The following is a 57,357-nucleotide window of genomic DNA, read 5'->3' as shown; positions in this document are numbered from 1 at the left end:
GTGATCAAGCCTGTAACGCAACAACATTTATTCGCACTTCTGGTGTTGAATCAAATGTCTAGCGGCAGCGTCTGTTTCACAGACGCATGTTTGGTGGCGATGGCGGAGGGGTTCCACGCGTACCCATCCCGAACACGACCGTTAAGTCCTCCAGCGCCAATGGTACTTGGACCGAAGGGTCCTGGGAGAGTAGGACGCTGCCAAGCACATAAAGTCATTGTTGAGCAATCGACAGTGGCTTTTTTGTTGTTTAATGATATTTTGGGGATAAATGAATTTGATACAGTCTTAACTTGAAATGGTATTATAGAATAATGTGGATAGCTGACGGGAAATGTCTGAGAAAAACACTTATACACATGTGGATAGGTTTTTTATGATGGTTTAGGGATTAATGTTCTCCCCAGATTGTGTGGATATAAAGTTAACTTATGTGGATACAGCCGTGAAGAATGTGTATAAAATGCAAAGGAGCGCAAAAAATGAGCCAGGTAGACCCTTTATTGTGGATAGAAACATTCTTTGTTCAAGCAAGTGATACGGATTTCCGGTCAAAGGGCAAGCTATCCTTTCTGCTTGATATCATGCAGCGTGCAGCAGATTCAGCTGTTAACAACCTGGGTTTGAGCATGGATAAAATGCTGGCAGCAGGAATGGGCTGGATGGTTATTACGATGGATGTAGATATCAGCCGCCTGCCGTTGCCGAATGAGGCTCTTACTGTACATACTTGGAGTAAAGGAACTAAAGGGGCGCTCTGGCAGCGGGATTACAGGATTTTTGCTGAGAATGGACTGGAGATTGCATCGGCACGCTCGATATGGGCTCTTGTGGATATTGATAAACGTAAGATTCTCCGTCCATCGGCTTTGCCGGTTGCGGTAGAGCCTTATCTTGAGGATTCCGTAGGGCCATTACCGCAAAAGGTGACTATACCGGCAGGTGTTATTTTGCAGGAGTCGTATCTGTATCAGGTAAGATATAGCGGTCTGGATAACAATGGCCATCTGAATAACGCACGGTATGTGGATATCTGCTGTGATGCCCTGACGCTGGAGGAGTGGAAAGGGCTGAGGCTTACCGGTCTGCAGATCACTTATGCACAGGAAGCTAAGTATGGTACAGAAATAAGTATTTTACGTACTGAATGGATGAAAGACGGGGTTTACATACGCGGACAGGATTCAGACCGGGTACTTTTCGAAGCTCACTTAAAGCTTGAGTAATTAGCTTTATAACAAATACAGTCTAATTACAGTGTTATATGAAGGCAGTTCTCTATTTTGCAGAGAGGTGCCTTTTTTATATCTTGATTATTCTTTAGATGTCACAAATAACCAACCGGCGTTCGTTATATAGCTGTAAAAGGAAAACGGAGGTGAAACTTTTGGAACATGGCAATCCCGGGTGTCAATTGAATCCAAATGTGATTAAAGAAGCGATTAGTAAAGTACGTGCTGGTGAACGGCAGTTCTTTGCAACGCTGATAACAGCGTATGAACGGCAGATGTATACATATTGTTATTGCATCTTAAGGAGCCGCGAAGAAGCAGAGGATGCTGTACAGGATATATTTGTTAAGGTGTATCAGGAGATTGGACGCTATGAAGAGCGGGTTTCTTTTTCAGCATGGCTCTATAAGGTAGCGTATCATCATTGTCTGGATCAGCTGCGCAAACGTAAGCGCCGTATTCGCCTGTTATCATTTTATACCATGCAAATTGTGCGGGGTTATCAAGAACCTCCGGACGATTCGGCTGTGGACAGGCTGTTTAGAGATCTTAATCCGGATGAAAGAGTGTTGTTAATTCTTCGTGTAGTGGAACAATACAGCTTCGATGAAATTGCGCAGATTACAGGGCGCAGTTCGGTAGCTCTCCGCAAGAAATATGAAAGGCTCCGGAAAAAGCTGGTCCAGCAAAAAGCGAACGAAGGAGGCTGCAGTCATGGAGAAGTGGCAGAATCAAACTGAACAGCAAATAGTGGACCATATCCGCCTCAGCATCGGAAAGATTCCATTACCTGTGGACAGTTATAACGAACCGATTATGAACCGTATAGAACAACTGGAGATAAAAGGAGGAAGGAGATTGAAATTACTTAAGAAAACGTTAATAGCCGCAAGTTTAGCTGTATTCCTTGTAATAGGAACAATAACAGCCGGATTCATCTCTCCGGCGTGGGCAGATACATTAAAGCAGTTTCCGGTGTTCAGCAGTGTATTCGAACATACGGAAAATGCAGGCCTAAAGCTGGCGGCGGAAAAGGGCCTGACGACTTCACCTAACTTGAGTGTCACTCATGATGGGGTAACCTTAAGTATTACAGAAGTATTATATGACGGTACCCGGCTGGCTATTGGTTTTGATAGAGCTGGGGTTATGGATGAGCGGGTAATGGCAGAGATCACTAATTTCTATACCCATGAGTTTGACCAATCGACAAAAGGTCTACTGGGGTTACCGGTTGTAACCCTGCCGTCAGGCGAACCGGTTAGCGCCGGCTCCTCATCCACTGGAGGCGTATATGGACAGTCAAATATGATTTTATTAGAGCTGAATGAGCTGCGGAACACTGCAGCCCTTGGAGATGAATTTCAGGTTAATATCCGTGTGCCGGTTGCGCAGATTGCAGAGCCGTTTGAGTTTCAGGTAACAGTGAATAAGGTAGAGGGGAGAAGCATTAACCTTAAACCGGATCAGGGAGCAAGCAAAGGTTCCTTCCATTATAAGGTTAAGAGCCTGGATATTACGCCTGTTACGATGAGAATGATTATAACCAGTGAGGGGGAAGTGCCTGTCTCGGCGGAGCAGACAGGGGAATATGCTCCAACATCTGTATTCTATGAACTTGTAGATGATTTAGGCAACGTTACGAATTCACAGATGGGTTATGTAAAAGCCAAGGCGGTTCAGCATCCGATCCTGGATAACTCCTACAATATTTTCCCGAGGGTGCCCAAGACGATTACGGTCAGACCCTATACATGTACTTTAGATAGTGAACTGAATCTGTTGGAGGATGTCAACGGGGAGCGGATAAAAACCTATTACAAAGAGCTTGAGACTACAATTGTGATTCCCTAGAGGATTATCATACATTGGAATGAATACAAACAAGCCCGTGTCTGCTGGGCAGATTCGGGCCTTTTTGTGTTATTAGTAATCAGAGTGATGCAATAGGAATATAAATCTCACTGACCGATCCGGGGTCTTCTGGTCCCAGATAGTCTTTTCCATAATACTCAAATTCATAGGGGAGCGTAAGCTGGTAATCCGTCTTGGGCAGAAATACGCCGTAGATATATTTATAGATTGCTGAAATATCAGCTGATCTTCCTCTGTGTTGAAATTTCAGATAACGTGCCGGGGGCAAGCTATGGATAGGGAGCTCAGGAGAAATTAGTGATTGCCCTGCCAAGGAACGGGAAGCGGGAGAAGGCGTATTATTTAACTCGCACCCGCACAGGAAACGGATTCCGTTATCCCCGTAATCATCAGTCCAGTAGCCCAGCTGATAGAATCTCTCAGGAAGCATACGCTCTGAAATAGAAGGTAAACTGCCGGATAGCTGCTTCCAGGCATTGCTGATAAGCGAAGGATCATCATCAACTGTGACTTGTATTCCCTGTAGTTTAATTTCACCAATTTCAACGGTTTGCGGTTCGCTGGTATGTTGAAGGATCCATTGCTGCAGATCATGACTATAGAGCCGATGAAGCAGCAGGGGGAGCTCGGGGTTTATTTTCTGGCGGAGCATGGTTGGTGTGGTATGCAGCAGTCTTTTGAAGGTGCGCACAAAGGTTTCGTAGTCTTTAAATGAGTAGTCCAGTGAAATATCCAGCAAAGAACGTCTGGGCTTGCTGAGGATATCCCGCACGGCTTCTGTAATTTTGCGTCTGGCGATGTAGTCGCCAGGTGTAAGGCCGGTAATCCCTTGGAACAGCCGGATAAAATGATACATGGAATAGCCTGTGAACTGGGAGAGAGAGCGGACAGATACCGGTTGCCGGAGATTATCCTCGATATGATCAATTGCTGTCATAATTAGCTGACGGTTATCCATTCATTCTCCCCCTGGCTAAATTTTATTCCCCTGCCCACTCGCCCCATGAGGATGCCCAAGCTGGAACCTTCACATGACGGACACGGTCTGTAGTCGGAAAGTAAGCTTTTATATCTAACACCGGTGTTCCCGGATAAGCATCCAGCCCGCCAACCTTAATAATCCCTTCAACCGAATCAACAGAGATAATCTCTGCTACACTAAGTCCAATAGGATTGGGTCTAACCGGGGAACGTGAGGCAAATACACCTGTTACAGGAGCATCATAAGGAGGCTCAATCTGTGTAGTTGTCCGGAACATATCATCGGCAAACTCATGAATCCACCAGAGAATCTGGCAGTGGCTGAACTCCTCCAATCCCTTGAGTGCTGCTCTATACTCAGGTTCAATCTCGATCTGCAGGTTATGCTGAGTGCCGGAGACTGCACCTACGGGAACTACATTATACATTTCTGAAGCGGACATTGGCTGTGACTCCTTTCGGCTGACAAACATTTTAATATAAATTTAGTTTATATTAGATGAAGGGATTTTCGCCTGACGATATTTGCGGTCTTTTGAATAATGGTATAATAAGTTGTTGAAAGGGAAAGGAGAGAATCATGAAGACACTGGTGCTTGCAGAAAAGCCCTCGGTAGCACGTGAGATTGCACGTGTAATGGGCTGCGGAAATAAACAGAAAAGCTATATTGAAGGGCCTAAATATGTCGTAACCTGGGCGCTCGGGCATTTGGTCGGCCTGGCGGAGCCGGAGGATTATAATAGTAAGTTTGCAAGTTGGGCTCTGGAGGATCTGCCTATTCTGCCGGAGAAGGCGAAGCTGAAGGTGCTGCGGGAGACCAGCCAGCAGTATAAGGCAGTACAGCAGCTGATGAAGCGCCAGGATGTCGGGGAGCTGATTGTGGCTACGGATGCTGCGCGTGAGGGGGAGCTTTTGGCGCGGTGGATCATGAATATGGCAGGCTGGAACAAGCCGTTTAAGCGGCTGTGGATCTCCTCGCAGACGGATAAAGCGATAAAAGAAGGCTTCGCCTCACTCCGTCCGGGGCGGGATTTCGACCGGCTCTATGAATCGGCACGCTGCCGTGCCGAGGCAGACTGGATGATCGGACTAAATGTAACCCGGGCATTGACCTGTAAGTTCGGTGCACCGCTGTCGGCGGGCCGTGTGCAGACGCCATCACTCGGTATGATCATGGACCGGGAAAATGAGATTACCGGATTCCGTTCCCAAGAGTATGAGCTGCTCACTGCTGATTTTGGAAGCTTTCAGGCGGGCTGGCGTGCCCAGGGCGGGGACGGGCGGATGTTTGATAAGGAGAAGGCGGCTGTACTTAAGGATAAGCTGACCGGACGTTCAGGCCGGGTTAGCAAGGTGCAGAAAAGCGAGAAAAGTGAGCCGCATCCGCTGGCTTATGACCTTACAGAGCTGCAGCGCGATGCCAACCGCAAGTTCGGCTTCTCAGCCAAGCAGACTTCGGGTGTGCTTCAAAAACTATATGAGCAGCATAAGCTGGTTACTTATCCGCGCACAGACAGCCGTTATCTGACATCCGATATGACGGGTACATTGAAGGAGCGCCTGGACAGTGTTGCTGTAGGGCCATATGCAGCTCTGGCGCGTCCGCTGCTGCGTAAGCCGCTGCCGATTACCAAACGGATTGTGGATGACAGCAAGGTGAGCGACCATCATGCCATTATTCCAACGGAGCAGACCGTCTTATTGAATCAGCTTAGTGCAGAGGAGCGAAAGCTCTATGATCTGATCGTGCGCCGCTTTATTAGCCTGTTCTACCCGCCTGCACGTTATGATGCTGTAGCGGTGACTGTTACTGTTGAAGGCGAGAGCTTCCATGTCAAAGGCACGACAGTAAAGGATGCGGGCTGGCGTGAGGTTTATGGCGGAGATATGAGCAGTGACGATGAGGAAGAGCATTCTGCAGATGAGCCTGCGGCAGGCAGTGTGAAGCTGCCGGAGCTGCGCGAAGGGGAAGCCGTGAAGATTCAGCGCTGCATTGTGCGTCAAGGCCGGACGCAGCCTCCTAAACGTTATAATGAAGCGTCCCTTCTGACCCAGATGGAGAAGCACGGGCTTGGCACGCCGGCGACCCGGGCAGATATTATTGAGAAGCTGGTCAGCTCCGATACGATTGAACGTCAGGGTAACTTACTTCATCCGACAGGTAAAGGCAAGCAACTGATAGAATTGGTGTCGGCTCAGTTGCGCACACCGGAGCTGACAGCACGCTGGGAAGGGGAGCTTGAGCGGATTGCCCGCGGCCAGGGCAAGCCGGAGCCTTTCCTGGAAGGTATCCGCACTATGGCGCAGGAGCTGGTATCCGGCGTAAAGAGCAGCGGAGCCGAGTACAAGCCGCATAATGTCTCTGCCAGCCATTGTCCGGACTGCGGGACGAGAATGCTGGAGAAGAAGACGAAACGCGGCAAGCTGCTGGTATGTCCGGCAGACGACTGCGGCTATACCCGGGCAGGCGAGAAGAAGCTGTCGGGCCGGCGTTGTCCGCAATGCCATAAGAAGATGGAGCTTAAGGAGGGTAAAGCCGGCCCTTATGTACAGTGTCTCGGCTGCGGGATAACGGAAACGATGGATAAAGACCATAAGCATATCAACAAGCGCGAGCAGCAGAAGCTGGTGCAGCAGTACAGTAAGCAGGAAAGTGCCGGCTCGAATCTTGGCGATCTGCTTAAAGCAGCTATGGAGGCCAAGGCGAAGGGGAAATAAATCCGGCTTGCATTAAGGCAGAAATGGCTGAATAATAACGGTGAAGCAAACAGGACTGCGGAGCATTATCCGCAGTCCTGTTCGGTTTGGGTAACCGTACTGACCACTGCTGCGGGATGTGCTTGTTACTATTACTTACGCGGTATCAGAAAGGATTGTCTAATGTTACTGTTACATAAAAGCCGTGGATGTTGTACTCTATTTACTGAGAAAGCTAGAGCAGGGAGCAAAGCAGCCTGCAGACGGAAATGGAGCGGATGACAGCAATGGCAGTGGCAGGAAGGCAGCAGGATCAGGTACAAGCAGCGGTGCAATCCCCGGGCGTGAGAGGAAGCAGCCGGTTTTACTTTTTAGTAATCGTCTTTATGTTCTGGTTCTCATCTTACATCTATGTACCTGTACTTTCACCGTATGTGGAGCATCTGGGTGCTTCTTATGTTATGGTCGGAGCGGTGCTTGGCGTATACGGGCTGATGCAGATTCTGTTCCGGCTGCCGATCGGTATCGGGTCGGACTATTTGAACCGGCGGCGGCCGTTCATTTATCTGGGGCTAATTGCAAGCGGAGCAAGCTGCCTGATTTTTATGGCCGGTGCAGATCCGGTGTGGGCCCTTGTAGCACGGGCAGTTTCTGGGATTGCGGCGTCCGCCTGGGTTGTATACTCGGTGATGTTCGCGGGATATTTTCCTAAAGAGGAAGCCGGAAAAGCAATGGGCATGCTGCAGTTCACCACGGTAATTGCCCAGCTGTCGAGCATGATGATCAGCGGCTATATGGTGGAGCACTGGGGCTGGAACATGCCCTTTATCGTCGGCGGCATTGTAGCGGTGCTCGCTATGCTGCTCGTCCTGCGCTTGCCGGAGCAGAGGCAGGAGAAACATGAAGGCGGAATCCGGCTGAAGGATCTTGCTGGAGTAATGAAGGAGCCGCTGCTGGTCAAGGTCTCGCTTTTATCGGTGCTGGCGCATTGTGTACTGTTCATTACGATGTTCGGGTACACGCCGAATCAGGCGCTTGATATCGGGGCAAGCAAGGAGAGCCTGGGCTGGCTGACGCTGGCTTTTATGGTGCCGCATGCTGCAGCTACATTGTATGGATCGCGGATATTTGGCAGACTGCTGGGTGACCGCGGGACGTTAATGCTGGGTTTTGCCGGAAGCGCAGTATGTACACTATTGATTCCTTCGATGCCGACGCTGGCGGCGCTCTGTGCGACCCAGGTGGGGAACGGGTTCATGCAAGGGCTGATTTTTCCGCTGCTGCTGGGTAAGTCTGTCTCGGATGTGGCTCCGTTCAAACGGGCGACTGCGATGGGCTTTTATCAGGCGGTTTACGCGGTAGGGATGTCCGGGGGACCTTTTGTGGCGGGCTGGATGAGTGCTGCTTACGGGCTTAGGGGCGGATTTTGGCTGGGCGGGATTGCTGCTGCGCTTGCTGCGGTCTTGTCGTGGGTATGGATCAGAGAGAGCGGAGGGGCTGCCAAAAAGCTTAACAGGGCAGGTTAGAACGCTGGCAGCTTATGTGAGGTTATTGGTTTTTTGCGGCAAAGGGGAATATAATAAGAGACAGGTAGAATGCAAGGAGGAGGGGCCGGGAAGATGGTCAGGGGTGTTCTGATATGGTTCGTGCTGATTAATATTATCGCCTATGTGGTGATGTCCGAAGACAAGAATAAAGCCCGGGCGAGACGGGACCGTGTGCCGGAGAAGACGCTGTTTCTGCTGGCGTTCATGGGCGGCGCGCTTGGCATTCTTATTGCCATGTACCGCAAACGGCATAAAACCAGGCATACTTCCTTCCGGATCGGTATTCCGCTGCTGCTGCTGCTTAACATTCTGCTGTACGGGTATTTTTTAAGATAGCGGTTTATAACCGAACTGCTGGTTAATCAAAATGAAAAAGAGGTGGCGTACATGTTATTCTCTAAAATTTTGCTCGCCTATGACGGTTCCAAAGCATCCAATCAAGCACTTGAGCGGGCGATCGAACTGGCAAAGGTAACTCCCGGATCTTCTATTTACGTCGTACACGCATTCGAATTCCCGCGGTTCTTCATCGGGGAAGCTCTCGCGCCACTGCCGGCTTCAGTGAATAAGGATTATTATGATTTGGCCGTGCAGACTACGGATGAGGTCAGAGGGCGCCTGGAGGCTGAAGGCCTGAATGCCACGGTTGAGCTGCTGCAGGGTTCTCCTGCCGAGCTGATTCTGAATTATGCCAAAGAGCATGGAATGGACGTTATTGTCATCGGCAGCCGCGGACTCGGCGGGATACGTGAATTTGTCCTGGGCAGTGTCAGCCATAATGTCGTGCAGAGTGCCCGGATTCCGGTGCTGGTTGTAAAATAATAGATGAATTAGGGCGGGACACTTACGTGTTTCTCCCTTTTTTTATGTCTAAAAGCGAACGATTTCCCGTGTCTATATAACAATGTTCGTGTTTAAGTTGACACGAAGTGTAGGGCATTGTTAAACTGAACCTATGAAGAGCTCGTATAAAGCCGGGAATAGGGCCCGGAAGTTTCTACCCGGGAACCGTAAATTACCGGACTACGAGGAAATAGGATGAATGGGACAGCCCTCAGCGCCGCTCCGTCCCGGACGGTGAGCTTCTGCGCCTGACGCTGTTTATTATGATTCTGCCTGCATGGCAGAGCTGTCTTCTCCTGTTTCCTCTTAAGTAGTCTGGGTCCACCCGCAGAAGCATGCGTCTGGAATCCGGGCTTTTTTTTTCGAATTTATGGAAAACTGTCGTGAAATAGGACAAACTTAGAGTGCATACGACAAAAAGAGCTTCTATATCGAGCGGAGGGGAAGGTTGAAACATGTCAGTGCAGGTTGGGGTAATCATGGGCAGCAAGTCAGACTGGGAGACGATGGAACATGCCTGTGCGGTGCTGGAGGAGCTGAACATACCGTATGAGAAAAAGGTAGTGTCTGCCCACCGTACACCGGATCTGATGTTCCGCTATGCGGAAGAAGCAGCGGGCCGCGGGCTGAAAGTCATTATTGCCGGGGCAGGCGGTGCGGCGCATCTGCCGGGGATGGTTGCGGCAAAGACCATGCTGCCGGTGATCGGAGTGCCCGTGCAGACCAAAGCGCTGAACGGGCTTGATTCTCTGCTGTCGATCGTGCAGATGCCGGGCGGCATTCCGGTGGCGACGGTGGCAATCGGCCGGGCCGGAGCGACCAATGCAGGGCTGCTGGCTGCGCAGATCATCGGCGCGTTTGATTCGGAAGTGCAGAGCCGGGTGCTGGCGCGGCGCGAAAGAATCGAGCGCGAAGTGCTGGAAAGCAGCGAGAGCTTATGAGGCAGGAGCTTAGAGCGGAAGTGACGGGCGGACAGGATGGACAGGACGCAAAAGCTTTGAAAGCCGGAGCGTTCCGCACGCTGCTGCCGGGCAGGGCGACGATCGGCGTGCTCGGCGGCGGACAGCTCGGGCGGATGATGGCGCTGGACGGCATCGCCATGGGCTATCGCTTCGTGGCGCTGGACCCTGCGGCGGATGCGCCCTGCGGGCAGGTAACGCCGCAGATCACCGCGGCGTACAATGACCAGGGCGCGGCGCGGGAGCTGGCGCAGCGCGCAGATGTCATCACGTACGAGTTCGAGAACGTCGATGCCGGCGTAGCCGCCTTGCTGACGGAGGAATCGTACGTGCCGCAGGGCAGCGAGCTGCTGTATACGACGCAGCACCGTCTGCGCGAGAAGGCTGCGATCGAGGCTGCGGGCGTGCCCGTCGCCCCGTACCGCAAGGTCGGCAGCCTGGCGGAGCTTACCGCCGCGGCTGCCGGGCTGGGCCTGCCCTGTGTGCTGAAGACAGCCACAGGGGGATATGACGGCAAGGGACAAGCCGTCATCCGCCAGCCGGAGGAGCTGGAAGCTGCGTTCAGGCAGGTAGCGCCTGGCGCTGCGGAAGGCGCCGATGCACCGGAGCTGGTGCTAGAGAAATTTGTGAAATTCCAGTGCGAAATTTCGGTCATCGCTGCCCGCAGCGCTTCGGGCGAGGTGAAGAGCTTCCCGCCGGCGGAGAACATTCATGTGAATAATATTTTGCATCTGTCCATCGTGCCTGCCCGCGTGTCTGAGGAGCTGCAGCAGCGTGCCCGTGAGCTGGCTGAGCGGCTGGTGTCAGGATTGAATGCAGTCGGACTATTGGCTGTGGAAATGTTCGTTACGGAGGACGGGGAAATATTCGTCAACGAGCTGGCGCCGCGGCCGCATAATTCAGGACATTATACAATGGACGCCTGCGCAACTTCACAGTTCGAGCAGCATATCCGGGCCATCTGCAATTTGCCGCTTGGCGATACTAGGCTGCTGACTCCTGTGGTCATGGTAAATGTGCTGGGCCAGCATCTGGACGGAGCAATAGAGCGGACAGGACAGGCGGATGAAGCGGCACACAAGCTGGGGGTTGCCCCCAAGCTTCATATATACGGAAAGACTGAGAGCAAAACCGGCCGTAAAATGGGCCATATCAACCTGCTCTGCAAGGATACCGGCGACGGGCTGTCCTGGGTAGAGCAAACTAACCTTTGGAGGAACTGAAAGCTATGATTGAACGTTACAGCAGACCTGAGATGCGGGCCATCTGGACCGAAGAAAATAAATTTAATGCCTGGCTTGAAGTAGAAATTTGCGCTTGTGAAGCCTGGGCCGAGCTGGGAGTCATTCCGCAGGAGGACGCCGCCAAGCTGCGCAAGGATGCAAAATTCGACATTGACCGGATCAATGAAATCGAGCTGGAAACCCGTCATGATGTTATCGCATTTACCCGTGCAGTGTCCGAGAGCCTGGGTGCAGAACGCAAATGGGTGCACTACGGACTGACTTCAACAGACGTTGTTGATACAGCGCTGGGTTACCTGCTGCGTCAGGCGAACGAGATTCTGGAGAAGGATATCATTACCTTTATTGAAATTCTCAAAGACAAAGCGGTAGCTTACAAAGACACCCCGATGATGGGGCGCACGCACGGCGTACATGCCGAGCCTACCACCTTTGGCCTCAAGATGGCCCTGTGGTACGAGGAAATGAAACGTAACCTGGAGCGCTTCCGTCATGCGGCTAAAGGCGTTCAGTTCGGTAAAATCTCCGGCGCAGTCGGCACCTATGCCAACATCGACCCGTTCGTAGAGGAATTTGTCTGCAAGAAGCTGGGCACCAGCCCCGCGCCAATCTCGACTCAGACCCTGCAGCGTGACCGTCACGCGGAATACATGGCTGCACTGGCACTGGTAGCGACATCACTTGACAAGTTCGCTACGGAAATCCGCGCGCTGCAAAAGAGCGAAATCCGCGAGGTGGAAGAAGCTTTTGCCAAGGGTCAAAAAGGTTCATCTGCCATGCCGCACAAGCGCAACCCGATCGGCTGTGAGAATATCTCCGGCCTGTCCCGCGTAATCCGCGGCCACATGGTGACCGCCTACGAGAACGTGCCGCTCTGGCACGAGCGCGATATCTCACACTCCTCTGTAGAACGGATTATCCTGCCGGATGCGACGATGCTGCTCAACTATATGCTGAACCGCTTCGGCAACATTGTGAAGAACCTGACCGTGTTCCCGGAGAATATGAAGCGCAACATGAACCGCACCTTCGGCGTTCCGTTCTCCGGCCGCATCCTGACCAAGCTGATCGACAAGGGCTTCAGCCGCGAGCAGGCCTACGACACCGTTCAGCCGCGGGCAATGCAAGCCTGGGAAGAGCAGACCCAGTTCCGTGATATCGTCGAAGCGACTCCTGAGATCACTGCTGTGCTCAGCCCGGAAGAGATCGACGATGCCTTCAACCCGACCTGGCACCTGAAGCATGTGGACACGATTTTCCGCAAGCTGGAGCTGATTTAGGAGAACGTAGCAATAAAAAGTTGAGGGAGGAAAGGTCATGACACACCCTGCCGTATCCACGGCTGTGGAGCTCGTAGATGCACCGCTGCTCTATAAAGGAAAGGTTCGCGAATTGTACGATTTGGGGGAACAGGTACTGATCGTTGTTACGGACCGGATCTCCGCGTTTGATTATGTGCTTGATCCGGCGGTGCCGGACAAAGGCAATGTGCTGAACCGGCTTAGTGCCTTCTGGTTCGGGCTGACCAAGGACCTGATCGAAAACCATGTCGTCCACATTGATGTGGATCAGCTTGGCAGCATTATCAAAGACCGCGAAGCTCTGAAAAACCGTATCATGGTTGTACGCAAGGCTGAACGGATCGATATCGAATGCGTCGTACGCGGCTGTATCACCGGCGGCGGCTGGCGGCAGTATCAGGAGACCGGCAAGGTTAATGGCATCGGACTTCCGCAAGGCTTGCGTAAAAACGCGGTGCTGGCCCAGCCGATCTTCACGCCTGCCGCCAAAAATGATGTCGGCCATGATGAAGACATTCCTTTTGAACAAATGCAGGAGCAGATCGGTGCAGAGCTTGCACTGGAGCTGAAGGAGAAAAGCCTGAAGCTGTTCGCTTTTGCCAGAGCGTATTGTGAGGAGCACGGGATCATTCTCGCAGACTGCAAGTTCGAGTTCGGGCTGCTGGACGGTAAGGTGATTCTGATCGACGAGATTTTTACGCCGGATGCCTCCCGCTTCTGGGCTAAAGACAAATATGCACTTGATATCGAGATTGACAGCATGGACAAGGAGCCGGTCCGGACCTACCTTTCCGCATCCTCCTGGGACAAGAACAGCAAGCCTGATCCGCTGCCGCTTGAAGTAGTGGAAGAAACAAGCCGGCGCTACCGGGATATCTATCACCGGCTTACCGGTAAGGATCTATAGGCGAAACCAGGCCCGTTGTGTGGTAAGAACACGTAATTCAGCACTTTTTTAGACTTAAATAAGGCCCCGGAGTTATCCTTAGTCAAACTAAGTGGAAATACGCCATCTAATTCTCGATCAAACAGCGAAAAAAGAAAACTAGTTGGATAAACGCTACCTATTTATACTGTTTTCGCCCTTATTAGAGCATATGGCCCGAAATAAGTGGCGATTTTCCAACTAGAGGTTAGAGAAATTGAGAATTGGCGAAATCAGATGGCAAAAATCCAACTAATCAGCCATTAAAATTTAGGAGGAACTACAAGCGTATGTTAAAAGCGACAGTCTATGTCACCATCAAGAAAAGCGTACTCGATCCCCAAGGTGTTGCCGTGCAGGGAGCTCTTCATTCAGTAGGTTTTCAGGAAGTTGAAAGTTTGCGTATCGGCAAATACATGGAGCTGACGCTCGACACGGACAACCGCGCTGAAGCGGAAGGACGCCTCAAGGATATGTGTGAGAAGCTGCTGGCCAACACGGTGATCGAGGATTACCGCTACGAATTGGAGGACTAAAAGTCATGAAATTTGCTGTACTTGTCTTTCCGGGCTCCAATTGTGACATTGACTGCTACAAAGCGGTAGAAGACAGCCTAGGTGAACCTGTCGATTATGTGTGGCATACAGCAACCGACCTGTCGGCGTATGACTGCATTCTCGTGCCGGGCGGCTTCTCTTATGGTGACTATCTGCGCTGCGGCGCGATTTCCCGCTTCGCTCCGGTTATGGCTGAGGTGGCCAAAGCGGCAGAGCAGGGCAAATTCGTGCTCGGCATCTGCAACGGATTCCAGATTCTGACCGAGGCGGGACTCCTGCCGGGTGCACTGCGCCGCAACATGTCGATGAAGTTCCGCTGTCATGATACGGTGCTTAAGGTCGTTAATAACAACACTCCGTTTACAGTTGATTATGCGAAGGATGAGGAGATTATCATTCCGATCGCACATGGCGAAGGCAATTATTATTGTGATGAAGAGACGCTTGCCGGTTTGCAGGCGAATAATCAGATCGTGTTCACATACAGCGATAACCCGAACGGCTCGGTAGCCGATATTGCGGGAATCAGCAACGCGGCAGGCAATGTGGTAGGCATGATGCCTCACCCGGAGCGTGCGGCTAACAGTCTGCTCGGTTCGGAAGACGGCAAACGGATGTTTACATCCATTCTCAAGACTTGGAGGGAACGTTATGACGCAGCAAGTATCCGCTAAGGAGCCGACCGCAGAGCAGATTGCGGAGCAGAAAATCTACAGCCAGTTCGGTGTGTCGGACAGCGAGTATGAGCTGATCACCTCTTTTATGGGCCGCAAGCCTAACTATACCGAAATCGGTGTATTCAGCGTAATGTGGTCTGAGCATTGTGCCTACAAAAACTCCAAGCCGCTGCTCGGGCGTTTCCCGACAAGCGGACCGCGTGTTCTTATGGGACCGGGCGAAGGCGCAGGGATTGTAGACATCGGTGACAATCAGGCCGTTGTATTCAAAATCGAAAGCCACAACCATCCGTCAGCTGTTGAGCCTTATCAGGGCGCAGCTACCGGGGTGGGCGGAATTATCCGCGATATTTTCTCGATGGGTGCAAGACCGGTTGCGCTGCTTAACTCGCTGCGTTTCGGGAAGCTTGAGAGTGACCGGGTAAAATATCTGTTCGAGCATGTTGTATCCGGGATCGCAGGCTACGGTAATTGTATCGGGATTCCGACTGTCGGCGGCGAAATTATGTTCGACAACAGCTATGACGGCAATCCGCTGGTTAACGCGATGTGTGTCGGACTGATTGATCATGATAAAATCCAGCGCGGTGTCGCCAAAGGTGTAGGCAACCCCGTGTTCTACGTAGGTCCTCCTACCGGCCGTGACGGGATTCACGGAGCAACCTTTGCTTCGGTTGAGCTGAGCGAGGAATCCGAAGCCAAAAAGACAGCGGTACAGGTCGGCGATCCGTTCATGGAGAAGCTGGTTATGGAATCCTGCCTGGAGCTGATCGACAGCGGCATCGTACTGGGTATTCAGGATATGGGCGCAGCAGGCCTTACCTGCTCCAGTGCCGAGATGGCCAGCAAAGCAGGCAACGGCCTGGAGCTGTATCTGGATCAGGTGCCGCAGCGCGAAGAAGGCATGACGCCTTATGAAATGATGCTGTCTGAGTCCCAGGAGCGGATGCTGTTCGTGGTGGAGCCTAAGGATGAGGCGCAGGCACAGGAGATTTTTGACCGCTGGGGCGTGATCTGCCGTAAAGTGGGCAAGGTAACAGATGACGGCCGTCTGAAGCTCTACCACCACGGCGAGGTTGTCGGTGACATGCCGGTAACGGCGCTGGTGGACGAGTGTCCGATCTATAAGAAGCCTTCCACTGTTCCAGCTTATTATGTAGAGAATGCCAATGTAGATACTTTGCGTTATGAAGAGGTTACCGATCTTGGCGGTGCCCTGCGTACGGTATTAGGTTCGCCGACTGTAGCGAGCAAAGCCTGGGTGTATAACCAATATGATTACATGGTCCGCACCAGCACTGCAGTCCGTCCGGGCTCCGATGCGGCTGTCGTTACTATCCACGGCACCCGCAAAGGCCTGGCGATGACTACAGACTGTAACGGGCGTTATGTGTACCTGGACCCTGAAGTAGGCGGACGCATCGCGGTAAGTGAAGCGGCCCGCAACATTGTCTGCTCCGGCGCGAAGCCGCTGGCAATTACGGACAACCTGAACTTTGGCAGCCCGGAGAAGCCGGAGATTTTCTGGCAGATGGAACGCGCTGTTGACGGTATGGCTGAAGCCTGCCGTGTGCTGGATACACCGGTAATCGGCGGTAACGTCAGCCTGTATAACGAAAATGCCGCCGGCGCCATCTATCCGACCCCGGTCGTGGGTATGGTGGGTCTGGTTGAAGATACCGATCACATTACGACTCAAGCCTTCAAGCAGGAGGGCGATGCTATTCTGCTGCTGGGCGTAACCAAAGCTGAACTTGGCGGCAGTGAGTTCCAATATGCTGTTCATGGTCTGACTGAAGGCCGTCCGCCGGCGCTTGATCTGGCAACAGAGCAACAATTGCTGGATGCTGTACTGTCTGCGATCCGCAGCGGCCTGGTCCGTTCGGCACATGACCTGTCTGAAGGCGGCCTGGCTGCTGCGCTGGCTGAGAGCTGTATCAGCGGTAATATCGGCGCTAACGTAGAGCTGTCTGCTGCCGGACTGCGTCATGATGTGGCGCTGTTCAGTGAAACCCAGTCCCGCATTGTGCTGACTGCTGCACCTGAGCGTGCAGAAGAGCTCAAAGCAGCTGTTGCTGCTTACGGCGTACCGGTGGAAATCATCGGTACCGTCGGCGGTGACAGGCTGCGCGTGTCTCTGGACGGTGCATCCGCACTTGATGAGGCTGTAACAGAACTTAAATCCGTGTGGGAGGATGCTATTCCATGTCTTATGAAGTAAAGACCGGGAACAAGCAGGAGACCCCCATCCTGTGGACCGGCGACTTTTACAATGAAGGAACGGGCTCGGGAGATATTTTTGACACGTTAAAAGAAGAATGCGGCGTCTTTGGGGTCTTCGGACACCCGGAGGCCGCCTCCATGTCTTATTACGGGCTGCATGCCCTGCAGCACCGCGGGGAAGAGAGCGCAGGCATCTGTGTAGCAGACGGCCGCGACTTCAACTACCACCGCGGCATGGGCCTGGTTAAGGAAGTTTTCGATAAGGATAAAATCGCTTCGCTGGTCGGCGACATGTCCATTGGACATGTGCGCTACTCTACCAGCGGAGACAGCCGGCTGACCAATGCGCAGCCGCTGGTCTTCAAGTACCGCGACGGCGATCTGGCGATTGCCACTAACGGCAATATCGTTAATGAGCCGCTGATCCGCAAGACGCTTGAGATGAGCGGCTCGATCTTCCAGACGACGAGCGATACTGAGGTGCTGGCGCATCTGATTGCACGCTCTCCGAAGGATTTTGTCGAAGCGGCCAAGGATGCGCTCTGCCAGCTTGTCGGCGGATTCGCCTTCCTGCTGATGACTAATGACAAGCTGATTGTCGCCTCTGACCCGCACGGGCTGCGCCCGCTGGTAATGGGCCGGCTTGGTGAAGCATATGTCTTCGCTTCCGAGTCTTGTGCCCTTGAAGTTATCGGAGCCACTCTGGTCCGTGACATCGAGCCGGGCGAGCTGCTGGTGCTGGACAAGAACGGCTTCCTGGAAGACCGGTTCACCGAACCCAAACGCAAAGCGCTGTGCGCGATGGAATATATTTATTTTGCCCGCCCGGACAGTGACCTTAACGGCTCCAACCTGCACTCCGCCCGCAAGCGGATGGGCAGCCGGATGGCGCTGGAATCCTTCGTCGATGCCGATATCGTCACCGGCGTGCCGGATTCCAGTATCTCGGCAGCTATCGGCTATGCCGAGCAGACCGGCATCCCGTATGAGCTTGGCCTGATCAAGAACAAGTACACCGGCCGGACGTTCATCCAGCCGAGCCAGGAGCTGCGCGAGCAGGGCGTGAAGATGAAGCTTAGCGCCGTGCGCCGCGTCGTCGAAGGCCAGCGCGTCGTCATGATCGATGACTCGATCGTACGCGGCACAACCTCGCGCCGGATCGTCAATCTGCTGCGTGAAGCCGGAGCGCTTGAAGTGCATGTGCGGATTACATCGCCGCCGTTCAAGAACCCGTGCTTCTACGGGATTGATACCCCGGACCGCCGCGAGCTGATCGCCTCGTACAAAACCATTCAGGAAATGTGCGAGGAGATCAACGCCGATTCCCTGTCGTTCCTGTCGCCGGAAGGACTGATCCAGTCCATCGGCGGCTACAGCAGTGAAGAGTATAAGGGAGGCCTATGCCTCTCCTGCTTCGATAATGATTACCCGACGCAGGTGGATTTCGGCGGGGAAGAGAAGGATGGGTGTAGCTGCTAGCGGGGCCCTCCGGCCACCCGAAAGCTTGGCGGTAGGAGTTTGCTCTAAACTTGCTAAGAAGGCGTGGGCGTGGGTGCGGGTGCCCGCTTGTTCCAAATATAAGGATGTATATGTTCCACGCTATAAATCATCCTTATATTTCTCGCAGAAACGGATACCGTCCTGTTTAGGACGGCAAAGTCATTTCTACTTGTGCGGACACGCTCTACGGTGCTGCGCGCCCAGGCGCCTGCGGCCCCGCTGGGCCATTGGCTCGCGCCCCCGGCTGTTTGCTGCGCAAAAGCGAGGGTTCACTTGCCAAAGAGACGCCCGCGCAGCTCAGGGCGTCGGCCTTCTGCCCCTGTGCAAGGCGCAAACTTCGGCTTGCGGCCGGGTTTACCCGGTGGTCTGAGTCATGGAGGGGAAGTTTGGAACTGTAGGAGCGTAGCGTTCGCCTTTATATTTGGATTTCTACCGCGGCCAGCGGTTCAAATCAGGAAATCCAAATATAACAGCGACCGGAAGTCCGAACATTCCCTGTAATGACGATTATGACCACACGCCTAAACCAGGCCGCCCCGAAACAGCGCTCTAAACTAATTTAAATGAGGTGTCCAAAGTGTCGGAAGCTTATAAAAACGCCGGAGTGGATATTGCAGCCGGTAATGAAGCGGTAGAACGCATGAAGAAGCATGTAAAACGCACATACCGGCCGGAGGTTATGACAGAGCTCGGCGGATTCGGCGCACTGTTCGGCCTCAATAAAGATAAATACGATGAGCCTGTACTTGTATCGGGTACTGACGGCGTAGGCACGAAGCTCAAGCTGGCGTTCGCGGCAGACCGCCATGACACAATCGGTATTGATGCGGTTGCAATGTGTGTTAACGATATCGTAGTACAGGGTGCCGAGCCGTTATTCTTCCTCGATTACCTCGCATGCGATAAAGTCGTGCCGGAGAAGATTGAAGCCATCGTAGCCGGAATCGCCGAAGGCTGCCATCAGGCAGGCTGCGCGCTGATCGGCGGTGAAACTGCTGAAATGCCCGGTATGTACGCTGCCGGCGAATACGATATCGCCGGTTTCACTGTTGGGGTTGCGGATAAGGCCAAGCTGGTTACCGGTGCAGACATCGCCTCCGGCGATGCAGTAATCGGGCTATCCTCCAGCGGCATTCACAGCAACGGCTTCTCGCTGGTACGCAAGCTTCTGCTGGAGCAGGCAGGCTATGACCTGAACGATGTGATTCCTGAGCTGGGCGCTCCGCTTGTGGACGTGCTGCTCGCACCGACCAAAATCTATGTAAAACCGCTGCTGGCGCTGCTTGAGCAGCTTACCGTTAAAGGCATGGCGCATATTACCGGCGGAGGCTTCATCGAAAACATTCCGCGGATGCTGCCGGATAATGTGAATGTGGAGATTAACTACGGCTCCTGGCCGATTCAGCCGGTCTTCGGCCTGATGCAGGATAAGGGCAGTGTGTCGAACCGGGATATGTTCACCACCTTCAACATGGGCATCGGCCTTGTGCTGGTTGTAGCTGCTGCTGACAGCGAACATGCGCTGGAGCTGCTGAAAGCAAGCGGGGAAGACGCTTATCTGATTGGAACGGTGACTGAAGGAGAGCGCATTGTTACCTTTACGGGAGCTGAGGTGTGATGAGCAGCAGCCGGATCGCTGTATTTGCCTCCGGGCAGGGCAGCAATTTCGCCGCACTGATTGAAGCGCAGAGAGCCGGACTGCTTGGTGAAGGAAGCATTGAGCTGTTAGTCTCCGACCGGCCGGAAGCGCCTGTGGCACAGCGGGCGGAGGCTGCGGGCGTTCCCGCCCTCCTGCTGCGGCCGAAGGACTTCGCCAGCCGTGAACTGTACGAGGCGGAGATTGTAGCCGAACTGCAGCGCCGGGACATCGGGCTGATCGTACTCGCCGGTTACATGCGGCTGATCACTCCGGTACTGCTGGAGCCTTTTGCGGGAAGGATTATCAACATCCACCCTTCGCTGCTGCCTGCTTTTGCCGGGAAGGACGCTATCGGGCAGGCAATCGGCTACGGTGTGAAGCTGACTGGAGTTACGGTGCATTTCGTCGACGGCGGGATGGATACCGGTCCGGTCATTGCCCAGCGCAGTGTCGCGGTTGAAGCCGGTGATACAGCCGAGTCGCTGGCACAGCGGATTCACGGGATAGAGTATGCGCTGTATCCGGAGGTTGTCCGTGCGTTTGCAGCCGGAAAAGTGGAGCTGCAAGGCAGACAGGTTATTGTCCGGGAGTAGGCTGTCATTCGACATTTTGCATATTATCCGCAGATTCTGATATTTCTCGGGAAATATTGCACAAAGTCCTGCAGAAGGACAGCGGCCGGAAGTCCGATTTTCACTGGAGTCACGAACAATCCCAACTATAATAATCAGTCAGTATCCCTTGAGCTTTAAGTTAACAACACTAATCTTGCATCATCCGGAGGAGGACTTTTCAAGTGAGTATCAAAAGAGCGCTGGTCAGCGTATCGGACAAACAGGGCATCGTGGATTTTTGCCGCGAGTTGTCTGCATTGGGTGTAGAAATTATCTCCACAGGCGGCACTAGCACACTTTTGGCTAAAGAAGGCGTGCCGGTTATCGGCATCTCTGATGTGACGGGCTTCCCGGAAATTATGGACGGACGCGTCAAAACGCTGCACCCTGCTGTACATAGCGGCCTGCTGGCCGTTCGTGACAATGAGGAGCACACGCGTCAGATGACCGAGCTGGGTCTGGGTTACATCGATCTGGTGGTGGTGAATCTGTATCCGTTCGCGGAGACGATTGCTAAGCCCGATGTGTCCTACGAGGAAGCAATCGAGAACATCGATATCGGCGGACCGACGATGCTGCGTTCTGCGGCGAAGAACCATGCGTTTGTCAGTGTGGTAGTGGATGCGGCTGATTATGCCAAGGTGCTTGAAGAAGTGCGTGCAGGCGGAGATACAACCCTTGAGACCCGCAAAGGACTTGCGGCAAAAGTGTTCCGCCATACGGCGGCATACGATGCCCTGATTGCTGATTATCTGGCGGGTGTGACCGGTGAACCGCTGCCGGAGCGCTATACTGTTACTTATGAGAAAATCCAGGATCTGCGCTACGGGGAGAACCCGCACCAGAAGGCGGCATTCTACCGTAAGCCGCTGGCGGCGCAGGATACACTGACAGCAGCCGAGCAGTTGCACGGCAAGGAGCTGTCCTACAACAATATCAATGATGCCAACGCGGCGCTGCAGATCGTCAAGGAATTCGAAGAGCCGGCTGTAGTGGCTGTTAAGCACATGAACCCTTGCGGAGTAGGCGTGGGAACCAGTGTATTTGAAGCTTATCAAAAAGCGTACAATGCTGATCCGACCTCTATTTTTGGCGGAATTGTTGCTGCTAACCGGATTGTTGATGCGGATACAGCGAATCTGCTGAAGGATATTTTCCTGGAAATCGTGTTGGCCCCGGGCTTTACTGAGGAAGCGCTGGACATTCTGACCAAGAAAAAGAATATCCGTCTGCTCAAGATCGGCAGCCTTAGCAGCGGTGCAGCACGCAAGGGCAGCTTTGTTGTGACTTCGATTGAAGGCGGCATGGTGGTGCAGGAGAGCGATGTGCACTCCGTCAATGCAGATGAGCTGCAGGTTGTTACTGACCGCAAGCCTACTGAAGAGGAGCTGAAGCAGCTGCTGTTCGGCTGGAAGGTTGTTAAGCACGTGAAGTCCAATGCCATTGTGCTGGCAGCGGATGATATGACCGTGGGCGTCGGCGCAGGCCAGATGAACCGGGTGGGTGCAGCGAAGATTGCCATTGAACAGGCCGGAGAAAAAGCCAAGGGCTCCATCCTTGCCTCTGATGCATTCTTCCCTATGGGCGATACCCTGGAAATGGCGGCAAAAGCAGGCATAACGGCGGTTATTCAGCCTGGCGGCTCGATCAAGGATGAGGAATCCATTAAGGTCGCCAATGAATACGGCATTGCTATGGTCTTCACAGGCGTCCGTCATTTCAGACACTAGAGTAAGTTGGGGGGATTTCAGTTCAATGGATATTTTAGTGGTCGGCGGCGGGGGCCGGGAGCATGCAATCATCTGGAAGCTGTCCCAGAGCCCCAGAGCCGGTAAAATCTACTGTGCACCCGGCAATGCCGGGATTGCCCGGCTGGCGGAGTGTGTGCCGATCGGCGTGTTCGAATTCGACAAGCTGACAGCATTCGCCAAGGAGAAAGAGGTAGGCCTGGCGGTTATCGGACCCGATGACCCGCTGGCGGCTGGAATTGTCGATGCTTTTGAAGCGCAGGCTATCCCTGTATTCGGGCCGCGCAAGAATGCGGCGGAAATTGAAGGCAGTAAGACGTTCATGAAGGATCTGCTGCATAAATACAATATTCCGACAGCAGCCTATGAGAAGTTCAGTGATTATGAGGCGGCGCTTGCCTATTTGCGCGGGCAGGAGCTGCCGATTGTGATCAAGGCGGACGGGCTGGCGGCAGGTAAAGGGGTAACCGTTGCATATTCGCGCGAGGAGGCTGAGCTGGCGCTGCGTGATATCATGGTAACCAAGGTATTCGGTGAGGCTGGCGCCCAGGTGGTTATTGAAGAGTTCCTGGCAGGACAGGAGATGTCGATACTTGCTTTTGTTGACGGGGAGACAGTACGCCCGATGGCAGCTGCGCAGGACCACAAGCCGGTATATGACGGCGACAAAGGGCCGAACACCGGCGGTATGGGGACTTATTCCCCGCTGCCGCATATTGATGAGGCGATTATCCGCGAGGCGGTTGAGACGATTATTGAACCGGCAGCCCGTGCGATGGTGGCCGAAGGCCGTTCCTTCAGCGGCGTGCTGTTTGCGGGCCTGATGATCTCACCGGACGGCAAACCGAAGACCATTGAATTCAACGCCCGGTTCGGCGATCCGGAGACCCAGGTCGTGCTGCCGCGGCTGAAGAGTGATCTGCTGGAAATCTTCCTGGCTGTGGCTGAGGGCAGACTGGCTGATACTTCTATTGAGTGGAGCGATGAGGCGGCTGTATGTGTAGTGCTGGCGTCCCAGGGCTATCCGGGGAATTATCCGAAGGGCGTACCGATTACCGGGCTGGAGGACGCCGGGGACGGGCTGGTCTTCCATGCGGGAACGGCGCGGGGAGAGGACGGCAGCTGGCTTACAAACGGCGGGCGTGTGCTGGGCGTAGTTGGCATAGGCGCAGATATTTCCGAAGCGCGTGCAGCAGCTTATGCCAGTGCGGAGAAGATTCATTTTGAAGGCAAGCAAAGCCGCAGCGACATCGCCATGAAAGCTCTTATCTGAGGATAAAGAACGGCTACTTTCTGCCTATTTTCATCTTAAAAGTCCCAAAAAAGGACTGACAAGTGATAGAAGAAGTGCTATAATACAACTCGTACGGGGGAAAATGTTCGGATATATACAGATAAAGGGTCTTTCCTTTCATGGAAAGGCCTTTTTTAAATCGGTTTTTTTAAGTATAGGAGGAATTAGTTTTGAGTAAGGTTGGAAGAAATGACTTGTGCCCATGCGGAAGCGGTAAAAAATACAAAAAATGCTGCCTGGATAAAGAAACCTCTGCAGTAGAGTCGATTCTGCGGCTCGTTACAGCTGAGGAGGCAGCCGCCCGCGAGGCAGCTGCAGTTGCAGCACAAGCTGCTGCTTCTCCTGAAGCCGGTGTCCGGCCTGAAGGCAAGCTTACATTGACCAAGCTGAAAAAAATGGTAACCCGCGAGCTGAAATGGGAGCACCCGGCTCATGAGCAGCTGGCTATGCAGCTGATTGAGAATATGCGGAGCCAGTATGAGCGGGAGCTGATTTTTGAAGCACTGGTGCTTTGGAACGGCTTCTCGGGCCAGACCAGACCTGCAGTGAAGAAAGCAGGCTCGTTCTGCGCGGCAATTGAATATATTCTGTCAGAAGAATACGGGTTCAATCTTTCCCAGGCCGAGCTGGCTGATAAATATGAGGTGACTGCGGCAACTATTTCACGCAAAGTGAAGGAAATGCTGAACTATATTGAGGAATACGGCAGAGAAGGCGATTCGGACGAGCTGTCCGTGCTGAACGGTGCCGGAACCGCCAGAGAAAAGGCGCAGCAGCTGCTGCACAAAGCCATGGAGTCTACCTCCGGGAAACGCCGTGTTCAGCTGGCGGAAGCGGCTCTGGAGATCTACCCGGACAGCTCTGACGCTTATCTGGTGCTTGCCGAGGAGTCTGAGAACGAGCAGGAGGCCCGTGTTTTTCTGAAGGCAGGTATCGCTGCCGGTGAACGGGAGCTGGGTGAAGCTTTTTTTGCCAAGAATAAAGGATACTTCTGGGGGCTGGCCGAGACCCGGCCGTACATCCGGATCTGCAAGAGCTACGCGGAATCATGCTGGTTCGGCGGCAAAGCGGAGGAAGCGGCAGAGATGCTGGAGCATATTCTGGAGCTTAACCCGGAAGACAATACAGGTGCCCGTTATCTTCTGGCTGCTGTTTATCTGTACAGCAATCAGCTGAAGGAAACGGAGGCGTTCCTGAAGAAGTATGGAGAGGATGATACGGCTGCAGCTTTTGCCTATGACCGGATTGTTCTGGAATACAAGAAAAACGGAATTACCTCACAGCTCAAAATGCTGTATCGTGTTGCGCGCGGCGTGAACAAGCATGTGCCTGACTATCTGCTGGGCGTGAAGCGGCTGCCGCATAACCTCCCGGATTTTGTCGGCATGGGAGACTCCAATGAAGCGGTTGAATATGTTATTATGCATTCCCGTCTGTGGGCAAGCCTGCCTGACTTGTTAAAGTGGATGCTGAAGCAATAGCAGGAGCATTAATTAATTACTGTATAGTACTGAGCTGCCGGAAAGATTTCCGGCGGCTTTTTGTTTGCAGGGAGATATACTTCTTCATTTAGGCCGGGATTCACAAAGCTTTCATTATATAACGCGCTGCAAAAAAAAGTAAAAAAATAAGAAAAAAAGCAGTTGACGGATATTCTTTTAATGGCTATATTTGTAATATATTAGAAGAAGTTATCATTTCTCAGCGAAGCACTTGCGGATGTTGCCGGCATTTCTGATGTTCCTCCAGGAGGTGGTTAGATGATCTACACAACCACGATTCGCAGCGAGCTGGAAGGCTTTATTGAACGGGAAGGCTTGAATCTTAGCCAGCTAGGCAGAAGAGCAGGCCTGAATGCCGGAACGGTCAGTTCCTTAATGAAGGGAAGCCGGGTCTTGGCGATTGACCAGCTGGACAGAATTACCAGAGTGCTAGGCTTGCCTGAGGGCCATTACTATGAGCAGTATATTCAGGAGTGTATTGTAGAGACCGTGCCTAACTGGCGCAGAATCAGACCGTTTCTGTTCCGGTGTGCGGAACTGGATTGCCTGTCTTGTATCCGCCAGTCGGTGCAGATGCTATTGGACAATCTGACATATTCGCCGCTGCTGTTTGAGGTTGCTGAAGAATTTTTTGCTTCAGGTAAACCGGAAGCTGCTGCTATCCTCTATGAAAGTGTTGCCGCCAGTGAACGGAGACAGCATTCAGAACGCCTGGCCTTCTGCCAGTACCGGTTATTTACGCTAAGACAAGGTGATGACCAGGAGCGGAATCTGCAGGCTGCCATTCAATTTGAGCCTTATGTGGACAGGCTGGATGAGCTTGATCAGCTGGATGCCCTTAGGGAGTTAGCCAATACATACAAGTCATTACAACGATGGGATAAGGTTGATGAGATTGCAGCAGAGCTTGGCAACAAGGCCGAGATACAGCTTAGGCTGGCATCCCAGCCCGGGCTCAAGAGAGAGGCAACGGATAAGAAGCTGAAGCGGCCGCTGTTTGCTTATTTAACATTTTCAAATCTGCTGCGCGGCGGTGTGTGTGATTCGAGAGGTGCTCATAAAGAGGCGCTTGAATACGCCTACCGGTATGCTGATTTAAGCTGGGTTAAGGATCGGGATGAAGAAACGGAGAAATGGGTTAAGCTGTTTGAGGGTTGGGCTAAAGCGAATATATTCGTGTGTAAGCTTATGATCGGAGATGAGCGTTTCATTCCTGAATATGCAGAATTCATTGAGCAGGACGAAGAAGAACTGCTGATAGGAATTCTGAATATTACCAAGGCTGCAAATAGATTTGATTATAATATCGATGTTATTCTGGAGAGGTTCAAGCCCCGGCTCATGTTCTATCTTTCAATGCAGTCAGAGTCTGCGGGCATTTATACACCTCAGATTATAGATGAAGAATCTACAGAGTGCTGCTATCAGTTAGCTTATTACTATCTATCGAATGAGCTATATTCAGAGGGTTTCCGATATGTGCTGGCTGGTTTGGAGAAGGCGGAGTTTATCAATAACGAAGCCCGTATACTATCATTTGTGCGGTTGTTTGAACAATTCCGGGATTACGCATCATTTGATATACAGCAGCAATACCAAAATTCAATGAAAAAGGGGTTTGTTCAGGATGAAAAGAAAATTAGCAGGATTGTTAGTAGTAAGTAGCTTGTTGCTAGGGGTATTAGTCGTTCCTGGTATTACTAAAGGAAGCCCTTTTACTCCTTCCAATATCCATGGCTGTCTGTAATTAGATTGACTGAGACCAGCCTTCCGGCTGGTCTTTTACTTTATTATCATCGTTTGCAGCTCAATCACTTAGACAAGCAGGGGCTATTTCAGCGTTACACCATCCGTGCTCAGGCTGCCGGGTGTCAGCTTCAATGTGCGGGTGTCCGGATCATAGTCCATCTCAACCCCCAGCGCATTGCATAGGGGACTTAACGGAACCAGCAGTATTCCATCCCTCAACTGCGGCTGAGTCCAGGCAAGAGGAACCTTATTTGAATTAATTATCATTTCCATCAGCGGCTCAGCATGTTTCAAAGATTCTATGAATTGGTCCGGGGAGAGGGTGCTGTCTCCTTTGTTGATCCGTGGTGCAACTGGTGTCATTCTGGAGCTAAGGCCTTCACGGATACTGAATTTCATATCGATTCCGATTGAGTTGCTCGCTTCCAGCAGCCAGTCATTAAATGAACCATAAGGAAAAGCAATCGCCGAATCTATATTACCCAGCTCTTCCTTAAGCCTGCGTTCCGCCAGAGCCAGGTCCCCGATTACTCTTCTGTAGTATTCTTCATTCAGCTCATTTCGGTTCTCATCATTTATGTACAGCAAGCTACTTGCCGCCGGACGGGTTCCCCCTTCTGCGTCGACAATGCCGTAATGATGCAGATTGTAGGTATGATTATAGAAGCTCATTCCAGCGCTTTTCATCTCACGCATCTGCTCCCAGGTAAGCTTGGGTACCTTCTTTCCATCCGGATTGTCAACGTCAGAAGCAATGATGAAGTTAGCCGCAGTGTAGCCGTGCTTTTGCAGAATGGGAAAGGCCAGCGTATAGAAGCTCTCATAGCCATCATCAAAAGTCAGTAAAACGGCATTATCGGGAACCAGAGCGTTCTCCAGCATAAATTGCCGGTATTGCTTCATCGTAATAACCTGAAAGCCTTCCTGCTTCAGCAGCTGCATATGCTCATCGAACTGTCCTGCGGTTAATACGCCCGGGTTCAGCGATACGGGTTCACCGGTGAGGTGATGGTACATCAGCACCGCCACCTGATTCTTGTAATAAATACCTTGTGGAAGCGAAGCCTGCTCCTGCCAGCTGATCCGGGCATTCAGCACCTGCTCGGCCACGTCTTTAGCAAGCATAACTTCATGGTCCTGGGCCAGTGTATAGTTATCTGTTGTAATCTTGCATCCGTCGACACCGGTAATTTCGAGCTTGGCCGTAACATTATCCATTAGTGCAAACCAAAAAATGAATAGCAGGATAACAACGTAAATATAGCGTCTATTTGTTCTCACTGTTAAATTCTCCCATATCTTATTTACATTTCTAAAGTATAAAACGCTTCAGACAGTGAAAATTGTGACATGGTTAATAAGCATCAGCTAGTAAATACCCTGATTTATGATTTATCTGAAAAAAGTTTCACATAGAGAAACGCATACTATTCTAAAATACTATCGAAAGGAGGGATAAAAGGTGAAAGATTCAGAATGTATGAAGCACAGTATTGAGCAGGCACGCTATAAGCTGAACAAGCTTGAACAGCAATTCGATCTCTTACATCCCGTGGTGCTCCATCAATCGATGGTACTCGATGAACTTATAAATGAATACAACCGGTATTGCTTCAGACGTGCTATGGGAGCCCTGCGCAGTAAGTCCCCGGCCGCCCAGGCTACCCGGGTTGAACAGCCGCGTCAGCTGAGCTTCAGCTAAACGCCCCCCCCGGATACATAGCGTGTGAAATTTTTTTATGTAGCAGCGGCAAAACGTTTGCACAACAAGAGGACTAGTCTTTTGCCGCTTCTGCACCCTTCCCCCTAATGGCCCCATACACTGCTTAAGCCGCACATCCGTTCCACCTTAGGTCTACCCCTGACAACAAACCTTACATCATATTCAATGAAAGCCTCCTTTTACCGATAAATCAGCTAATGCAGCGGACTTTTTATCTGGAAAAGTTTATTTAAACATGGATTTTTATGAAAAAACCTGACATGGTCACAGTATTTTCACAGCTCAAGGTAAAACGGTAAAGGGATAAAGAGTTTTTTTGCAGAAATAAGCAGAAATAAGTCGAAAACAACTGGATAATTTCATAAGAGGGTACGGTCGGCTCATATTTAGAAAAAGGGGGGAGCCCTATGGCACTAAGAAAAAATAAGCAAGAGAAGAGCAAGAAGGGGCAAAAGCCGGAACTATTGGCTGTGGACGGGCAGGGGAAACCCGCCGCAGGGTATTCAAAGGGGGCAGCCAAGCCGCTCTCCACGCTGCAATCGCTGATTGAACCGGTCCGCAATATGGGCATCCGGGGGAAGCTGTTCTTGTCAGTCATTGTGTCGGTGGTCGTCATTATTGTTGCTGTAGCTCTGGTTATCTATAGCAATGCCAAGCAGATCATTGTTGAGGATCTGAACAGCTCGCTATCCTACGAAAAGGAAAAGATCAACGTAAAGGTCAATGACCTGCTTCAGCCAGCCTCAGAAAGTGTGGAGCTGCTGAATGCCAATAGTTATATCCGTGATTTTATCAGCAATGTGGAATCAGCCGATACGGTGAAGACGACAGACGGCTATATCGAGCTCATTGAGACACTTAATCTGATCAAGAACAGCAATAAGAACCTGCTTAATGTCTATATTGGACTGGATGCGGTGAACAAGGTGATTACCCAGGCTGAATTCGAGCCTCCGGCCGACTTCAATATGAAGGAGCGCAGCTGGTATACATCTACTGCCCGGAATAACCGGGTGACGGTAACCGATCCTTATATTGATGCAGGCTCAGGAAAAATGGTTGTGAGTGTCACTGCGCCGATTCAGAATAATGCCGGCAAGCTGATCGGGGTAGCCGGGGTGGATATTTCAACGGAGCAGATTACCCGGGCCCTGAGTGAGTTCAATTACAACGGCAGCGGATTTGCGATTCTGATTGATAAGACCGGAACGTTCATCTATCATCCGGAGCCTGATAATATTCTGCTCAAGACCATGGGGGATCTCGGTCCGGACTGGAAGGCTGTCGGCGATAAAATGGTCCAGTGGGGGGCAAATGTAATTACCTCGGATATTGACGGTACGGACAGTTATGTTTCCTATGCTCCTGCTGTGCAGGGTCAGTGGTCGGTTGCGCTGATTGTTCCCCGGGCGGATGCGGAGAAGGTTCTGACGACCTTCAAGCTGATCTTTTTGATGGCGGTTATCGGCGCTGTGGCCGTAATGTCTGTGCTGCTCTATTTTGTCTCGAATAGTATTCTGAGGCAGATTCCAATCCTGACGGCAGCATTCCGGACTGCGATGACCGGTGATATGTCAGTGCGGGCTAAGGTAACGGCCAAGGGGGAAATCGGGCTGCTCGCCGACGGCTTTAACGAGATGATTGCAACCCAGCAGAAGCTGATTCAGGATATTAAGATGAGCTCAGGCAGTATCTCCAGAGCGCTCGACAATACGGAGAAAAATGTATTTGCGCTGGATGGAAGCATCTCGGAAATCTCGGCGATTACCGAGGAGTTGTCTGCCGGGATGCAGCAGACGGCAGCCTCAATGCAGGAGATGAATGCAAGTACAGATGAGATTGAGCATGCAGTGAACGGGATTGCCCGCAAAGCCCAGGAAGGCGCCGAGGCAGCCGGCCGGATTAATGAACGTGCGGACAGGCTGAAGGAAGCGGCTGCCGCTTCAAGGATGCAGGCGGATGCAGTATACGGCCAGAGTGAAGAGAAGCTGCGCAGTGCAATTGAGCAGTCCAAGTCAATAGCCCAGATTCAGCTGCTGTCCGGGGCTATTCTTGAAATTGCCGCCCAGACCAACCTGCTGTCGCTCAATGCCTCGATTGAAGCAGCCAGAGCAGGCGATGCGGGACGCGGGTTTGCCGTTGTAGCGGAGGAGATCCGTAAGCTGGCTGATACCTCACGCGAGACCGTTTCCGAGATTCAGAATGTTACAGAGGCAGTAGTAGACGCTGTTGCCAAGCTGGTAGACGGGGCGGAAAATATGCTGCGCTACATGGGCGGCCAGGTTCGCAAGGATTATGACTCCATGCAGGAGACCGGCGAACGTTACAGCGAAGATGCTGTATATATTGAGGCGCTGGTAACGGACTTCAGTGCGACCTCTGAACAGCTGCTCGCCTCCATCCAGAGTATGCTGACAGCTATTGCGGAGACCAGCAGTGCTACGAATGAGGGGGCTGCAGGGGCCGGCAGCATCGCTGTCCAGGCAGAGCAGATTATCGGCAAATCAGGCGGAATCGTCGCCGAGATGGAAGACATCAAGCTCAGCTCGGCTCAGCTGCAGCAGGCTGTGTCCCGCTTCAAAGCTTAACCGCTGTAAGTTCTTTAGCCAGCTTCGCCGTGAACGCGCGAAGCTGGTTTTTTGAGCTTGGAGCGGGCTGGAGTATTGCCGGGAGCAGACAGTACTTGATAAAATGTCTTTGGGAGAGTATGTTACAAGAAGCAAAAATTTAAGATAGAGACAGTGAGGCGAGGAACTTGATGAGAGACGGCGAAGACCGGATCGTAGGAATGGAAGATATTGTGCGGGCACACCATGTGCTGCGGGAGGTCATTGTCCGTACACCGCTTCAGCTGGATGCGGTGCTGTCGGCCAAATACGGCTGTAATGTATATTTAAAGCGCGAGGATTTGCAGATTGTCCGTTCCTTCAAGATTCGCGGAGCTTATAATATGATCCGCAGCCTGTCTGCTGAGGATAGAGCCAAGGGAATCGTCTGTGCAAGCGCAGGCAACCATGCGCAGGGTGTAGCGTATTCCTGCAAAGCACTAGGGATTAAAGGCAAGGTCTACATGCCAAGTACAACTCCTAACCAGAAGATTAAGCAGGTCCGGCGCTTCGGCGGCGAATTCGTAGAGGTTATTCTCAAAGGGGATACCTTTGATGATGCCTATGAGGAAGCACTACAGGCTTGCATTGATCATAGCATGACCCTGATTCATCCGTTTGATGAGCCGCGGATTATTGCCGGTAACGGCACGATTGCCATGGAGGTTATGGAAAGCCTGGACAAGCCGGCGGACTTTGTGTTCGTTACGATTGGCGGGGGAGGTCTGGCTGCAGGTGTAGCTACCTATGTGAAGACCGTAAGCCCGGCTACAAAGGTTATCGGAGTGGAGCCTACAGGAGCAGCTTCCATGAGTGAAGCCTTGCAGCGCGGTGAGGTGGTTACCCTTAGTGAGATTAATAAATTTGTGGACGGCGCGGCTGTTAAGCGTGTCGGCGGCCTGACCTTTGACATCTGTTCCCGTCACCTTGATGATGTGGTCAAGGTACCTGAGGGCAAAGCATGCACGGCCATTCTGGAGCTGTACAACGAGAATGCAATTGTTGTTGAGCCGGCCGGCTCGCTGACAATTGCGGCACTGGATATGTACCGTGATCAGATCCGCGGCAAGACGGTTGTGTGTATCGTCAGCGGCGGGAACAATGATATTGACCGGATGCAGGAGATTAAGGAGCGCTCACTGATCTATGAAGGGCTTAAGCATTACTTCATGGTTAACTTCCCGCAGCGTGCCGGAGCGCTTAAGGAATTCCTGGCCGAGGTGCTCGGTCCTGATGATGATATTACCCGGTTCGAGTATACGAAGAAAAATGATAAAGAGAACGGACCGGCGCTTGTCGGTATCGAGCTGTTCCAGCGTGAGGATTATGAGCCGCTGATTGAGCGGATGAAGCAGAAGGGCGTCGATTATACCGAGATCAATAAGGAACCGAATTTATACAATATGCTGATCTAGCAGAAAAAAGGCCCGTCTGAGGAGAATACTCCGCAGGCGGGCCTTTTCTTTGTAAGGGCAGGAATAAGCCCGGGTCTCTTCCTAAGCTAGGATACAGGCACCTCTGCCTTCCTGTAGCTCTCCACAGCGTCGTCCAGCTTGAAGCCGTTCTCCTTCAGCAGCTTCATAAAGCCTTCAAGCTTATCCAGGAAGGGGCTGCTTCCGGTGTTTTTGGAGAGAATGCTGCTGTAAGCCTTCTGGGCCTCCAGATCCATCTCCAGACTGTCATAATGGAAGAGCGGTGTATTGTTCTGACCATAGAAGGTGTCGGTCTCATACATCGTGTACAGCTGCTTGACCGCAGCTATACGGTTGGACTTCGGATGGGTCCGGACGAACTGCTCCTGGCTGAGCGCTCTGGCAGCCACCTCAGACCAGCCGATGACCAGCCCGTTATCCTTAGAGGAGGGGAGCGCAGACTCAGCAGCCATTATCGTGATGTAATCCCGGATATCGCTTGTGACGTACAGCTTATACTTGCGGTAGGCTGCATAATCAATCACCGGGAAAAAAGTGCCCTCCGCCGTCTCCAGCTTATACCCGCTCTCTCCGGCTCCTTGGAGCAGAGTGCGCAGGCTGCTGTCGTCTGTACTCTCGGCAAGCTTAGCCATACTTGCGCCCGCCGTGTAGAGGGAGCCGAGCCTGCGCTGTACAGCGCTGTTATTGAATTTGCTCTCCCAAACCTTCAGCCCGGCCTTGTGCACGTTCTCCAGCTTCAGGACCAGAACAGTAGCCTGATAAGGGGTAACAGCATAAATATTGCTGTTGATATAGCGTACTGCCTGAGGCAGCTTTCCGGAGTCAGTAAGCAGCGGCAAGGCGGCTGTATAAACCGCCTGGGTATGGCTGCTGCCTGTGGCTGATGCGGCAGCCTTGGAGGCTCCGGCACCTGTGCCTTCGGCTTGAGCGGAATTAGCAGCAGACAGGCCGAGAATGAAGGCCAGTGCAGTCAGTAGAATGCTATGCTTCTTCATGGAAGTTTCCCCCTGTAGAGTACGGAATGGAATAAGAATTCTAGGATCTGAAGAATATAAGTTTCAGTCCAAGCCCTCCGGCTGCGCCTAATGCCAGGCTAACCCAGGGTGAGACTGTAATGACCGGAAACAGATTATCCAGAAAAACACCTGCAAATATAACAACGACAGCTACAACGATATAGATGCCAAGGGCCTTGATATTAAAGGTTGCAGGCTTCGGCGCATCATTCTCGGACAGGGAGGACATCCACCGTAGCAGCAGCTCCATCAGGACAATTGAGCCGAATCCCACTATAATCAGTGTAAAAACGCTCACTTTGCCGAAAAGATCCGCGTTGCCGCCGATCCCCTTCATTATAAGCCCGCCGGCTGCCAGCACCGAGAACATTAGGGTCAGGGCGGTCCAGGCAATCATTAAATAATAGTTCCGTCTGCTTCGTTCAGGCCGACTTGGGGCACTGCCCATAATATCTTTGAAATAATCCTCCGGATGTTCCCCGAAAATCTGCTTGGCACTTCTGCCTTTACTCTGTCCCTGTAGCAGCAGTGCGGCGGCCTCCAGGAGCAGCTCCTCCGCCCGGACCCGCTCTACGCGGCTTGCCCGCATAGCCAGAATCATATCCTCAAAATAAGAACGGTTAAAAGGGGTCATCTGCTCGCGCAGGGCGTTATTTTCCTTAATCATAGCTTTAACTTTCATAGCTGAATTATAAACCTCCAGAATAGGGTGTAAACGCAAAGCCTTCAACCTAGAGTATACGTTTGCCCGGCTGCTGTGTGCAAGGACAACCCTCCTGCAGTATGAATAATCTATTTTGGAAGAGTGAACACTAATCTTGTGATTAGCTTCACAAACAGGCAGGAGGAAGGGGCGGGTGGCGTTATGGATAATAAGGATAAACAACAGGCAGGGTCATTCAGCGGAGACGGCTTCGCGCCTGCAGAGAACAGCGGAGTCGGCGATTGGGGAGGCTCGGACGGCTTCAGCCTATGGGATGCGGCGGGACAAGAGACTGTGACAGGCTTTGAGGACTGGGAAGGCCGGCAGGAAACCCATGATATGTTTCACAACAGCTACGACTGAAACAGCCGGCCGGTTATGAATTATTCGCCTCTTGTGCTCCGGTGGAGCGGAAGGGGCTTTTTTGTGCCGGATGAGGAGCTTCAAGGTGAACTTGTCTGCCGGCGGCATTAATGTAATACTGTTGACAAAGGAAATGCAAAAAGTATAATAAAGATATTAATCATACTAAGTTAATCGGAATAATACAACATTGAAACAGTGTTTCTTTTAGAGGAGGATACGGCAATGGAGCGGAATATCGTTATCCGGTATGAACAGGAAGAGCTTACTGCGAGCATACATTATCCATCACGGGACAAGGGAGCTACCGGACGCTGCAAGGACCGGGTGCCGCTGGCCGTGATCTGCCACGGGTTCGTGGGCAACCGGATTGGTGTAGACCGGATTTTTGTAAAGGCGGCGCGTGAGCTGGCCAGTGACGGATACATGGTCATCCGCTTTGATTATGCAGGCTGCGGTGAGAGCACCGGGAATTATGGAAGCCAGGACATTGAGTCGCTGATTGCCCAGACCCGGGCGGTGCTGGACTACGGAATCGGCTCTGCAGATATTGATCCGCAGCGTGTAACACTGATCGGCCACAGCCTTGGCGGGGCAGTTGCACTTCTGACGGCTGCGCGTGACCGCCGGGTGAAGAATCTGGTGCTGTGGGCCGCGGTTGGCTACCCGTTCAACGACATAGTCAAGATTGTAGGCAGAGACGCCTATGACCGCTCCGTCAAGGAAGGTGCCGCCGACTATGCAGGCTATTCCTTTACTCCTGTATATTTCAATTCCCTGGCGGCCTTCCAGCCGTTCCAGGAGGCAGGCAAATTCAGCGGGGATGTGCTGGTTATCCACGGTACTTCAGATGAGATTATCCCCGTCGATTACGCGTTTCTCTATCAGAAGCTGTTCTGGACCCGTCCGGAGGGGCGCTGCGACAAGGAGATTATTTTCCAGGCGGATCATACCTTCTCGTCAGGTCCTGCCCAGGATCAGGTGCTGAAGCGGACCAAGGAATGGATGAATCAGCAGGAGCATCTGCAGCAGGAGTGGCAGAACTGGATGATCTGATGCGTGCCGCTGCTCGCATTCCCTAACGATAAGCGTTAAAATAAAGGAGCAGACCATATACTGGGATATGGAGGTAGGCTCCTATGAAATTACCGGCATTTTTTATCGCGCACGGCTCCCCGCTCCTGGCAATGGAGGATAATGAATACACCCGCTTTCTGGAGCGCCTTGGACAGGATCTGGAAAGGCCGCGGGGGATTGTTGTTTTCTCGGCACACTGGGACAGTCCTGAGCAGCTGATTACGGTAGATGCACAGCATGAAGCGCAGCATGATTTCTATGGGTTTCCGGAGGAAATGTACTCGCTGGCTTACCCGGCCCCGGGTGATCCTGCACTGAGCAGCCGGATTTCGGAGCTGTTCAGCAAAGGGAACCTCTCCCATCAGCCTATTTTGGGCCGGGGCCTGGATCATGGTATATGGGTGATTCTAAGCAAAATGTTCCCGCAGGCCGATATTCCGGTCGTGGCTTTATCTGTTGATTCTCTGCGTTCGCCGAAGGAGCAGTACAGGATCGGTCAGATGCTGGCTCCGCTGCGTGAGGAAGGGATTCTCCTGCTGGGCAGCGGCGGACTCGTTCACAATCTGCGGCTCCTGAAGGAAGATGACCAGCCTGAGCCGTGGGCTCTGGAGTTCGATGAGTGGCTGGCCGAAGGCCTCCGGAACTGGGATCTGCCCGCGTTGTTCGCCTATGAGCAGAAGGCGCCGCATGTGCGGGCTGCCGTTCCATCCTATGGCAAGGAGCATTTTGTCCCGCTCTTCTACATTATGGGCACAGCTGATGCCGGCAGGCAGGCGCAGCTGATGATTCAGGCCTACCAGTACGGAACACTAAGCCTGAATTGCTGGATGGTCGATTAACATTAATAACATAAGCTAAGGATATGGCCGATATAGAGGCTGTATCCTTTTTTTGCGGTCTCCTTCAAGACAAAGGGGACAGGCTATGCTTAAATAGAGGAAGCGGTTCCAGATTTTGAGGAGGAATAACAGAAATGATGATAAACCGCAATGCTTCCCGGTTGCTTACCGGGCTTATGCTTGCTTCAATGCTGCTCTCCGCCTGCGGCGGCGGAAACACAGCGCCGGAAGCGGCTCCGACGCCAGCAGCCTCTGCATCACCGCTGCCAAGCGCGCTGCCGGAAGCTTCGCCGACGAAGGCTCCTTCCGCGAGGCAGGTCTCCGGCCTGACGGGTCTGCCGGTGGAGGAAGGCAGCCTGCCGCGCCCGCTGGCCGTTATGATCAATAACGCGCCCGCCGCCCGGCCGCAGTCCGGCATCAGTGAAGCGGATGTGCTCTACGAGGTACTGGCGGAGGGCGGGATTACACGGCTGATCGGCATTTTCCAGAGCCACACCGGTGTGGTCAAAATCGGCCCGATCCGCAGCATCCGCCCCTATCTGCTGGATCTCGGAGAGAGCTTTGGCGGAGTGACAGTTCATGCCGGAGGCAGTCCTGCGGCTTATGCTATTCTGCAGCGGCAGAAGAAGGCGGATATGGATGAGATCGGCAATGCCGGCGCGTATTTCTGGCGTGATAAGGAGCGGAAGGCGCCGCATAACCTGTACAGCAATGCAGCCAAGCTGCTGGAAGGGGCTGATAAGCTGGGCTACTCCGCAAGCATCGGGGTCCCGTCTTATGTGTTCACTGATCCTGATTACCTCCCTACAGAAGGAGCGCCAGCAGCGGAGCTGAGTATTCATTTTCTGCTGCAGAGTTATACGGTAGGCTATAAATATGATACGGAGCGCCGGAGCTATGCCCGTTCTGTCAACGGTAAAGCGCATTTGGACCTTAACAATAATAATCCGGTGGAAGCGGCTAATATCTTGGTCATTGGGGCAGACCATAAGGTGTTGGATGATGTCGGGCGGCTGCAGATTGATGTGGAGCTTGGCGGTGAAGCAATGCTATTCCAGCGCGGTACAGTCCTTACAGGCAAATGGGCACGGAAGCCGGATGACATGATCCGTTTTGTGAAAACGGATGGAACTGAAGCTTTAATGTACCCGGGAATTACGCATGTCCTGATCGTGCCGAACAGCCCGTCCTTTTCAAGTCACGTGGAGTATACAGCTGCACCAAGCCCAAACTGAAGACGAACGAAAAAATGGCGGTTCAGAGAATTGTTAAGTAAGTTCGACGAAATTGTTAATATAACGTAAAAAAGTTCGCTTTTTTTCTTCTATCCCCAGTGTGGATATGATAAGATAACAAGGGTTGTCATTCATTTTCATGCTGCTTACATTTTGGATGGCATTCCAGACTCTCACGGCAATTTTATGTAAAGGGGTTTAAAGGAAATGAAGTTGAAAAAGAAGGATATTTTCTTTGAGACACTAGAAAATATGGCGGATACCATCGTTCAGTCAGCTGATTATTTCGCTCAGAATATCAGTAATCTCCGGGAAAATATCGATACTTTCGCTGCAGTGATGAAGAAATACGAATCCCAGTGCGATACGTACACGCACACTGTTATCAAGGAACTGAACAAGACGTTCATCACTCCGCTCGAACGCGATGACATTATGGATTTGATCACCAGCATGGATGATGTTATGGACGGCCTGGAGGCTTCTGCTTCACGTTTCTATATGTACAACCTGCTGGATGCTGATGAATATATCGTGCAGTTTGCTGAAATTCTCCGCCAGTCTGCCTATGAGATTCAAAAAGCGGTTCATCTGCTCTCGCAGAAGAAGCTGCTTGCCATCCGTGAGTATACGATTCGCCTCAACGACCTGGAGAACCAGGGTGATGAAGTGCTGCGGATCTGCACCAAACATCTTTTCGAAACAGTCAAAGACCCTATTGAGCTGATCAAGCGCAAAGAGCTCTACGAGCGGCTGGAGACGACCACGGATAAATGCGAGGACGTAGCCAACATGCTGGAATCGATCATCATGCGCAACTCATAAGGGGCTCTAAGATATGGAAACATCATTATTAATGCTGGGTTTTGTAATTTTTCTTGCACTGGCCTTTGATTTCATCAACGGCTTCCATGATACAGCGAACGCAATCGCCACTTCCGTCTCCACCCGTGCGCTTAAACCGCGTACCGCTATCATCCTTGCAGCACTCATGAACTTTGTAGGGGCGCTGATGTTCACAGGGGTAGCCAAAAAAATCGGCGGCAGCATTACCGATCCGACCTTGCTGGATAACGGGATAAATATAGTAGCAGCGACTCTGATTGCGGCTATTATCTGGAACCTGGTCACCTGGTGGTTCGGGATTCCTTCTTCCTCCTCTCATGCCCTGATCGGTGCTTTAGCCGGTGCAGTGTATGTAGGTGCAGGCTCCGACCATATTAAGTGGGAGGGCTTTATTGAAATAGTGGAGGGGCTTATTTTCTCCCCGCTGATCGCTTTTGTGATCGGTTATATTGTAATGACGATCCTGAAATGGATCTTTGCCAAACGCAGTCCGCATACCGTCAACAAAGGGTTCCGCTCCATGCAGGTCATTACGGCTGCATTGCAATCCTTTACGCACGGTACGAATGATGCCCAGAAGGCGATGGGGATTATCACCTTTGCGCTCGTGACCTCGGGACGCCTGGAAACGATGGAAGTTCCGCTGTGGGTAAAAATTGCAGCAGCAACGTCCATGGCACTAGGAACCTCAATCGGCGGCTGGAAAATCATCAAGACGATGGGTACGAAGATTTTCAAAATTGAGCCGATTAACGGCTTCGCTGCGGACATGTCTGCCGCATCCGTTATTTTTACCGCTACCCTGCTGCACCTGCCGGTCAGCTCGACGCATGCCATTACCTCGGCGATTCTCGGTGTAGGTTCGGCCAAGCGTTTCTCCGCAGTGAAATGGGGAGTAGCCGGACGGATTATTGTTACCTGGTTCATTACGATTCCGATCAGTGCAGTGCTGGCCGGATTAATCTGCAAGCTTTTCTTCTAAAAGGTAGGGTAATGAAGATGTCATGGAGGCCACTAACGGCTGCTGACATCTTTTTTTGTTGCCCAGGAGACCTACATACATACCGGATACAGCCGAAGACACCGCGAGGTGTCTTTTGTGCTTTACAAGAGAAAAGGTCACAAAAAGTCACATCAATCCGATAAAAAACATTAATCGGGGCAAAAAGAAAATGAAATATCTCACTTTCAGAAAATAAAATGACATGAAGTTTTACAATAAATCGTAGGATATTGTAGGATATGGTAGTCTTCGCAGTAAGGTGTGTTTTAAGTGTTACGATAGCTAACAGAGAACGGGTTAAAGCCAGCTAACTATAAAAGCTTGTAAAGGAGGACTGTCGTTGATTGATTTTCATCAGGTAGAGAAGCATTACGGGCATTTCCATGTGCTGAAAAGTATTGACCTGCATGTTGAGGAAGGGGAAGTGGTTGTTGTGGTTGGCCCTTCCGGGTCCGGTAAAAGCACAATGCTGCGCTGTATCAACCGGCTGGAGACGATAACCAGCGGCGGACTGACTGTTGACGGAATAACGGTAAATGAGCGCAAAACAGACATTAACAAGCTGCGCAAGGAGATCGGGATGGTGTTCCAGCATTTCAATCTGTATCCGCATAAAAAGGTGATCGACAACATTACGCTGGCACCGGTCAAGGTGCTCGGGCTGCCTAAGGCAGAGGCGGAGAAGACAGCCATGTATTACCTGGAAAAGGTCGGGATTGCCGATAAAGCACAGTCGTACCCGAACCAGCTGTCCGGCGGACAGCAGCAGCGTGTCGCTATAGCCCGGGGTCTGGCCATGAAGCCGAAGATTATGCTGTTCGACGAGCCCACCTCGGCGCTTGATCCGGAGATGGTCGGCGAGGTGCTGGATGTCATGCGTAACCTGGCCCGCGAGGGAATGACAATGGTGGTTGTGACACATGAGATGGGCTTTGCCAAAGAGGTTGCTGACCGGGTGATCTTTATGGATCAGGGACAGATTGTGGAGGAAGCGGCGCCGGCGGAATTCTTCGCCAGTCCCAAGGAAGAACGGACACGTACGTTTCTCAGCCGTGTGTTAAGCCATTAACCAAATATACAGATTATGGGGAGGAAGAGAAATGATGAAGATCAAGAGCGTGAAATGGGTAAGCCTGCTGCTGGTTGCTGCACTGTTCGTAATTGCCGGCTGCGGCAATAATAACACCGGGAATGCTGGGGGCGGTAATACTGCCGGAGAATCAACGGATTCGGCCGCGGTTGCCAAGATCAAGGAACGCGGCAAGCTGCTGGTCGGTGTGAAGTACGATACCCGGCTGTTCGGACTGAAGGACCCTGCTTCCGGTAACGTGGAAGGCTTCGATATCGATATCTCCAAAGCCATTGCCAAGCATATCCTGGGCGACGAAAACGCAATTGAGCTGAAGGAAGTTACGTCCAAGACACGGATTCCGATGCTGAACAACGGTGAGATTGATATGGTTGTAGCTACGATGACGATTACTGAGGAACGTAAGAAGGAAGTTGACTTCTCCGACGTATACTTCCAGGCCGGACAGTCTCTGCTCGTTAAAAAGGGCAGCCCGATCACCGGACTTGAAAGTGTAACTAAGGATACAAAGATCCTCGGCTCCAAGGGGGCTACTTCAATCAAGAACATCAAAGAAAAGGTTCCGGGCATCACTGTGCTGGAATTCGATAACTATCAGGATGCCTTCGCAGCCCTGAAGGCAGGCCAAGGGGATGCGCTGACAACAGACGATGCGATTCTGTACGGTATGGCTTCTCAAGATGAAGGCTACGAGGTTGTTGGCGAACCGTTCACGGATGAGCCTTACGGGATTGCTATACAAAAAGGTAACACTGACGTTGTTCAGGCTGTCAACGATACTTTGACTGAACTGAAGGCGAACGGTGAATACGATGCAATCTATACTAAATGGATCGGTAAAGCTCCAGCGAAATAAGCCTGGAATTATTCTTGCCCTATAAGGACAGCGAAACGGTACCCGGCCTGTACAGGTCGGCTCTGCCGTTTCTTCTTGTAAGAAGGGAAGACGCCAAAAACGGATAAGCGGGATATATTATTTTGCAGGCAAGGGTAGGTGAGAGTGATGGATTTTTCGATATTGACTAATTATTTTGATCTATATCTGAGAGGGTTCTGGGGGACTCTGCTGTCCAGTGTACTGGCACTGATCGGAAGCTTCGTGATCGGGACAGTAATTGCGGTGTTCCGGATTACTACCATTAAAGCACTGCGCTGGTTCGGAACGGGCTATGTGGAGTTCATCCGCAATATTCCGCTGCTGCTCGTGGTATGTATTTTCTATTATGGCCCGTCGGCAATCGGCTTTACGCTCGACGGCTTCAAGGCGGGAACGATCGGACTCGCGGTATATACCTCGGCTTTTATTGCTGAGGCGATCCGCGCTGGCATTATGGCTGTTCCTAAAGGGCAGATGGAGGCGTCCCGTTCGTCCGGCCTCAGCTATGTCCAGGCGATGGTGCATATTATTCTCCCGCAGGCAATTAAGCTGGTTATTCCGCCGCTCGGCAACCAGTTCATTAACCTGATTAAGAACTCGTCCGTGCTGACGCTTGTCGCCGGATTTGACCTGATGTACTTCGCGGACAGTATTTCCACGGAGACGTACCGTACGTTCGATACTTATATTTTTGTAGCGGTATTCTATCTGGTGCTCACTGTACCGCTTAGCTACGGCGTAAGGGTATGGGAACGCAGACTGCAGAGCAAGTACTAGAACGAAGCACCTGAGGAGGGATCGTATGGATTTTGCCGGTGCATTTTCACCCGCTAATTTAGTTTTTTTGATGGACGGCCTGTATATCACGCTGATTGTGGCATTTGTATCGATTATTCTGAGCTTTATCATCGGCGTAGTTGTCGGTGTGATCCGCTATGCGGAGGTTCCGGTGCTCTCACCGGTCATGTTCTTTCTGGTTGAACTGATCCGTAACCTGCCGCTGCTGCTGATTATTTTTTTCGTGCGCTTTGCGCTGCCGGAGATCGGGATCAAGCTGGGGCTGATTACAGCTGCAATTGCTGCACTTACCGTATTTGAAGCAGCAATGATTGCCGAGATTGTACGCGGAGGCCTGGCTGCTGTTGATAAAGGGCAGATTGAAGCCGCACGCTCGTCCGGACTCAGCAGCTTCCAGACCCTGTGGCATATTGTACTCCCGCAAGGACTAAGACATATGGTACCGCCGCTGGTCAGCCAGTTCATCTCACTGCTCAAGGATACGTCGCTGGCGACGATTGTTGCACTGCCGGAGCTGATGCATAATGCGAAGATTGTTATGGGCCAGAAGGAGAGCTACACGATTCCTATCTTATTGATGGTTGCCCTGATGTACTTCGTTGTGAATTACCTGCTGTCGCTGGTATCCAGACGCCTGGAGCATAAAACGGTATAATTTCAAGAATTAGTGTGTCAGGCATATAAAACAACCGTTTGTTATGGTAGTATAGTTGACAACAACATAAGCAGGAGTAGTGTTGATGGGACAATTTATACTCAAAAATAGAGCCGTGCAGATATTCATGGCAGCTTTCGGTACAGCAATAGCCGGAGAATTCAAAATCAATCCGTTTGACGGCGATGTTTTCCGGATTGCAATGGGCAGCAGTGCTTTTCTGCTGTTTTTGCTTTTAATGAGGCGTCTGCCTTATATTACGACAGGGATTGTCACGGGAATTGTGGTGCTGCTGTTCCGCACAGGGATGGATGCTGTGGGCGGCAGCGGAGCTTCGGCTATGGAGAGCCTGACAAGCCATTTCTCGGCAATGATCTACTATATGGTCTTCGCCGTGCTGATGAGTCTGATCAAAAGCCGGATCGATACGTTCCACCCGCTCGTGCTGGGCGGTGTTGCGGCGGTGATTGATCTCCTGTCGAACGAAATGGAGCTGCTGACCCGGCTGATTGTGCTGGATTCTGCCTCCTTCCGGCTGAATGAATGGACCTTTCTGATGGCGATAGCCGTCGTCCGCACGTATTTCACAACCGGTGTCTACAGCAGTATTGCTGTCAGCCAGCTGCGGATTACGCAGCGGGAGCAGAACCGGCGGATGGAGCAGATGATGAGCTTCAGCTCCGGGCTGTATGGTGAAGTCTTTTATCTGAAAAAATCAATTGGCACACTGGAGAGTGTTACGCTTAGCAGCTACGAGCTGTACCGCAGTCTTAAGGCGGAGGGGACGCAGCAGCCGTACAGCCGCCAGGTGCTTGATATCACGCAGCAGATTCATGAAGTGAAGAAGGATTCGCAGCGCATTCTGGCGGGGCTTGTGAAGCTGGCCGACCGTGAGGTGACCGGTGATCTGCCGCTGTCCGTCATTATGAATTTTGCGATGAAGAGCAATGCCAAATATGCCGAAATGCTCGGCAAGCACATTCAGTTCACTTTAAATATGACCTCAGACTATATTACCGCCAGCTATACTCCCCTGTTGACTCTGCTCGGCAATCTTACAGCGAATGCGGTTGAAGTGATACAAGGTAACGGCAGCATTACCCTGGATGTGCGAGAGGACGGGGAATATACCGTCTTTCGAGTGGCTGACAGCGGCGGCGGGATTAAGGAGCGTGACCGTGAGCTGCTGTTCGAGCCGGGCTTTACGACCAAGTTTAATCAGGAGGGTGTGGCGGCTACGGGGATCGGGCTGTCGCATGTGCGGGATATTGTCCATTTATTTGCAGGGCAGATTTCCGTTGATCCGGTCTCGGAGCTGGGCGGGGCCAGGTTTCAGATTAAGATACCGACAAGCGGGCTGCGGAAGGGGGAGTAGGGAATGCCGTTATCTTTCTGTATTGTGGATGATGATGCCACTGCCAGAAGAATGCTGCAGCATATCATCGAGGACAGCGGGCTTGGAGAAGTGGTTGGTACAGCGGAAGGCGGGCAGGACGGTGTGCGTCTGATTCTGGAGGAGCGTCCGGATATTGTGCTGATGGATCTGCTGATGCCGGACCAGGACGGCATCGAGACAATCGATTCCCTGCAGGCTCAGGGCTGCCGCTCCAAATTCGTCATGATCTCGCAGATCGAGAACGGGGATATGGTCGGGCGCGCCTACCGCAGCGGCATCGAGTTCTTCATCCGCAAGCCGATCAATAAGATTGAGGTCGAATCGGTGCTGCATAAGGTGAATGAGCGGTATGCGATTAACCGTTACCTGGATGAGATCAAGTCGAGCCTCGGCAAGCTGGAGGGGCTGCAGTTCGGACTGGTGCAGGCGGCGGTGAGCAAGCGGACCGTTAAAGAGATTATCCAGCCTATTCTGATGAATATGGGCATGATCTCGGAGGGGGGCAGCCGAGACATTATCCTGATGATGGAGCTGGTAGCGGCTAGAGAGGATAACCGCACACTTCCGCCGCTCAAGGAGCTGTACGAGATGGCTGCGGCCACCTATAAATCCTCGCCGCAAGAGGCCGCCAAGGAAGTGAAGGCAATCGAGCAGCGGCTGCGCCGTGCCCTGTCCGCAGGGCTGGCCAACCTCGCCTCAATCGGCTTGACCGACTACGGCAATCCGAAGTTCGAGCACTACGCGCCGCTCTATTTCGACTTCGAGGAGGTCCGGCTGAAGATGAAGGAGATTGAGCTGGGCCGGGATTCCGGCAAGGTGAAGGTCAACATCAAAAAGTTCCTGCAGGTGCTGCATCTGGAGCTGCTGGAGGGGCTTGGACGGTGAGGCGGGTTGCGGCTTATGGATACGGATACCGGATTAAGTGGAGTTAATTTGCGGAAGTAGCCTATCATCGGGCGCTTAATTGGAAAAAGGTAACTTAATTTCGCCAAAAAAGCGTCCAGAGCAATAAATGTGCCGAATTAACTGACGTTTTTCCAGCTAATCATGGTAAAGACCTTGGAATCCGCAAATGAAGTGGCGAAAATCAAACTAAATGCCGGCTGCCTAATATAATCAGGTTAAGTAAGGCGCCTGATATGCGGCTGACCTTTCATAGCCGGTTCAGCTTATAATGTTACGAAGTAACCACCATAGCCGCTGATTTGCGGACGGGGGTTATTTTTTTGCGCAGAGAAGTCCTTAGCGGAGTGGAATTTGGGCGATGGCCGTCTCATGCTGTACAATAGTAGGAATAGAGCGCTGCAGCAAGGGAAGCAGGAGTAAACGGAGGTCTCATTCATGATACGTACACTGGCGGTAACCCATCAGGGGGAGGTGCTGACCGGCCTGCCTCTCCAGAGCATGGCGATTGCTGATTATGCCTGGATCTGGGCGGATTTCAATGCACCGACGGCGGAGGAGACACGGCTGCTGGACAGCTATTTCCACTTCCACCCCCTGGCGATTGAGGACTGCATGCATACTTTGCAGCGGCCCAAGCTGGATTATTATGAGGATGTGCAGTTTTTTGTGCTGCATGCACTTAATGAGCAGACGCTGGAGGCAGAGGAGATAGACCTGTTCCTGAGCCCGGGCTTCCTCGTCTCCTATCACCACCAGCAGAAGCCGGAAATGGACGAGGCCTGGGCGCTGGTGCAGGCGGAAATTCACAGCCGCAAGAACTGGTCGGGCGGTCCGGTGGCTGCGGCTTATACCGTGATGGACAAGCTGGTTGACCGGTATTTTCCAAGCCTGTACAACCTGGAGGATGAGCTGGCGGATCTTGAGGGCATGGGTGAAAAAGAATCCGTAGAAGAGCTGATGAGCCAGGTGTTCAAGGTGCGCAGTCGGCTGCTGAAGCTGCGGCGGACGATTGTACCGATGCGTGATCTGATGTACCGGATCGTCAACTCGCAGCATGTCCAGAGCAACGGGGAGGAGCGGGTCTATTTCGGTGATATCCATGACCATCTGCTGAAGCTGACCGATATGATTGAGGTGGACCGGGAAATGACTGCCGATCTGCGTGACAGCTACATCTCGCTCAATTCGAACCGGATGAATTCGATTATGAAGACGCTGACGGTCATCACGACCGTATTCATGCCGCTGACGCTGATCGCCGGCATCTACGGGATGAATTTTAACGTAATGCCTGAGCTGGGCTGGAGCTTCGGGTATCCGGCTATTCTGCTGGTCATGCTGCTGCTTGGGGGAGGCATGTTTCTCTGGTTCCGGCGGAGCGGCTGGTTTAAATAACGAAATCACCCCACAAAGTGGAGCTTTTACATTGAAGATGACTCAGGTACTTTGCGTGGAACCCGGAAAACCCATAAGTGTAATAATAAACAAGCCAAACGCCACCGCTAAGAGCGGCGGCGTTTATTGGAGGAAGGGGAGGACTTCCGGCGGTTTTTAGGTTTGGCCGGAGATTTGCGGCGCTGCTTGGACGGGCGTCTTTTTTTGCGTTTCGGCTGATACATGGCGGCGTCCTCCTCGGCGGCGAATGAGCCGGAGCCTTTCTTTTTGCCGAAAGTGCCCATAACGAGCTTCACCATCGGCGCCATCTGCTGAAAGCCCTCGACGACCTTCTGCACCTTGCCCATGGAGCTGACAATCCCGTCGATTCCGCCCATCCGGTCCACGATCCCCTTAATCTGCTCGAGATTAGCCAGATTGCCGAGATTGCCGAGGTTACCCAGCAGCCCGCCGGCTTTGGGGGCCGCTTCAGCTGCAGCTACAGGTAAGGCAAGGGCTGTATCAGCTGCTTCTGCTCCGAGTGCAGGCAGCAGTCCGGCTTCAATTGGAGGCGGCGGCTGGATGTAGGAACCGATGCCGGGATAGGCTGAAGGAGCATAGGAGCCGGCCAGCGAGCGCCCCTCCCGGCGGGAATGATTATAGTAATGATGAGGCATAACATCACATTCCTTCGTTATTGGTTTGCTATACTGTATGTCATGGGCGAACATAAGGTATAGACAAACGCCCGGGTAACCGGGATATGAGCGGAAAAGGGCGGATGCCCAGCGGGACTCCGGGGGAAGTGAAGAAACCGTGTCCATGCTTGATTTTCAGAGGTTATGTAGTACTATAGTTAAGGCGGTAAATCCTATCAGATACAGATAGAGTATAATCCAAACCCGATATACGGTGTGCGCCTGGGGTGGACAAATGTCCGTCATTTTCGTTCTGTACAGCGTGAAACCGTTAATGCTTGAAAAAACTGCTCCAGTGCAATATAGTAGAGGCAAGATAGTCTTGTTGATTTTACAGCTTTAATGCTTTAAAGCCAGTTTTGGATGATGCTTAATCCATGAAGATGATGCTGACCAAACTTTTTAGGGGATGATCTACGATGCAGCTTAAGAAGCTAAACGATAAAAGTATAGACCAATTATTTGAAGCCATTTTAACACTTAAAAATATGGAAGAATGCTATGTCTTCTTCGACGATCTGTGCACGGTAAACGAGATCCAGTCGCTGTCACAGCGTCTTGAGGTTGCGCGCATGCTGGGCAAGGGCTCTACATACAATCAGATCGAGGCGGAGACCGGAGCAAGCACGGCTACGATCTCCCGGGTGAAACGCTGCCTGAATTACGGCAATGACGGCTACAAAATGACGCTGGAACGTCTGGGACGCTAATCTTATGAAACCGGGCGTCCTAATCATCAGTCACGGCTCCCGGGACAAGACCTGGGTGAAGATTGTCGATGAAGCAGTGAATCATTTGTCGCTGGCGGAGGCGCTGCCGGTGGCAGTGTCTTTTCTGGAGCTGGTAGAAGGCCGCCTCATTCAGGACGGAATAGATGAGCTTGAACATGCAGGGGTCACAGATATTATTGTGGTCCCCTTGTTTGTTTCTTCGGGCAGTACGCATATTGATGAGATAGCATATGCACTGGGTGCAAAGCCTGCGCCGGAGCGCGAGACCGATCTTGAACTGTTCGCTGTAGAGGCGAAGGTTCACTTCGGCTATCCGGTTGACGACGATCCGGACATTGCCGTTATGCTCTGGGACAAGCTGCGTGAGCTGTCAGTCCGCCCGGAGCGCGAAGTGATTCTGCTCGCCGGGCACGGCAGCAAGCATGACGGCTTCCGCCAGCGCTGGGAAGCGGGCATCTCCTCCCTCGCGGAGCGGGTGCGCGCTGTCAGCGGCGTAGCGGCGGCTGATTACGGGCTGCTGAGCGTCGGGACGCTGCGCGAGCGGGCGGAATATTGGATAGGGCAGGGCTACGGTGTGCTGGTGGCCCCGCTCTTTTTGAGTGAGGGGTATTTCACCAAGGTTGTACTGCCCGGGCAGCTCCAGGGGCTGGAGTACAGCTACACCGGCCATACACTGCTGCCGCACCCGCTGCTGCCGCACTGGATTGAAGAGCAGGTGCGTGTGATGCTGGAGCGGGCTCGCGGTGAAAATGGGCTTTTATAGTCTAAATCCGGTGCTGCTGCATAGATATATTTAGATAGCCTGCTGATGTCACTTGAATGATATAGCAAAAAAAATGCGCTGCTTGGCCTCCAACATTGCTTGTAGGGTGCTGAATTGGGTATAATCAGTAAGGTTATCTATTTTAAATACACAGGTGGCGTTCCGGTAATGAAAACTGCGAGATTGATTTATAATCCCACTTCTGGACGGGAAGAAATGAAAAGACGACTCGCCGACATTTTGGAGCGGCTGGATATTGGCGGCATTGAAGCCTCCTGCCATGCCACAACCGGGGAAGGCGATGCTACGGCGGCAGCGGCTGAGGCTGTTGAACGAGGCACTTTTGATCTGATCATAGCGGCCGGCGGCGACGGCACTCTGAATGAGGTCATTAACGGGATGGCGGAGAAGCCTAACCGGCCCCCGCTGGGTGTACTGCCGCTTGGTACAACCAATGATTTTGCCCGGGCGATGGGCATTCCGAAGAACTGGGAGGATTCCTGCGATCTGATTCTGCGCCAGGAGTCGCGCCTGATTGACCTCGGCAAAGCCAACGACCGTTATTTCATTAATATAGCCGGCGGCGGACGCCTGACCGAGCTGACATATGAGGTTCCAAGCAGACTGAAGACGATGATGGGACAGCTTGCTTACTACCTGAAGGGTATTGAGAAAATGGCCAGCCTGTCGCCGCAGGAGCTCTACATCCGTGCGAACGGCCAGGAGCTGATTCATGACGAGTTCATGCTGTTCCTGATCGCCAACACCAACTCCGTCGGCGGCTTCGAGAAGCTTGCTCCGGATGCCCGGATTGACGACGGCCTGTTCGACGTCATCGCAGTCAAGAAATGTAACCTTGCTGAGTTCATCCGCCTGGTCACCCTGGCGATCCGCGGTGAGCATCTGCAGGACAAGAAGGTTGTGTACTTCCGTACCGACGCGATGGAGGTTACCTCTCCGGGCTACGTCCAGCTTAACCTGGACGGTGAGCTTGGCGGTACCCTGCCGGGCAGATTCGAGATTCTGCCGCAGCATCTGCGGATTTTTGCGCAGAATCACTAAGACAAGAGCGTGTTAGAGAGCGAGAGAAGATAAAGCTCCACTTGATTCGTGCGGTGGCCCGTCGGGTCAGCTGGAGCTTTTGGCATTAGAAGAACATGAAAGAAGTGAGTATAGACAATGAGTAAACACCGCAGCGGACGCCGTGGGGGCAGCCGGGAAGCAGCAGCGCCAGCCGCAGATCTGCCAGTGAACAAGAATGACGAGGTTATGCTCGATATTATCGGCATGACCCATGAAGGCGAGGGGGTAGGCCGGGTGGATGGCTTTACCCTCTTTGTGCAGGGCGCCCTGCCCGGTGAGAAGGTCCAGGCCAAGGTACTCAAGACCAAGAAGCAGTACGGCTACGCCAAGCTGCTCAAGCTTGTACAGCCAAGCCCGGCCCGTATCGCGCCGCCCTGCGATATCTACGACCAGTGCGGCGGCTGTCAGCTGCAGCATATGGATTACACTGCCCAACTGGCCTGGAAACGCCAGCTGGTGGTGGACAATCTGCAGCGGATCGGTAAGCTGCAGGTGGCCGGAGCGCCGGGCAGAGGCGCTATTGCCGGAAGCGGCGGCGCGGAAGGAGCTGCGAAGGCGGCGGGGCTGGCTGAGGGAGCGGGTGAAGCGGGCGCTATAGCCGGAAGCGGCGGCGCGGAAGGAGCTGCAGAGGCAGCGAACCTGACGGATGGAGCGGATGAAGCGGGTGCAAGTGCCGGGGAGGCGCAGGCTGACGGCATCATCGTCCGGCCGACGCTGGGCATGGACGAGCCTTGGCGTTACCGCAACAAGGCCCAGGTGCCGATCGGCGTAACCGAAGGCGGCCTGGTCGGCGGCTTCTACGCCCGCGGCAGCCACCGGATCGTTGATATGGAGACGTGCCTGATTCAGCACGAGCATAACGACAGCGTCATAGCTGTGGTGAAGAGCATAGGCAGAGAGCTCGGCATCTCTGCCTATAATGAAGAAACCGGCCGCGGCCTGCTCCGTCACGTTGTCGTGAAGAAGGCCTTCCGTACAGGCGAGATGATGCTCGTTCTTGTTACAAGCGGCCGCGACATCCCGCATCTGGACGCCTGGCTCGGCAGCATCCGCGAGCAGCTCCCGGATGTAGTGAGCATCTGCCAGAACGTGAATCCCCAGCGTACGAATGTGATCTTCGGTAACGAAACCCGTGTCCTGTGGGGCAGAGACGTCATCTACGATTACATCGGAGATGTACAGTTCGCCATCTCGGCGCGGTCTTTCTATCAGGTGAACCCGGCACAGACTGAGGTGCTGTACGGCAAAACCGTAGAATACGCGGGACTGACAGGTAACGAGACGGTGATCGATGCCTACTGCGGCATCGGAACAATCTCTCTGTTCCTGGCCCAGCATGCGGCTAAGGTATATGGCGTAGAGATTGTACCTGAAGCTATCGAAGATGCGCGTGGCAACGCGAAGCTTAATAATATGAATAACGTAGTGTTCGAGGTAGGTGCGTCCGAGGACGTCATTCCGAACTGGAAAGAGCAGGGCGTCACCCCGGACGTAATCGTCGTTGATCCGCCGCGCAAGGGCTGCGACCCGCGGCTGCTGGATACGATTCTGCAGATGCAGCCGGAGCGGGTAGTGTATGTGTCGTGTAATCCATCGACACTTGCACGGGACTTGCGGGTGCTGGAGGATGGCGGGTACTCCACCGTCGAGGTTACTCCGGTGGATATGTTCCCGCATACGGTGCATGTGGAGTCGGTGGCGGTGTTGGTCAGAAAAGACTAATAGTTAAGGTGCATTGACGTATTGACGTATACAGCACAGCAACGAAGCGGGTAAAATCCCGCTTCTTTTTTTGATCATTTGGATTTTTGGAGTGGCCTGCAGATTTTTATGATATGGAAGTTTTAATAGCTTTGTATTGTTCATTATTTTCCAAAGCCGCAGTAAGACGTGGTACAGGTATACCTAACTTTTTTGCTTCTCTCACAATTTCACTTACCGCAAAGCCTGCTTTACTATTGTTGTATTCGACGAAAAGTCGTGGTAAGCTTCCCTTTGCAAAAATAACCTTGTTAAAAAGCATACCGAGAAGTGCGGGTGGAATCTTAGTCATCAGTAGAGAAATTATATCCATTTTTGCGCCTCTTGCTTTAAGCACAAGGCTGATTTCCCTCATATTCTTAGCGACATTTGCGAATGAGTCACTATGATTCATGAGTGCTGGAAAACTCCCCAGCTTTAACACCTCAGTCTCCATAGCCGCATTCACGGCAAAGTGATTCCATAGCCAGTTTTGCATATCCTTTATCCAACTAATTTTAAAATGAGCACTTTCAAATAATTTTTTGACCTTGTTGTTAATATGTTCAGTGCCTACCCGTGGTTTTTCTAAAAATAGCATTTTCAAAAAGCCGCCTCTAAGTCTATTGTCCGCAATGCCGCCTCCTCCTCCCGGGAACCCAAAGACAACATTGTTCATAGACAATGGTGAGATCGATGATTTCAAATCTTGCCAAACGTTATTAAATATTAGGACAGGGGAGGTTCCAGCAACAGTCGATAGGAATTGTGCTGCTTCTGGAAGCTGTTCCGTGTTGACACTCACAATAATGAGATCATAATTTGGGCTCATCTCCTCATGTAGTTTGACGTTCCAGCGTTCTTGTATTAGCTGCTTCCCTCTTCGTGCATCCCACATATCAAGCCCTATGCTGCTTCCGAAGGTTTCTTTTCTTCCTTTTCTAACGTAAAACTCGACTGTATGCCCTGCCTTTTCAAAGGCCCAAGCATATTGGGTTGATATTACACCTCTACCGAAGAATAAAATTCTCATATAGCCTCCTAAAAATATATATTAATGCTTGCTAATCATCAAACAACGTGTTGTATAATGTTATTGTATAGATTCACTATAGGGTCATCAACCATCAGATTTTTAATATCTGTCGTATAAAAAATTGCACAGAAAATAGAGGTAAATCATGCATAAGCAACCTGAAATTACGGACAAAACAAGGCAGGCATTTGTAAATGTATTCTGTGATTTATATAGCCGGAAACCAATCGAAAAAATCTCCATTCAAGAGATCGCTAACCAATCAGGATATAACCGCAGTACATTTTATCAATATTTTACGGATATCTATGCGTTGTTGGACTACGTTGAAGAGCGTATTTTGAACTCCATTAACGAGGAGATGGCGAGCAGAGAGTTTTCTACACATACTTTCCAAGATGCACTTCAATGCTTTGAAAATGTAGAGGAAATTTCAGTGCTTAAAGCTATCTTGGGAGACTATGGTTCTGTTCATTTCGTTGAACGCCTGAAGAGAGAAATTCCCTTTGAGAGATTGATTATTGACTTTCCAACTAATGATGCTGTAGCACCATATATAATTGAGTTTTACATATCCACTTTAATATCTATGTTTCGCCTTTGGATACGCAACGACAAGGATCTATCATCGGAAGAATTGGTCAAGTTAATAGATAGCCTATTTACAAGTGGATTAACACCGTATCCTATCTTTGGCACGGTCAATCCGCGGCGCCTCTAGTCGTCCCCTGTGTGCTCCTTGGTAAACAAGGGTTTTTGAGTACTGGAATCGGAGTTGGAACTTAGTAAACAGAAAATGACAAATAGACCGCATGCCATTGCCGGCAGTGCGGTCTATTTGATTAAATTGGATCGCAGTAGCGCTACGATAAGCACATTAAAGGTTAATATAAGCATCATTGCGTCTAACACTGTGCCTATATTATAAATGTGAAACTAGAACACGAACACACTCTACAATCGCTGCAGAAGCGCGGTATAGTAATCGTTACCGTTTCGCTTATCCAGCTTTTCGGCTGTGGCGAAAGCGGCTTGCTGGAAGTGCTTAGCGAGCAGCGTTACCTCCCCGGACTGGTGCTCACACGGGTGCCCTGCCGGAAGCTTGACCTGGAACCGGATGGATTCTCCCGCCAGCTGGCGGAACAGCTTGGCCGAATAGGCGTTGAATATCATCCGGTCGACCGGGTTCTCATGATCGAGAGAGGAGGCGATATATTCTTCAAAGACTCCCAGCGCCTTGATTGGATCGGTTAAGGTCAGGTAACCAATGTGCTCTCCCTGGTGATACAGAAAGTCGCGGTTACCCTTTACCAATCTGAAGCCTTTCTTCTGAAGCTTATCGGCTTCCTGCTGACGGCCTAGCCGCAGAAGGGGGAACAGCACCTTCGTGATGGTCACATGAGGCACCTCACCGCAGCTCATTTTACCTTTGAGAATGGGCTCAGCCGCCTTCAGGGTTCCTTCGTCGTCTCCCCGCTTCGCCAGAAACTCGACAAGGCGGTTTTGCTCACAGGCCGGACAATCGCTCATCTCATCCCGGTCCATGGTCTGTACAATGTCCCATTCTGCCTGGGAATTGTCCAGCTCCCCAAACTCCGCGAAGATGTGCGCCCGGTAGTAGTGATAGGAACGGCTGCTATAGCCTTCGGCCGCAAAACGGATCTTCATGTCCTCCAGCAGATTCTCAATCTGGACACGGCTTATATCTGCAAAAGAGGTAATGCGGTCCAGAACCCACTTGTAGGACCACAGCAGGGTGAAGCTATCGAACCGGTCCGGATTTTTGTCATACTGTCCCAATTGCCAGGAAAAGGCAACCAGTGCCTTCATTGGATAGCCGTGGAAGCTGCCCGTATCTACGATTTCGCTGCGGGCCTCAAAGCCCTGATCGAGATCTCCTGCGGCATCTGCCACCCGTACCGCCTGCTCCAGCAGCTCCAGCTTAGCCTTGCCTCCTGGCAGGTCATAGGCCTCTTCCATCAATTCTTCGTAACTCATCCCGGTAAGGTTCATCTATTCGTCTCCTCCTGTTGAATGACTGGCCGTCATACCCCAATCAATAAATTGAATGATGCCTTTGTTCAGAAGCGCTGTCTCTTGGCGGTTCATCGGATAATGTCCCATCATCAGCGCATTGCAGTACAGCATCTCGACAATAGAAGGCAGCATTGCAATGTGTGCCGGATGAAAGGCCCGTGCAATGACGGGGTTGTTCATATTGAAGTAGAGCGTTGCGTATGCTGCATCTTTTATCGAAGCGCCCAGGCTGCCCAGAACGGAGGACAGCGCATCGGTGCTCACTTCTTTGGCCGCCTCCATAACACGCCACTGAGCGGACTCCTGGGATAGGGTGTAGAGCACAGGAATCTCCTCTGGCTTGAAACGGCGAAGCTGCACCTGGCAGCGGAATTTCTGCAGCACACTGTCCGCCAATCTTACGGATTCATAGTAGTCAAGCCGCTCCTGGGGTGTAATATCGGTAAAAGATAAAGAGACCTCCTCCGGCAGGAGCCGTTCCGTCTGTACGTCCGGATCAATTAGGGGCAGCAGGGAGAGCAGCTCGGCATCATAAATATACCCGCCGTTCACCACCAGCATGGATTGGGCCGAAGCGACATGGGTAATCTGACGGTACTCGTCCAGAGTCGCAGTAAAGTATAGGGGGGACTGCTGCTTCAGCTCACCAAGCGGCCTCGTGCCAAAGCTGCTCTCAAAAGGAAGCCACTCGTGAATAATCGAGTAGAATGACGAATCTTCCACCGCAAGGGCCTTCATGGATAAGGCGTGCAGCGAAATGATAGATTGCAGGCGATCCGGATCATACTCCGCCATCCGCATCAACTCCTGACGGATGGTGTTCCCCAGCTCTTCCCGCACCTGCTCCAGCTGGACATTCTCATAGAAATGCTCCCGGGAAGCGGTCGGCTGCAGCTCATCGGTCCAGATCAAGCATTTGACGAAGAACGCCCAGTCCGGCAGAATATTGCCGGCGGCTTCGGAGACCAGCATGTGCTTCAAGTACACCCGGTGATTGCGTTTGGCACCCAGGTTCACTGCCTGCGGCAAGATGAAGGCGATGCCTCCCGTCCGGCCCGAAGCGGTGTGCAGGGGAATGAAATCGCGGAACGTCTCCCCGAGCACCTGTCTGCCAAAGGCCAGCACCTCGCTGCGATGCTTCCGGGCCAGCTGCGGATCTTTGACCCAGGGCGGGGAAGGCGGGTTAATCAAACGAGTGGTTTGATTGGACACCAATTGGATGGGATAAGGCAGCAGGGCTCCATAATGGAACAGCCATTCTTGCAGATTGCCTTCCTCGAAGTACAGCTCAGAGCCTTCTTTGCAGCGCAAAAAAACTTTGGTTCCCGCAGCGTGTATCCCTTCGAGCCTGCGAATCGTATAGGTTCCGTCCGGCTTCCCTCGCCATTCCAGCGCAGGTCCGCCCTTGGCGGATTGTGTAAGCATGACGATATCGTCACTCACCATGAAGCAGGACAAGAGCCCGATGCCAAACCGTCCGATAAAAGAGGTGTTGGTCTGGAGAAAGTCCTCGCTCCGCTTGGAGGATTGACCGATCATTGCCAGGAACTCATGAATTTCCGACTCGTCTAACCCGATCCCGTTATCTTCTATTAATAAGGTCGCCCCGGTTGAGGACCTGCTTACCTCGACATGAATCCTGCCCTCGTATCCACCCTGGGAATAAGCCTGCCGCGCAGTAATCGCGTCTATGCCATTTTGCAGCAGCTCCCTCAAGAATACCTTCGGGCTGCTATACAAATGGTTGGACAAGATGTTGATCATGCCACTTAAGTTGACCTGAAAGCGATATGTATCCTGGGTTTGATTATTCATCTTTCTTCTCCTATTCTGTATAAATTGCACTTATCATCCACAAGAGGACAACGGTATTGTCCTGTATGCCAACAACTGGCCGTTATGGTTGCGGATGGCGCTATATATATTACCCCCAAGCCGCTTTATAAGAAACAGATATTCCCAATGAAATCCCATATTTATACACGAAACCTAATTGTCGTTCTGGTAAAAATTAATCCTATGCGGTCAACAGTGTAACTGAGATAGTGAAGGAGGGGCTGATTAAAGGCAGCGGCAGCTAGACCAGCCCGGCTGAAACTTTACCAGCGCTGGTCTAGCTGGAGGTATAACATAATAATAGACCGCATACCCTTGGCGGGTGTGCGGTCTACTTGACGTTTAGGAGACACAGGGAAATTAATATACGCGGACACCCGCACTA

At 52.1% G+C, this 57,357-nt stretch carries 52 protein-coding genes, 1 rRNA gene and 1 riboswitch (1 of these 54 cut by a window edge); of the genes, 43 read left to right on the top strand and 10 right to left on the bottom strand.

Annotated elements, in window-relative coordinates; all coding sequences use genetic code 11:
- Positions 1–89 precede the first annotated feature (89 nt).
- The 4 genes from rrf to BN3772_RS16955 all read left to right on the top strand — a co-directional run bounded on the left by rrf (position 90) and on the right by BN3772_RS16955 (position 3,086).
- Positions 90–206: ribosomal RNA gene (gene rrf, locus BN3772_RS16970) — 5S ribosomal RNA — on the top strand.
- Positions 207–482: 276 nt separating this feature from the next.
- Positions 483–1,226 carry an acyl-[acyl-carrier-protein] thioesterase gene (locus tag BN3772_RS16965; protein ID WP_042200921.1) on the top strand — a complete coding sequence of 248 codons (744 nt, stop codon included), beginning with the start codon at positions 483–485 and terminating at the stop codon, positions 1,224–1,226.
- A 161-nt stretch (positions 1,227–1,387) separates the two neighbouring features.
- Positions 1,388–1,972: an RNA polymerase sigma factor gene (locus BN3772_RS16960; protein WP_042200919.1), complete on the top strand. Its 585-nt coding sequence runs from the start codon at positions 1,388–1,390 to the stop codon at positions 1,970–1,972.
- 118 nt (positions 1,973–2,090) lie between these two features.
- The gene (locus tag BN3772_RS16955; protein WP_157643609.1) at positions 2,091–3,086 is read left to right on the top strand and encodes a DUF4179 domain-containing protein; all 996 of its coding nucleotides are present in this window, start codon (positions 2,091–2,093) and stop codon (positions 3,084–3,086) included.
- A gap of 79 nt (positions 3,087–3,165) precedes the next feature.
- Here BN3772_RS16955 and BN3772_RS16950 read toward each other — a convergent pair whose 3' ends face one another.
- Complete coding sequence (locus BN3772_RS16950; protein WP_042200917.1) at positions 3,166–4,065, bottom strand: helix-turn-helix domain-containing protein; 900 nt, start codon at positions 4,063–4,065, stop codon at positions 3,166–3,168.
- A 22-nt stretch (positions 4,066–4,087) separates the two neighbouring features.
- The gene (gene tsaA, locus BN3772_RS16945; protein ID WP_042200916.1) at positions 4,088–4,531 is read right to left on the bottom strand and encodes a tRNA (N6-threonylcarbamoyladenosine(37)-N6)-methyltransferase TrmO; all 444 of its coding nucleotides are present in this window, start codon (positions 4,529–4,531) and stop codon (positions 4,088–4,090) included.
- A gap of 137 nt (positions 4,532–4,668) precedes the next feature.
- Here tsaA and BN3772_RS16940 point away from each other — a divergent pair, with 137 nt between their 5' ends.
- The 18 genes from BN3772_RS16940 (at position 4,669) to BN3772_RS16855 (ending at position 27,024) form a co-directional block, all read left to right on the top strand.
- A complete protein-coding gene (locus BN3772_RS16940; RefSeq protein ID WP_042200915.1) occupies positions 4,669–6,807 on the top strand; it encodes a DNA topoisomerase III in 2,139 nt (712 codons plus the stop codon).
- Positions 6,808–7,064: 257 nt separating this feature from the next.
- Positions 7,065–8,312 carry an MFS transporter gene (locus BN3772_RS16935; protein WP_244444769.1) on the top strand — a complete coding sequence of 416 codons (1,248 nt, stop codon included), beginning with the start codon at positions 7,065–7,067 and terminating at the stop codon, positions 8,310–8,312.
- A 93-nt stretch (positions 8,313–8,405) separates the two neighbouring features.
- Positions 8,406–8,669 carry a DUF1294 domain-containing protein gene (locus BN3772_RS16930; protein WP_042200914.1) on the top strand — a complete coding sequence of 88 codons (264 nt, stop codon included), beginning with the start codon at positions 8,406–8,408 and terminating at the stop codon, positions 8,667–8,669.
- A gap of 51 nt (positions 8,670–8,720) precedes the next feature.
- Positions 8,721–9,155: a universal stress protein gene (locus tag BN3772_RS16925; protein WP_042172686.1), complete on the top strand. Its 435-nt coding sequence runs from the start codon at positions 8,721–8,723 to the stop codon at positions 9,153–9,155.
- 122 nt (positions 9,156–9,277) lie between these two features.
- Positions 9,278–9,379: riboswitch (purine riboswitch) on the top strand.
- Between the two features lie 252 nt (positions 9,380–9,631).
- Positions 9,632–10,117, top strand: coding sequence for a 5-(carboxyamino)imidazole ribonucleotide mutase (gene purE, locus BN3772_RS16920; RefSeq protein ID WP_042200913.1), 486 nt, complete (start codon positions 9,632–9,634; stop codon positions 10,115–10,117).
- Positions 10,114–11,358, top strand: coding sequence for a 5-(carboxyamino)imidazole ribonucleotide synthase (purK, locus tag BN3772_RS16915; RefSeq protein WP_042200911.1), 1,245 nt, complete (start codon positions 10,114–10,116; stop codon positions 11,356–11,358). Before purE ends, purK begins: the two co-directional genes overlap by 4 nt.
- A gap of 5 nt (positions 11,359–11,363) precedes the next feature.
- Complete coding sequence (gene purB, locus BN3772_RS16910) at positions 11,364–12,659, top strand: adenylosuccinate lyase (RefSeq protein WP_042200910.1); 1,296 nt, start codon at positions 11,364–11,366, stop codon at positions 12,657–12,659.
- Positions 12,660–12,696: 37 nt separating this feature from the next.
- Positions 12,697–13,587, top strand: a complete 891-nt coding sequence (locus tag BN3772_RS16905) for a phosphoribosylaminoimidazolesuccinocarboxamide synthase (protein WP_042200909.1) — start codon at positions 12,697–12,699, stop codon at positions 13,585–13,587.
- A 308-nt stretch (positions 13,588–13,895) separates the two neighbouring features.
- Positions 13,896–14,141: a phosphoribosylformylglycinamidine synthase subunit PurS gene (purS, locus tag BN3772_RS16900; protein ID WP_039298247.1), complete on the top strand. Its 246-nt coding sequence runs from the start codon at positions 13,896–13,898 to the stop codon at positions 14,139–14,141.
- A gap of 5 nt (positions 14,142–14,146) precedes the next feature.
- Positions 14,147–14,836: a phosphoribosylformylglycinamidine synthase subunit PurQ gene (gene purQ / locus BN3772_RS16895; protein WP_042200908.1), complete on the top strand. Its 690-nt coding sequence runs from the start codon at positions 14,147–14,149 to the stop codon at positions 14,834–14,836.
- Positions 14,814–17,060, top strand: coding sequence for a phosphoribosylformylglycinamidine synthase subunit PurL (gene purL / locus BN3772_RS16890; protein ID WP_042200907.1), 2,247 nt, complete (start codon positions 14,814–14,816; stop codon positions 17,058–17,060). Before purQ ends, purL begins: the two co-directional genes overlap by 23 nt.
- Positions 17,045–18,541: an amidophosphoribosyltransferase gene (gene purF / locus BN3772_RS16885; protein WP_042200905.1), complete on the top strand. Its 1,497-nt coding sequence runs from the start codon at positions 17,045–17,047 to the stop codon at positions 18,539–18,541. Before purL ends, purF begins: the two co-directional genes overlap by 16 nt.
- Positions 18,542–19,139: 598 nt before the next feature.
- Positions 19,140–20,180, top strand: coding sequence for a phosphoribosylformylglycinamidine cyclo-ligase (gene purM / locus BN3772_RS16880; protein WP_042200904.1), 1,041 nt, complete (start codon positions 19,140–19,142; stop codon positions 20,178–20,180).
- Positions 20,180–20,794, top strand: a complete 615-nt coding sequence (gene purN / locus BN3772_RS16875; protein ID WP_042200903.1) for a phosphoribosylglycinamide formyltransferase — start codon at positions 20,180–20,182, stop codon at positions 20,792–20,794. The genes purM and purN overlap by 1 nt, the downstream gene beginning before the upstream one ends.
- Before the next feature lie 203 nt (positions 20,795–20,997).
- Complete coding sequence (gene purH, locus BN3772_RS16870) at positions 20,998–22,545, top strand: bifunctional phosphoribosylaminoimidazolecarboxamide formyltransferase/IMP cyclohydrolase (protein WP_042200902.1); 1,548 nt, start codon at positions 20,998–21,000, stop codon at positions 22,543–22,545.
- Positions 22,546–22,570: 25 nt separating this feature from the next.
- Positions 22,571–23,836: a phosphoribosylamine--glycine ligase gene (gene purD / locus BN3772_RS16865; RefSeq protein WP_042200901.1), complete on the top strand. Its 1,266-nt coding sequence runs from the start codon at positions 22,571–22,573 to the stop codon at positions 23,834–23,836.
- Positions 23,837–24,027: 191 nt separating this feature from the next.
- A complete protein-coding gene (locus BN3772_RS16860; RefSeq protein WP_042200900.1) occupies positions 24,028–25,338 on the top strand; it encodes an SEC-C metal-binding domain-containing protein in 1,311 nt (436 codons plus the stop codon).
- A 279-nt stretch (positions 25,339–25,617) separates the two neighbouring features.
- Positions 25,618–27,024, top strand: a complete 1,407-nt coding sequence (locus tag BN3772_RS16855; protein WP_042200899.1) for a helix-turn-helix domain-containing protein — start codon at positions 25,618–25,620, stop codon at positions 27,022–27,024.
- A gap of 165 nt (positions 27,025–27,189) precedes the next feature.
- Here BN3772_RS16855 and BN3772_RS16850 read toward each other — a convergent pair whose 3' ends face one another.
- Complete coding sequence (locus BN3772_RS16850) at positions 27,190–28,389, bottom strand: polysaccharide deacetylase family protein (protein ID WP_052380551.1); 1,200 nt, start codon at positions 28,387–28,389, stop codon at positions 27,190–27,192.
- A gap of 181 nt (positions 28,390–28,570) precedes the next feature.
- On the opposite strand from BN3772_RS16850, the gene BN3772_RS31650 reads away from it, so the two are divergent.
- From BN3772_RS31650 to ilvA, 3 genes are all read left to right on the top strand, one after another.
- The gene (locus BN3772_RS31650; protein ID WP_086074620.1) at positions 28,571–28,810 is read left to right on the top strand and encodes a Spo0E family sporulation regulatory protein-aspartic acid phosphatase; all 240 of its coding nucleotides are present in this window, start codon (positions 28,571–28,573) and stop codon (positions 28,808–28,810) included.
- A 428-nt stretch (positions 28,811–29,238) separates the two neighbouring features.
- Complete coding sequence (locus tag BN3772_RS16840) at positions 29,239–31,419, top strand: methyl-accepting chemotaxis protein (RefSeq protein ID WP_042200898.1); 2,181 nt, start codon at positions 29,239–29,241, stop codon at positions 31,417–31,419.
- A 170-nt stretch (positions 31,420–31,589) separates the two neighbouring features.
- Positions 31,590–32,852, top strand: coding sequence for a threonine ammonia-lyase IlvA (gene ilvA / locus BN3772_RS16835; protein WP_042200897.1), 1,263 nt, complete (start codon positions 31,590–31,592; stop codon positions 32,850–32,852).
- A gap of 86 nt (positions 32,853–32,938) precedes the next feature.
- Here the strand turns inward: ilvA and BN3772_RS16830 are convergent, their stop codons facing one another.
- Both BN3772_RS16830 and BN3772_RS16825 read right to left on the bottom strand, forming a co-directional pair.
- Positions 32,939–33,865 carry a hypothetical protein gene (locus BN3772_RS16830; protein WP_042200896.1) on the bottom strand — a complete coding sequence of 309 codons (927 nt, stop codon included), beginning with the start codon at positions 33,863–33,865 and terminating at the stop codon, positions 32,939–32,941.
- Between the two features lie 40 nt (positions 33,866–33,905).
- A complete protein-coding gene (locus BN3772_RS16825; RefSeq protein ID WP_042200895.1) occupies positions 33,906–34,568 on the bottom strand; it encodes a DUF1129 family protein in 663 nt (220 codons plus the stop codon).
- 183 nt (positions 34,569–34,751) lie between these two features.
- On the opposite strand from BN3772_RS16825, the gene BN3772_RS16820 reads away from it, so the two are divergent.
- The 13 genes from BN3772_RS16820 to corA all read left to right on the top strand — a co-directional run bounded on the left by BN3772_RS16820 (position 34,752) and on the right by corA (position 47,069).
- Entirely contained in the window at positions 34,752–34,952 is a 201-nt protein-coding gene (locus BN3772_RS16820; protein ID WP_042200894.1) for a hypothetical protein, read from the top strand.
- Positions 34,953–35,177: 225 nt separating this feature from the next.
- Entirely contained in the window at positions 35,178–36,008 is an 831-nt protein-coding gene (locus BN3772_RS16815; RefSeq protein ID WP_042200893.1) for an alpha/beta hydrolase family protein, read from the top strand.
- Between the two features lie 83 nt (positions 36,009–36,091).
- Positions 36,092–36,868 carry a DODA-type extradiol aromatic ring-opening family dioxygenase gene (locus BN3772_RS16810; RefSeq protein ID WP_042200892.1) on the top strand — a complete coding sequence of 259 codons (777 nt, stop codon included), beginning with the start codon at positions 36,092–36,094 and terminating at the stop codon, positions 36,866–36,868.
- A gap of 134 nt (positions 36,869–37,002) precedes the next feature.
- The gene (locus tag BN3772_RS16805) at positions 37,003–38,103 is read left to right on the top strand and encodes a DUF3048 domain-containing protein (protein WP_042200891.1); all 1,101 of its coding nucleotides are present in this window, start codon (positions 37,003–37,005) and stop codon (positions 38,101–38,103) included.
- A 207-nt stretch (positions 38,104–38,310) separates the two neighbouring features.
- Complete coding sequence (locus BN3772_RS16800; RefSeq protein ID WP_042172724.1) at positions 38,311–38,928, top strand: DUF47 domain-containing protein; 618 nt, start codon at positions 38,311–38,313, stop codon at positions 38,926–38,928.
- 13 nt (positions 38,929–38,941) lie between these two features.
- A complete protein-coding gene (locus BN3772_RS16795) occupies positions 38,942–39,931 on the top strand; it encodes an inorganic phosphate transporter (protein WP_042200890.1) in 990 nt (329 codons plus the stop codon).
- A 361-nt stretch (positions 39,932–40,292) separates the two neighbouring features.
- Positions 40,293–41,021, top strand: coding sequence for an amino acid ABC transporter ATP-binding protein (locus tag BN3772_RS16790; protein ID WP_042172728.1), 729 nt, complete (start codon positions 40,293–40,295; stop codon positions 41,019–41,021).
- A gap of 31 nt (positions 41,022–41,052) precedes the next feature.
- The gene (locus BN3772_RS16785) at positions 41,053–41,898 is read left to right on the top strand and encodes a glutamate ABC transporter substrate-binding protein (protein ID WP_042200889.1); all 846 of its coding nucleotides are present in this window, start codon (positions 41,053–41,055) and stop codon (positions 41,896–41,898) included.
- Between the two features lie 147 nt (positions 41,899–42,045).
- Positions 42,046–42,696, top strand: a complete 651-nt coding sequence (locus tag BN3772_RS16780) for an amino acid ABC transporter permease (RefSeq protein WP_086074619.1) — start codon at positions 42,046–42,048, stop codon at positions 42,694–42,696.
- Positions 42,697–42,721: 25 nt separating this feature from the next.
- The gene (locus BN3772_RS16775; protein WP_042200886.1) at positions 42,722–43,372 is read left to right on the top strand and encodes an amino acid ABC transporter permease; all 651 of its coding nucleotides are present in this window, start codon (positions 42,722–42,724) and stop codon (positions 43,370–43,372) included.
- A gap of 85 nt (positions 43,373–43,457) precedes the next feature.
- Positions 43,458–44,747: a sensor histidine kinase gene (locus BN3772_RS16770; RefSeq protein ID WP_042200885.1), complete on the top strand. Its 1,290-nt coding sequence runs from the start codon at positions 43,458–43,460 to the stop codon at positions 44,745–44,747.
- Positions 44,748–44,750: 3 nt separating this feature from the next.
- Positions 44,751–45,653, top strand: a complete 903-nt coding sequence (locus BN3772_RS16765) for a response regulator (protein WP_042200884.1) — start codon at positions 44,751–44,753, stop codon at positions 45,651–45,653.
- A gap of 456 nt (positions 45,654–46,109) precedes the next feature.
- Entirely contained in the window at positions 46,110–47,069 is a 960-nt protein-coding gene (corA, locus tag BN3772_RS16760; RefSeq protein ID WP_042200883.1) for a magnesium/cobalt transporter CorA, read from the top strand.
- Between the two features lie 107 nt (positions 47,070–47,176).
- On the opposite strand, the gene BN3772_RS16755 is transcribed toward corA, so the two are convergent.
- Complete coding sequence (locus BN3772_RS16755) at positions 47,177–47,725, bottom strand: hypothetical protein (protein ID WP_042200882.1); 549 nt, start codon at positions 47,723–47,725, stop codon at positions 47,177–47,179.
- Between the two features lie 440 nt (positions 47,726–48,165).
- On the opposite strand from BN3772_RS16755, the gene BN3772_RS16750 reads away from it, so the two are divergent.
- The 4 genes from BN3772_RS16750 (at position 48,166) to rlmD (ending at position 52,045) form a co-directional block, all read left to right on the top strand.
- Positions 48,166–48,456, top strand: a complete 291-nt coding sequence (locus BN3772_RS16750) for a YerC/YecD family TrpR-related protein (RefSeq protein WP_039869680.1) — start codon at positions 48,166–48,168, stop codon at positions 48,454–48,456.
- Positions 48,457–48,460: 4 nt separating this feature from the next.
- On the top strand, positions 48,461–49,240 hold the full coding sequence (locus tag BN3772_RS16745) for a sirohydrochlorin chelatase (RefSeq protein WP_042200881.1): 780 nt from the start codon (positions 48,461–48,463) through the stop codon (positions 49,238–49,240).
- Positions 49,241–49,408: 168 nt separating this feature from the next.
- The gene (locus tag BN3772_RS16740) at positions 49,409–50,302 is read left to right on the top strand and encodes a diacylglycerol kinase (protein WP_039869687.1); all 894 of its coding nucleotides are present in this window, start codon (positions 49,409–49,411) and stop codon (positions 50,300–50,302) included.
- A 117-nt stretch (positions 50,303–50,419) separates the two neighbouring features.
- Positions 50,420–52,045: a 23S rRNA (uracil(1939)-C(5))-methyltransferase RlmD gene (gene rlmD / locus BN3772_RS16735; protein WP_042200880.1), complete on the top strand. Its 1,626-nt coding sequence runs from the start codon at positions 50,420–50,422 to the stop codon at positions 52,043–52,045.
- 106 nt (positions 52,046–52,151) lie between these two features.
- On the opposite strand, the gene BN3772_RS16730 is transcribed toward rlmD, so the two are convergent.
- Positions 52,152–53,096, bottom strand: coding sequence for a ketopantoate reductase family protein (locus BN3772_RS16730; protein ID WP_042200879.1), 945 nt, complete (start codon positions 53,094–53,096; stop codon positions 52,152–52,154).
- 148 nt (positions 53,097–53,244) lie between these two features.
- Here BN3772_RS16730 and BN3772_RS16725 point away from each other — a divergent pair, with 148 nt between their 5' ends.
- Positions 53,245–53,820 carry a TetR/AcrR family transcriptional regulator gene (locus BN3772_RS16725; RefSeq protein ID WP_042200878.1) on the top strand — a complete coding sequence of 192 codons (576 nt, stop codon included), beginning with the start codon at positions 53,245–53,247 and terminating at the stop codon, positions 53,818–53,820.
- Between the two features lie 233 nt (positions 53,821–54,053).
- Here the strand turns inward: BN3772_RS16725 and BN3772_RS16720 are convergent, their stop codons facing one another.
- The 3 genes from BN3772_RS16720 to BN3772_RS16710 all read right to left on the bottom strand — a co-directional run.
- Positions 54,054–55,112, bottom strand: coding sequence for a hypothetical protein (locus BN3772_RS16720; protein ID WP_042200877.1), 1,059 nt, complete (start codon positions 55,110–55,112; stop codon positions 54,054–54,056).
- A complete protein-coding gene (locus tag BN3772_RS16715) occupies positions 55,113–56,951 on the bottom strand; it encodes an HSP90 family protein (protein WP_042200876.1) in 1,839 nt (612 codons plus the stop codon).
- Positions 56,952–57,332: 381 nt separating this feature from the next.
- Positions 57,333–57,357, bottom strand: the final stretch of a protein-coding gene (locus BN3772_RS16710) for a cell wall anchor protein (RefSeq protein WP_042200875.1). Its footprint extends 1,841 nt past the window's final position; the window shows 25 of its 1,866 coding nt (coding positions 1,842–1,866); its start codon lies beyond the right edge, outside the window — the gene reads right to left on this strand; it ends in the stop codon at positions 57,333–57,335.

The organism is Paenibacillus camerounensis (genome assembly GCF_000723885.1).
In the GTDB taxonomy this organism is placed as follows: Bacteria; Bacillota; Bacilli; order Paenibacillales; family Paenibacillaceae; genus Paenibacillus_AQ; species Paenibacillus_AQ camerounensis.
Note: the sequence above shows the minus strand (reverse complement) of the source record. Positions and strands in the feature narration are given on the sequence as shown.

What these genes read in the sequence shown, in the direction of transcription:
- purL (WP_042200907.1), top strand. Translation starts at nt 14,814, where the DNA reads ATGACGCAGCAAGTATCCGCTAAGGAGCCGACCGCAGAGCAGATTGCG.
- BN3772_RS16935 (WP_244444769.1), top strand. Translation starts at nt 7,065, where the DNA reads ATGACAGCAATGGCAGTGGCAGGAAGGCAGCAGGATCAGGTACAAGCA.
- ilvA (WP_042200897.1), top strand. Translation starts at nt 31,590, where the DNA reads ATGAGAGACGGCGAAGACCGGATCGTAGGAATGGAAGATATTGTGCGG.
- BN3772_RS16750 (WP_039869680.1), top strand. Translation starts at nt 48,166, where the DNA reads ATGCAGCTTAAGAAGCTAAACGATAAAAGTATAGACCAATTATTTGAA.
- purB (WP_042200910.1), top strand. Translation starts at nt 11,364, where the DNA reads ATGATTGAACGTTACAGCAGACCTGAGATGCGGGCCATCTGGACCGAA.
- BN3772_RS16785 (WP_042200889.1), top strand. Translation starts at nt 41,053, where the DNA reads ATGATGAAGATCAAGAGCGTGAAATGGGTAAGCCTGCTGCTGGTTGCT.
- BN3772_RS16950 (WP_042200917.1), bottom strand. Translation starts at nt 4,065, where the DNA reads ATGGATAACCGTCAGCTAATTATGACAGCAATTGATCATATCGAGGAT.
- BN3772_RS16830 (WP_042200896.1), bottom strand. Translation starts at nt 33,865, where the DNA reads ATGAAGAAGCATAGCATTCTACTGACTGCACTGGCCTTCATTCTCGGC.
- corA (WP_042200883.1), top strand. Translation starts at nt 46,110, where the DNA reads ATGATACGTACACTGGCGGTAACCCATCAGGGGGAGGTGCTGACCGGC.
- purF (WP_042200905.1), top strand. Translation starts at nt 17,045, where the DNA reads ATGTCTTATGAAGTAAAGACCGGGAACAAGCAGGAGACCCCCATCCTG.
- BN3772_RS16720 (WP_042200877.1), bottom strand. Translation starts at nt 55,112, where the DNA reads ATGAACCTTACCGGGATGAGTTACGAAGAATTGATGGAAGAGGCCTAT.
- BN3772_RS16725 (WP_042200878.1), top strand. Translation starts at nt 53,245, where the DNA reads ATGCATAAGCAACCTGAAATTACGGACAAAACAAGGCAGGCATTTGTA.
- BN3772_RS16795 (WP_042200890.1), top strand. Translation starts at nt 38,942, where the DNA reads ATGGAAACATCATTATTAATGCTGGGTTTTGTAATTTTTCTTGCACTG.
- BN3772_RS16805 (WP_042200891.1), top strand. Translation starts at nt 37,003, where the DNA reads ATGATGATAAACCGCAATGCTTCCCGGTTGCTTACCGGGCTTATGCTT.
- tsaA (WP_042200916.1), bottom strand. Translation starts at nt 4,531, where the DNA reads ATGTCCGCTTCAGAAATGTATAATGTAGTTCCCGTAGGTGCAGTCTCC.
- BN3772_RS16905 (WP_042200909.1), top strand. Translation starts at nt 12,697, where the DNA reads ATGACACACCCTGCCGTATCCACGGCTGTGGAGCTCGTAGATGCACCG.
- BN3772_RS16755 (WP_042200882.1), bottom strand. Translation starts at nt 47,725, where the DNA reads ATGCCTCATCATTACTATAATCATTCCCGCCGGGAGGGGCGCTCGCTG.
- BN3772_RS16765 (WP_042200884.1), top strand. Translation starts at nt 44,751, where the DNA reads ATGCCGTTATCTTTCTGTATTGTGGATGATGATGCCACTGCCAGAAGA.
- BN3772_RS16715 (WP_042200876.1), bottom strand. Translation starts at nt 56,951, where the DNA reads ATGAATAATCAAACCCAGGATACATATCGCTTTCAGGTCAACTTAAGT.
- BN3772_RS16810 (WP_042200892.1), top strand. Translation starts at nt 36,092, where the DNA reads ATGAAATTACCGGCATTTTTTATCGCGCACGGCTCCCCGCTCCTGGCA.
- BN3772_RS16770 (WP_042200885.1), top strand. Translation starts at nt 43,458, where the DNA reads ATGGGACAATTTATACTCAAAAATAGAGCCGTGCAGATATTCATGGCA.
- BN3772_RS16775 (WP_042200886.1), top strand. Translation starts at nt 42,722, where the DNA reads ATGGATTTTGCCGGTGCATTTTCACCCGCTAATTTAGTTTTTTTGATG.
- BN3772_RS16825 (WP_042200895.1), bottom strand. Translation starts at nt 34,568, where the DNA reads ATGAAAGTTAAAGCTATGATTAAGGAAAATAACGCCCTGCGCGAGCAG.
- BN3772_RS16840 (WP_042200898.1), top strand. Translation starts at nt 29,239, where the DNA reads ATGGCACTAAGAAAAAATAAGCAAGAGAAGAGCAAGAAGGGGCAAAAG.
- purE (WP_042200913.1), top strand. Translation starts at nt 9,632, where the DNA reads ATGTCAGTGCAGGTTGGGGTAATCATGGGCAGCAAGTCAGACTGGGAG.
- BN3772_RS16925 (WP_042172686.1), top strand. Translation starts at nt 8,721, where the DNA reads ATGTTATTCTCTAAAATTTTGCTCGCCTATGACGGTTCCAAAGCATCC.
- rlmD (WP_042200880.1), top strand. Translation starts at nt 50,420, where the DNA reads ATGAGTAAACACCGCAGCGGACGCCGTGGGGGCAGCCGGGAAGCAGCA.
- purQ (WP_042200908.1), top strand. Translation starts at nt 14,147, where the DNA reads ATGAAATTTGCTGTACTTGTCTTTCCGGGCTCCAATTGTGACATTGAC.
- BN3772_RS16740 (WP_039869687.1), top strand. Translation starts at nt 49,409, where the DNA reads ATGAAAACTGCGAGATTGATTTATAATCCCACTTCTGGACGGGAAGAA.
- purS (WP_039298247.1), top strand. Translation starts at nt 13,896, where the DNA reads ATGTTAAAAGCGACAGTCTATGTCACCATCAAGAAAAGCGTACTCGAT.
- BN3772_RS16780 (WP_086074619.1), top strand. Translation starts at nt 42,046, where the DNA reads ATGGATTTTTCGATATTGACTAATTATTTTGATCTATATCTGAGAGGG.
- BN3772_RS16940 (WP_042200915.1), top strand. Translation starts at nt 4,669, where the DNA reads ATGAAGACACTGGTGCTTGCAGAAAAGCCCTCGGTAGCACGTGAGATT.
- BN3772_RS16815 (WP_042200893.1), top strand. Translation starts at nt 35,178, where the DNA reads ATGGAGCGGAATATCGTTATCCGGTATGAACAGGAAGAGCTTACTGCG.
- purK (WP_042200911.1), top strand. Translation starts at nt 10,114, where the DNA reads ATGAGGCAGGAGCTTAGAGCGGAAGTGACGGGCGGACAGGATGGACAG.
- BN3772_RS16855 (WP_042200899.1), top strand. Translation starts at nt 25,618, where the DNA reads ATGATCTACACAACCACGATTCGCAGCGAGCTGGAAGGCTTTATTGAA.
- BN3772_RS16820 (WP_042200894.1), top strand. Translation starts at nt 34,752, where the DNA reads ATGGATAATAAGGATAAACAACAGGCAGGGTCATTCAGCGGAGACGGC.
- purN (WP_042200903.1), top strand. Translation starts at nt 20,180, where the DNA reads ATGAGCAGCAGCCGGATCGCTGTATTTGCCTCCGGGCAGGGCAGCAAT.
- BN3772_RS16965 (WP_042200921.1), top strand. Translation starts at nt 483, where the DNA reads ATGAGCCAGGTAGACCCTTTATTGTGGATAGAAACATTCTTTGTTCAA.
- BN3772_RS16730 (WP_042200879.1), bottom strand. Translation starts at nt 53,096, where the DNA reads ATGAGAATTTTATTCTTCGGTAGAGGTGTAATATCAACCCAATATGCT.
- BN3772_RS16930 (WP_042200914.1), top strand. Translation starts at nt 8,406, where the DNA reads ATGGTCAGGGGTGTTCTGATATGGTTCGTGCTGATTAATATTATCGCC.
- BN3772_RS16745 (WP_042200881.1), top strand. Translation starts at nt 48,461, where the DNA reads ATGAAACCGGGCGTCCTAATCATCAGTCACGGCTCCCGGGACAAGACC.
- purD (WP_042200901.1), top strand. Translation starts at nt 22,571, where the DNA reads ATGGATATTTTAGTGGTCGGCGGCGGGGGCCGGGAGCATGCAATCATC.
- BN3772_RS16800 (WP_042172724.1), top strand. Translation starts at nt 38,311, where the DNA reads ATGAAGTTGAAAAAGAAGGATATTTTCTTTGAGACACTAGAAAATATG.